At 69.8% G+C, this 57,671-nt stretch carries 47 protein-coding genes (1 of these 47 running past the window's edge); 26 read left to right on the top strand and 21 right to left on the bottom strand.

Annotation, left to right across the window (positions count from 1 at the left end; all coding sequences use genetic code 11):
• Window positions 1–873: 873 nt before the first annotated feature.
• Complete coding sequence (locus tag RIC11_RS07990) at window positions 874–3,228, top strand: arylsulfatase (RefSeq protein WP_350210079.1); 2,355 nt, start codon at window positions 874–876, stop codon at window positions 3,226–3,228.
• 268 nt (window positions 3,229–3,496) lie between these two features.
• Here RIC11_RS07990 and RIC11_RS07995 read toward each other — a convergent pair whose 3' ends face one another.
• The 5 genes from RIC11_RS07995 to RIC11_RS08015 form a co-directional block, all read right to left on the bottom strand.
• The gene (locus tag RIC11_RS07995) at window positions 3,497–4,246 is read right to left on the bottom strand and encodes a rhamnogalacturonan acetylesterase (RefSeq protein WP_350210081.1); all 750 of its coding nucleotides are present in this window, start codon (window positions 4,244–4,246) and stop codon (window positions 3,497–3,499) included.
• Between the two features lie 183 nt (window positions 4,247–4,429).
• The gene (locus RIC11_RS08000; protein ID WP_350210083.1) at window positions 4,430–6,022 is read right to left on the bottom strand and encodes a PQQ-dependent sugar dehydrogenase; all 1,593 of its coding nucleotides are present in this window, start codon (window positions 6,020–6,022) and stop codon (window positions 4,430–4,432) included.
• 52 nt (window positions 6,023–6,074) lie between these two features.
• Window positions 6,075–6,539 (bottom strand): Holliday junction resolvase RuvX, encoded by a 465-nt coding sequence (gene ruvX, locus RIC11_RS08005; protein ID WP_350210085.1) that lies wholly within the window; start codon window positions 6,537–6,539, stop codon window positions 6,075–6,077.
• Between the two features lie 85 nt (window positions 6,540–6,624).
• Entirely contained in the window at window positions 6,625–7,713 is a 1,089-nt protein-coding gene (locus RIC11_RS08010) for a mannose-1-phosphate guanylyltransferase (protein ID WP_350210086.1), read from the bottom strand.
• Between the two features lie 80 nt (window positions 7,714–7,793).
• Window positions 7,794–8,879, bottom strand: coding sequence for a thiamine phosphate synthase (locus RIC11_RS08015; RefSeq protein WP_350210088.1), 1,086 nt, complete (start codon window positions 8,877–8,879; stop codon window positions 7,794–7,796).
• 858 nt (window positions 8,880–9,737) lie between these two features.
• Between RIC11_RS08015 and RIC11_RS08020 the strand changes: the two genes are divergently transcribed.
• Window positions 9,738–10,187, top strand: a complete 450-nt coding sequence (locus RIC11_RS08020; RefSeq protein WP_350210090.1) for a tetratricopeptide repeat protein — start codon at window positions 9,738–9,740, stop codon at window positions 10,185–10,187.
• Window positions 10,188–10,334: 147 nt separating this feature from the next.
• Window positions 10,335–12,905 (top strand): ATP-dependent Clp protease ATP-binding subunit, encoded by a 2,571-nt coding sequence (locus RIC11_RS08025; protein WP_350210092.1) that lies wholly within the window; start codon window positions 10,335–10,337, stop codon window positions 12,903–12,905.
• A gap of 55 nt (window positions 12,906–12,960) precedes the next feature.
• On the opposite strand, the gene RIC11_RS08030 is transcribed toward RIC11_RS08025, so the two are convergent.
• The 5 genes from RIC11_RS08030 to RIC11_RS08050 form a co-directional block, all read right to left on the bottom strand.
• On the bottom strand, window positions 12,961–14,181 hold the full coding sequence (locus RIC11_RS08030; RefSeq protein WP_350210094.1) for a glycosyltransferase family 4 protein: 1,221 nt from the start codon (window positions 14,179–14,181) through the stop codon (window positions 12,961–12,963).
• Window positions 14,182–14,190: 9 nt separating this feature from the next.
• Window positions 14,191–15,093, bottom strand: a complete 903-nt coding sequence (locus tag RIC11_RS08035; RefSeq protein ID WP_350210096.1) for a glycosyltransferase family 2 protein — start codon at window positions 15,091–15,093, stop codon at window positions 14,191–14,193.
• A 60-nt stretch (window positions 15,094–15,153) separates the two neighbouring features.
• Window positions 15,154–16,326, bottom strand: coding sequence for a polysaccharide pyruvyl transferase family protein (locus RIC11_RS08040; RefSeq protein WP_350210098.1), 1,173 nt, complete (start codon window positions 16,324–16,326; stop codon window positions 15,154–15,156).
• A complete protein-coding gene (locus RIC11_RS08045; RefSeq protein WP_350210100.1) occupies window positions 16,323–17,399 on the bottom strand; it encodes a nitroreductase family protein in 1,077 nt (358 codons plus the stop codon). The genes RIC11_RS08040 and RIC11_RS08045 overlap by 4 nt, the downstream gene beginning before the upstream one ends.
• Window positions 17,400–17,663: 264 nt before the next feature.
• A complete protein-coding gene (locus RIC11_RS08050; protein ID WP_350210102.1) occupies window positions 17,664–19,187 on the bottom strand; it encodes a lipopolysaccharide biosynthesis protein in 1,524 nt (507 codons plus the stop codon).
• 757 nt (window positions 19,188–19,944) lie between these two features.
• Between RIC11_RS08050 and RIC11_RS08055 the strand changes: the two genes are divergently transcribed.
• The 5 genes from RIC11_RS08055 to RIC11_RS08075 all read left to right on the top strand — a co-directional run bounded on the left by RIC11_RS08055 (window position 19,945) and on the right by RIC11_RS08075 (window position 24,768).
• Entirely contained in the window at window positions 19,945–20,967 is a 1,023-nt protein-coding gene (locus tag RIC11_RS08055) for an NAD-dependent epimerase (RefSeq protein ID WP_350210104.1), read from the top strand.
• 274 nt (window positions 20,968–21,241) lie between these two features.
• Window positions 21,242–21,814 (top strand): hypothetical protein, encoded by a 573-nt coding sequence (locus RIC11_RS08060; protein ID WP_350210106.1) that lies wholly within the window; start codon window positions 21,242–21,244, stop codon window positions 21,812–21,814.
• Between the two features lie 64 nt (window positions 21,815–21,878).
• The gene (locus RIC11_RS08065) at window positions 21,879–22,727 is read left to right on the top strand and encodes an MlaE family ABC transporter permease (RefSeq protein ID WP_350210108.1); all 849 of its coding nucleotides are present in this window, start codon (window positions 21,879–21,881) and stop codon (window positions 22,725–22,727) included.
• Window positions 22,724–23,560 (top strand): ABC transporter ATP-binding protein, encoded by an 837-nt coding sequence (locus tag RIC11_RS08070; RefSeq protein ID WP_350210110.1) that lies wholly within the window; start codon window positions 22,724–22,726, stop codon window positions 23,558–23,560. The genes RIC11_RS08065 and RIC11_RS08070 overlap by 4 nt, the downstream gene beginning before the upstream one ends.
• Window positions 23,561–23,634: 74 nt before the next feature.
• The gene (locus RIC11_RS08075; RefSeq protein ID WP_350210112.1) at window positions 23,635–24,768 is read left to right on the top strand and encodes an MlaD family protein; all 1,134 of its coding nucleotides are present in this window, start codon (window positions 23,635–23,637) and stop codon (window positions 24,766–24,768) included.
• Window positions 24,769–24,848: 80 nt separating this feature from the next.
• On the opposite strand, the gene RIC11_RS08080 is transcribed toward RIC11_RS08075, so the two are convergent.
• Window positions 24,849–25,322 carry a PEGA domain-containing protein gene (locus RIC11_RS08080; RefSeq protein ID WP_350210114.1) on the bottom strand — a complete coding sequence of 158 codons (474 nt, stop codon included), beginning with the start codon at window positions 25,320–25,322 and terminating at the stop codon, window positions 24,849–24,851.
• A 128-nt stretch (window positions 25,323–25,450) separates the two neighbouring features.
• Between RIC11_RS08080 and RIC11_RS08085 the strand changes: the two genes are divergently transcribed.
• Window positions 25,451–26,860 (top strand): PP2C family protein-serine/threonine phosphatase, encoded by a 1,410-nt coding sequence (locus RIC11_RS08085; protein ID WP_350210116.1) that lies wholly within the window; start codon window positions 25,451–25,453, stop codon window positions 26,858–26,860.
• Window positions 26,861–26,952: 92 nt separating this feature from the next.
• Window positions 26,953–27,621: an ATP-binding cassette domain-containing protein gene (locus tag RIC11_RS08090; RefSeq protein ID WP_350210118.1), complete on the top strand. Its 669-nt coding sequence runs from the start codon at window positions 26,953–26,955 to the stop codon at window positions 27,619–27,621.
• On the opposite strand, the gene RIC11_RS08095 is transcribed toward RIC11_RS08090, so the two are convergent.
• Both RIC11_RS08095 and RIC11_RS08100 read right to left on the bottom strand, forming a co-directional pair.
• Window positions 27,596–28,471 (bottom strand): ABC transporter permease, encoded by an 876-nt coding sequence (locus RIC11_RS08095; RefSeq protein ID WP_350210119.1) that lies wholly within the window; start codon window positions 28,469–28,471, stop codon window positions 27,596–27,598. The genes RIC11_RS08090 and RIC11_RS08095 overlap by 26 nt on opposite strands.
• Window positions 28,472–28,513: 42 nt before the next feature.
• A complete protein-coding gene (locus tag RIC11_RS08100) occupies window positions 28,514–29,848 on the bottom strand; it encodes a Gfo/Idh/MocA family protein (protein WP_350210121.1) in 1,335 nt (444 codons plus the stop codon).
• A gap of 151 nt (window positions 29,849–29,999) precedes the next feature.
• Between RIC11_RS08100 and kaiB the strand changes: the two genes are divergently transcribed.
• The 3 genes from kaiB to RIC11_RS08115 all read left to right on the top strand — a co-directional run bounded on the left by kaiB (window position 30,000) and on the right by RIC11_RS08115 (window position 33,651).
• Window positions 30,000–30,293, top strand: coding sequence for a circadian clock protein KaiB (gene kaiB, locus RIC11_RS08105; protein ID WP_350210123.1), 294 nt, complete (start codon window positions 30,000–30,002; stop codon window positions 30,291–30,293).
• 63 nt (window positions 30,294–30,356) lie between these two features.
• Window positions 30,357–31,853, top strand: a complete 1,497-nt coding sequence (gene kaiC, locus RIC11_RS08110; RefSeq protein ID WP_350210125.1) for a circadian clock protein KaiC — start codon at window positions 30,357–30,359, stop codon at window positions 31,851–31,853.
• Complete coding sequence (locus RIC11_RS08115; protein WP_350210126.1) at window positions 31,846–33,651, top strand: response regulator; 1,806 nt, start codon at window positions 31,846–31,848, stop codon at window positions 33,649–33,651. The genes kaiC and RIC11_RS08115 overlap by 8 nt, the downstream gene beginning before the upstream one ends.
• Before the next feature lie 25 nt (window positions 33,652–33,676).
• On the opposite strand, the gene RIC11_RS08120 is transcribed toward RIC11_RS08115, so the two are convergent.
• The 8 genes from RIC11_RS08120 to fucP form a co-directional block, all read right to left on the bottom strand.
• Window positions 33,677–35,125 carry a sulfatase family protein gene (locus RIC11_RS08120; protein WP_350210128.1) on the bottom strand — a complete coding sequence of 483 codons (1,449 nt, stop codon included), beginning with the start codon at window positions 35,123–35,125 and terminating at the stop codon, window positions 33,677–33,679.
• A 147-nt stretch (window positions 35,126–35,272) separates the two neighbouring features.
• Window positions 35,273–36,118 carry a fumarylacetoacetate hydrolase family protein gene (locus RIC11_RS08125; RefSeq protein ID WP_350210130.1) on the bottom strand — a complete coding sequence of 282 codons (846 nt, stop codon included), beginning with the start codon at window positions 36,116–36,118 and terminating at the stop codon, window positions 35,273–35,275.
• Window positions 36,119–36,215: 97 nt separating this feature from the next.
• Window positions 36,216–36,962, bottom strand: a complete 747-nt coding sequence (locus RIC11_RS08130; protein WP_350210132.1) for an SDR family oxidoreductase — start codon at window positions 36,960–36,962, stop codon at window positions 36,216–36,218.
• Between the two features lie 55 nt (window positions 36,963–37,017).
• Window positions 37,018–38,337: an enolase C-terminal domain-like protein gene (locus RIC11_RS08135; protein ID WP_350210133.1), complete on the bottom strand. Its 1,320-nt coding sequence runs from the start codon at window positions 38,335–38,337 to the stop codon at window positions 37,018–37,020.
• The gene (locus RIC11_RS08140) at window positions 38,334–39,179 is read right to left on the bottom strand and encodes an amidohydrolase family protein (protein WP_350210135.1); all 846 of its coding nucleotides are present in this window, start codon (window positions 39,177–39,179) and stop codon (window positions 38,334–38,336) included. The genes RIC11_RS08135 and RIC11_RS08140 overlap by 4 nt, the downstream gene beginning before the upstream one ends.
• Window positions 39,180–39,365: 186 nt before the next feature.
• Complete coding sequence (locus RIC11_RS08145; RefSeq protein WP_350210136.1) at window positions 39,366–39,755, bottom strand: RbsD/FucU domain-containing protein; 390 nt, start codon at window positions 39,753–39,755, stop codon at window positions 39,366–39,368.
• A 7-nt stretch (window positions 39,756–39,762) separates the two neighbouring features.
• Window positions 39,763–40,797 carry an aldo/keto reductase gene (locus RIC11_RS08150; RefSeq protein ID WP_350210138.1) on the bottom strand — a complete coding sequence of 345 codons (1,035 nt, stop codon included), beginning with the start codon at window positions 40,795–40,797 and terminating at the stop codon, window positions 39,763–39,765.
• 1 nt (window position 40,798) lies between these two features.
• Window positions 40,799–42,238 carry an L-fucose:H+ symporter permease gene (fucP, locus tag RIC11_RS08155; protein ID WP_350210140.1) on the bottom strand — a complete coding sequence of 480 codons (1,440 nt, stop codon included), beginning with the start codon at window positions 42,236–42,238 and terminating at the stop codon, window positions 40,799–40,801.
• Window positions 42,239–42,455: 217 nt separating this feature from the next.
• Here fucP and RIC11_RS08160 point away from each other — a divergent pair, with 217 nt between their 5' ends.
• The 13 genes from RIC11_RS08160 to RIC11_RS08220 form a co-directional block, all read left to right on the top strand.
• On the top strand, window positions 42,456–43,814 hold the full coding sequence (locus RIC11_RS08160) for a M14 family zinc carboxypeptidase (protein WP_350210142.1): 1,359 nt from the start codon (window positions 42,456–42,458) through the stop codon (window positions 43,812–43,814).
• A gap of 68 nt (window positions 43,815–43,882) precedes the next feature.
• The gene (locus RIC11_RS08165; protein WP_350210144.1) at window positions 43,883–44,641 is read left to right on the top strand and encodes a nucleoside recognition domain-containing protein; all 759 of its coding nucleotides are present in this window, start codon (window positions 43,883–43,885) and stop codon (window positions 44,639–44,641) included.
• A complete protein-coding gene (locus RIC11_RS08170) occupies window positions 44,638–45,198 on the top strand; it encodes a spore maturation protein (protein WP_350210146.1) in 561 nt (186 codons plus the stop codon). The genes RIC11_RS08165 and RIC11_RS08170 overlap by 4 nt, the downstream gene beginning before the upstream one ends.
• Window positions 45,199–45,403: 205 nt before the next feature.
• Window positions 45,404–46,357, top strand: coding sequence for a S66 peptidase family protein (locus RIC11_RS08175; RefSeq protein WP_350210147.1), 954 nt, complete (start codon window positions 45,404–45,406; stop codon window positions 46,355–46,357).
• A 139-nt stretch (window positions 46,358–46,496) separates the two neighbouring features.
• Entirely contained in the window at window positions 46,497–47,555 is a 1,059-nt protein-coding gene (locus RIC11_RS08180; protein WP_350210148.1) for an N-acetyltransferase DgcN family protein, read from the top strand.
• Window positions 47,556–47,587: 32 nt separating this feature from the next.
• Entirely contained in the window at window positions 47,588–48,625 is a 1,038-nt protein-coding gene (locus RIC11_RS08185) for a dipeptide epimerase (RefSeq protein WP_350210150.1), read from the top strand.
• A 45-nt stretch (window positions 48,626–48,670) separates the two neighbouring features.
• The gene (locus RIC11_RS08190; RefSeq protein WP_350210151.1) at window positions 48,671–50,800 is read left to right on the top strand and encodes a serine hydrolase; all 2,130 of its coding nucleotides are present in this window, start codon (window positions 48,671–48,673) and stop codon (window positions 50,798–50,800) included.
• Entirely contained in the window at window positions 50,787–52,025 is a 1,239-nt protein-coding gene (locus RIC11_RS08195) for a dipeptidase (RefSeq protein ID WP_350210152.1), read from the top strand. Before RIC11_RS08190 ends, RIC11_RS08195 begins: the two co-directional genes overlap by 14 nt.
• Window positions 52,022–53,062: a S66 peptidase family protein gene (locus tag RIC11_RS08200; RefSeq protein WP_350210154.1), complete on the top strand. Its 1,041-nt coding sequence runs from the start codon at window positions 52,022–52,024 to the stop codon at window positions 53,060–53,062. The genes RIC11_RS08195 and RIC11_RS08200 overlap by 4 nt, the downstream gene beginning before the upstream one ends.
• A gap of 123 nt (window positions 53,063–53,185) precedes the next feature.
• On the top strand, window positions 53,186–53,986 hold the full coding sequence (locus RIC11_RS08205) for a DUF1338 domain-containing protein (RefSeq protein ID WP_350210156.1): 801 nt from the start codon (window positions 53,186–53,188) through the stop codon (window positions 53,984–53,986).
• Between the two features lie 265 nt (window positions 53,987–54,251).
• Window positions 54,252–55,397 carry a saccharopine dehydrogenase family protein gene (locus RIC11_RS08210; protein ID WP_350210158.1) on the top strand — a complete coding sequence of 382 codons (1,146 nt, stop codon included), beginning with the start codon at window positions 54,252–54,254 and terminating at the stop codon, window positions 55,395–55,397.
• Window positions 55,394–56,932 (top strand): L-piperidine-6-carboxylate dehydrogenase, encoded by a 1,539-nt coding sequence (gene amaB, locus RIC11_RS08215; protein ID WP_350210160.1) that lies wholly within the window; start codon window positions 55,394–55,396, stop codon window positions 56,930–56,932. The genes RIC11_RS08210 and amaB overlap by 4 nt, the downstream gene beginning before the upstream one ends.
• Before the next feature lie 291 nt (window positions 56,933–57,223).
• Window positions 57,224–57,671 carry the 5' end (the start) of a glycoside hydrolase family 10-like protein gene (locus tag RIC11_RS08220; RefSeq protein ID WP_350210161.1) on the top strand. It continues 1,082 nt past the right edge of the window, so the window shows 448 of its 1,530 coding nt (coding positions 1–448); the start codon lies at window positions 57,224–57,226; its stop codon lies off the right edge, out of view.

Raw genomic sequence — 57,671 nt, forward strand, 5'->3', positions numbered from 1 at the left:
AAACGCGACAGTCTGAAAATCGTGTTTGTCCGCAAAAACGTTGCAAAACGGGGGTTAAGTCGTTGCGCCCAGGCGACTTAGCGAAGCGTTACACGCCGACCCCCAACTGTAACGAAACCCCTCGCCGGCCGACGCGCAAGGGCGGGCCGAAACCCGGCGGCCGAAACCCGGCGATTGTCGCACGCCCGGTTTGTGGCAGGTGGGAATTAGCCACCGAGGGGCGGCCGCGCGCGGCTCGTCCGATGCGAGCGAACGCTCACCTGCAAATGCCGGCTACCGCGAATCGCGATCGCGCGGCCCGTTTCGGCAGAGCAGCTACGCGTTGCCTCCGGGTGAGTCTCGCCGAGGTGATGTCCACCGAGGGGAGCTAGGCAGCCACTTCCTGGATTTCCCAGCAGTCTTCCGAAACTGCCGGAGTTGTCCCTGCTGCCAGGAGACCGCTGCGAATTCGCAGCCGGGCTAAGCCGCCGGTGTTGGTCCAACCGACGGCACTTGGCTGAAGCCGGAAGCAACCGAGGTGAAGTCCATCGCGGGGAGTTGGGTGCCCGCTGCCTGAACCTCGCAGCAGTGTTCGGAAACTGCGGGAGGTGTCAAGGTGTCACTGCTGCCAGGAGGCCTTCAGCCGAGACGACGCAAAATGCTTCCGCCACGGAGCAAAGTCGACTATTCTCGCTCACCTAGCCGCTCTTCCTACTTCGCCGCCTTCGCCTGCGCGAACACCCCTTACTCAACCTATACTCTCTGACCTCTGGTTTGGTGGAGCCTGGCAGCAGAGGCCGCCGATCAGCCGTGCTTTGTAACGCGACCACCTAGTAGTCCCGGATCTTCGCTATGATCACATTACGTTCGCGTTCTGCCCTCGGTTGGATAGGCTTGGCCCCACTCGTTGCAATCGTTGTCGCGACGCTAGCGGAGGCCCAACAGACCGACTACGAAGTGCCGGTCAATCGGCGGGACCTGCCGATTGCCGCGCCATGGCAGCCGCCGATCCACACGCTCGACGCCCGCGACGCCAAGGCGCCCCCCGTCTTCGAGGTAAAGGCGCCGAAGAAGGCCCCGAACGTGATGATCATCCTCATCGACGATCTCGGCTTTGGCGGCACCAGCGCGTTCGGGGGCGTAACCCAGACCCCCTCGTTCGACCGCCTGGCGAAGAATGGGCTGATGTACAACCAGTTTCACTCGACGGCGCTCTGCTCGCCGACGCGGCAAGCAATGCTGACCGGCCGTAACCACCACAGCGTCAACATGGGGTCGATCACCGAGATCGCCACCTCGTTCCCAGGGCAGACCGGCAAGCTCCCGGAGAGCTGCGCGAAGCTCCCCGAGACGCTTCGGCTGAACGGCTACAGCACGGCCCACTTCGGCAAGTGCCACGAGGTAGCTGCCTGGGAGATCAGCCCCTCGGGCCCGCTCACCCGCTGGCCGACCCTCTCCGGGTTCGACAAGTTCTACGGCTTCCTGGGCGGGGAGACCAACCAGTGGTCGCCCGCTATCTACGACGGCGTCACCCCGGTCGAGGACCCGGCCAACGGCGACCCGGACTACCACTTCATGAACGACATGACCACCCAAGCGATCAACTGGGTGCGCTCGCAACAGTCGCTCACGCCTGACAAGCCGTTCTTCGTGTACTTCGCCCCCGGCGCGACGCACGCGCCGCACCATGTTCCTCAGTCGTACATCGACAAGCACAAGGGAGAGTTCGACGATGGGTGGGACGTGATCCGCAAACGGATCTACGAGAACCAGAAGCGTTTGGGCGTGATCCCGGCCGACACCAAGCTGGCCGACAAGCCGAAGGACATCAAGGACTGGGACGACCTCTCCGACGACGAGCGGAAGCTGTTCGCGCGGCAGGCGGAGGTGTTCGCCGCTTTCCTCGACATGACCGACGCCGAAATCGGTCGGCTGATCGCTGCGATCGAGGAGATGGGCGAGCTGGACAACACGCTGATCGTGTTCATGGCCGGCGACAACGGCACGAGCGCCGAAGGGGGGATGATCGGCATGTACAACGAGATGACCTACTTCAACGGCGTCGAGGAGACGGTCCCGGACATGCTCGAGCACTACGACGAGTGGGGCGGCCCCAGCACCTACCCCCACATGGCAGCCGGGTGGGCGGTCTGCTTCGACTCGCCGTTCATGTGGACCAAGCAGGTGCCGGCCAACTACGGCGGCACGCGGCAGGGGACCGTCGTCCACTGGCCAAACGGTATCAAAGCCAAGGGCGAGCTGCGCGAGCAGTGGCACCATGTGATCGACATCGCTCCGACGATCCTCGAAGCGGCCGGCCTCCCCGAACCACGTACCGTGAACGGCGTCGGCCAGCGGCCGATGGAGGGGGTGAGCATGGTCTACTCGTTCGACGACGCCGAGGCCGCCGACCGCCACCTGGTGCAGTACTTCGAGATCATGGGCAACCGTGGCTTGTACTACGACGGCTGGTTCGCCGGCACCGTGCACATGTTCCCGTGGGCGCCGCCGCGCAACACATTCGAGAATGACGAGTGGGAGCTGTACCATGTCGCCGAGGACTTCAGCATGGCCAATAACCTCGCCGACGAGCACCCCGAGAAGCTCGAAGAACTCAAGGAGATGTTCCTCTCCGAGGCCCTCAAGTACAAAGTGCTGCCGCTCGACGACCGCCGCCAGCTCCGCGTCAATGCGAAGCTGGCCGGCAGGCCGACGCTGATGGGCGACCGCAAGTCGCTCACCGTCTACGAGGGCCTCGGCTTCCTGCCGGAGAACGATTTCATCGACACCAAGAACACGTCGTTCGAGATCGTCGCCCAGATCGACAACACGGGCGGCGACGCCGAGGGCGTTATCGTCAGCCAGGGCGGCCGCTTCGGCGGTTGGAGCCTGTACGTTCACCAGGGCAAACCGGTCTACACGTACAACTTCCTCGGCCTCGACTCGTACTCGGTTACCTCCGACGAGGCCCTGCCGAAGAAGCATTCAACCATCAAGCTCGAGTTCGACTACGACGGGCAGTCGTCCGACGGCAAGCCGAAGCTCGGCGCGGGGGGCACGGCTACGCTCCTGATCGATAGCAAGAAGGTCGGATCGGGCAAGGTCGAAAAGACCCAATTCGCGATCTGGTCTGCCGACGAGACCGCCAACGTGGGCGTCGACCGGGAGACGCCTGTCTCGTCCGACTACGACGAGCACTCGAGCCGCTTCACAGGGAAGATCGACAAGGTCACGATCACTCTCAAGTAGGGCCGTGGCTAAGCCGTAGTGCGTCACGGCCGGCCTCAGCCGTTTGGAGTGTCATCCGTGACGATCTTGTCCGATGTCGTCGAGGCTGCTGCGGCCTGGCTCGCGGCGTGATTCGCCGAAACCGTTCGCCGCTGAGGGTGCCTCAGCCGCGGCGCCGAAGAGCAAGGCCAAGTTTGCTGAGGTCGTGACGACCTCAGAGGATACGCAGCCTCCGACTGGGGAACGCTGAGCCAGTTTCTGGGTTCGCTAGGCCAGTCCGCGCCGCCGCTCACCTCGGCGGGTTGGGCTCGGTCGCTTCGGCGGGCGACGGGCGGAGCCAGCGGGCCAGGGGCAACCGCAGCCGCTGCACCTCGGCCGCGGCGAGGGCGGCGACTTGGCGGGCGCCCTCTTCGGAGTAGTGCGTGTCGTCGCCGGGGAAGTGGAAACGCTTGGAGCCTTCGACGCCGGCTTCCGATTCCATCTGGCGAGTGAGCTTGTGCAGGTCGAGCAGCGGCACGCGCTCTTCCGCGGCGACGGCCCGCGCGGCGGCCGGGTAGTCGCCGAGCGTGTCCTCGAACCCGCCGCTGTCGCTCCAGCGGCGGCGGACCACCGGCGTGGCGATGACCGGGCGAGCCGACGCCGCGCGGGCGCCGCGGACGAAGCGCCGCAGGTTGTCGCGGTAGGCGCCGCTGGGGTCGGCGTACCGCTCGGTCCCGGCTTTCTGGTCGTTGTGGCCGAACTGGATGATCAACCAATCCCCCGGCCGCAACGCGTCGCGCACCGTCGACCAGCGCCCCTCGTCGATGAAGGACCGGCTGCTGCGGCCGTTCCGCGCGTGGTTCGCGACTTCGGCAGGCGCGACTACGAACTCCGGCAGGAGCTGGCCCCAGCCGCGCTCGGGCCCGTCGCGGTCCGGCTTGTCGGACATCGTCGAGTCGCCGATCAGGTGGATCGTCGGCGCGGCGGCCGGCTCGGCCGCGCGGAGCACGCCGGTTACGGCGGCGATAACGAGCAGGTTGAGGAACGGTCGGCGTTTCATCGCAGGCGAAGGCTCCGTTTGTCGTCGGTCGCCGATCCTGCGACGAGCCGTTGCGGCCGGCGTAATCGGCGTCTGGAGACGCCTCCCACAGATTGGGGCGGCTCCGACAGGACGGGGGCGGCTCCGACCGATTCGGGAGAGCCCGACCGGTTCGGGAGAGCCCGGCAGGTTCGGGGCCGCCTCTTAGTCTGGTTCGCGCTTGCTCTGCGGCAAGGTGTCGGTGGCCAGGTAAATCGCGCCGTTCTGTTTGGAAGAGAAGTAAACCTCGCCGGACGGGCCGACGCCGATCCGCACGTCGGTGCGGGGCGTGGCGAGCAGGTCGACGAAGCCGTCGAACACCTGGGGCGGTGTTGTCGGGTCGAGGTCGTGGTCGAGCCACAGCCGGACCTTGCTCACGGCGGCTTGGCGTAGCCGGTCGCTCTCACTCGGTGGGCTATCGGGGTCGCCGAGAGTCGTGACGGCCGAGAGCATGTCGTCCAGGTCGCAGGCGAAGACCTCTCCCTCCCGGACCGACGCGCCGCGGACCGTTGAGAAATCGGTGAACAGGAACTGGTTGTGCAGCTGGCGGTTGCGCCGGCTTCGCACGACCGCTCCGGTGGCGATCGCGTTGCCCGACGAGGGGACGCCGCGCGGCGCGTCGTGGTCGTACTGGGCGACCGGGTAGCGGTAGCGGCCGGCCGGTTCGTCGTCGGGGATCGGCGACACGCCGGTCAGGTACCCCGCGTTCTCCGAGCCGGGCGGCGCCTGCCGGTGGGCGAACGTGCCCTCGCGCTCGGGCCAGCCGTAGTTGCCGCCCGGGACGACGAGGTCGACCTCTTCGATGTTGTTCCGGCCGATGTCGCCGACCAGCAGATGGACCGCGTTCGAGCTGTCGCGGTGGAAGGAAAAAGTGTGGGGGTTGCGGAAGCCGTACGCGTAGATCTCGCGCAGCGCGCGGGCGTCGGGCGCGTCGGCGAACGGGTTGCTGGCCGGGACGCCGTAGGGCGCCGAGTCGGTTTCTAGTGGGTCGATCCGCAGCATCTTGCCCAGCGCGTTGTCGAGGTGCTGGGCGTCGTCGTCGGGCGAGTGCTTGACGTTCGAGTCGCCGTGCGTGACGTAGAGCAGCCCGTAGTCGTCGCCGTCGGGCTCCGCGTGCGGGTTGAACTGCGCGAGTTTGATCGGGTGGTCGTACTCGGGCATCTGCACCCGGAACAGCTCGCGGCGCGAGGCGGGCTCGACCTCACCTGACTCGTGGTCGTAGGTCCACTCGGCTAGCACGCCGTCGATCGATTCGCCGCCCAGGTCGTCGGGCCCCAGGTAGCGGTGGGCGCCCGTGTCGTCGGGGCGCTCTTCGAGGTACGTGGTGTAGAGCTTGCCGTAGCCGCGGGAGGACGGGTCGTCGAAGCCGGGGTGGAACGCCAGCGATTGCAGGCCGCGCTGGCCACGGCCGTCGAAGACGAACCGCCGGCCGGTGGCCGACTCGACCGCTTCGCGCGCGTCGAACCAAGGCTCGGGCTGCGCTGCGCCGTCGGCGCCCGCTGCGAGGGCGAACACGACGCCGTTCTCGGTCACCACGTGCAAGCGATCGCCGCCGGGCCGCGTGGTCATCTGGATGATGTTGCGCGTCGACTCGGGCAGCCGGGCGTAGGGACGCAGGGCGAGGTGGAAACCCGCGAAGTCGATCGAGTCGTTGAGTAGATCGTCGCTGCGGGTCGCTTTGGATTGGGCCGGTGCGGCCCCAGGCTGGCCGACAGCCGCAGCGATCAGAAGGTAGAGCAAAGTCCGCGGAGCGAGCATAGTCGAGGTGTTTGCCGGAGGTCGGAGACAAGCGTGTGCGGCGCGCGGGGCGTCACTCGATGCCCCCCGGGTCGTCCTGGCCCTTCGCGCCCGATTCGAGGTACGCGGTGAGCAGGATCTGTGCCGCCAGGGCGTCGAGCCGGGCCTTGCGGCGTTTTTTTGTCAGGTTGGCGGCGAGCAGGTGCTCTTCGGCTTGGGCGGACGTGTAGCGCTCGTCGAAGAAATCGACGCCGACGCCGGTCTTCTCGGCGAGCCACTTGCCGAAGCGCCGCGCCTCGAGCGACTTCTGGCTCTCGCCGCCGTCGAGGTGGACCGGCAGGCCGACGACCCAGCGGACGAGGCGCTCCTCCCTGGCCAGCGTGGCGAAGTGCTCCGCGTCGAGCCGCTCGCTGCGCCGCGTGTAAACCTCCAGCGGCGAGGCCATGCCGACCTCGAGGTCGCCGATCGCCACGCCGATGCGGACCGTGCCGTAGTCGACCCCTCCGATGCGGCCGCGCTGGGGTTCTGGGTTGGACATGGCAATTGCTTCAGCCGACGGCGCTAGCCGCGGGCGGACCCGGGTACCCGGCGCAACCCGCGGCTAGCGCCGACGGCTCGAGAGGCTATAGGTAGGCATCCCAGCCGCGCGATTCGAGCTCCTTCACGACCGCGCGGATCTGCTCCTCGTTGTGCTTGTTGGCGACCAGCGTGGCGTTCTCGGTGTGCACGACGATCAGGTCCTCGCAGCCGAGCGTGACGACCAGGTGGCCGTCGGTCGTGCGGACGATCGTGCCGGTCGTGTCGAGGCCCAGGTGCTCGCCGACGATCGTGTTGCCGGCGTCGTCCGCGCCCAGGCGGCGCGGGAGCGACTGCCAGCCGCCCAGGTCGTCCCACTCGAAGGGCGCCTCGATCACCGCGACGTTCTCCGCGTGCTCCATGACCGCGTAGTCGATCGACACGCCCTCGATGGCGGCGAACTCGCGCTCGAACACGGCCTGAGCGTCGGGCGCGGCCCACGCCTCGACGATCGCTTCGAGGTGGGCGAGCGTGTCGGGCTGGCGCTCGCGGAGCGCGTCGAGGATGGTCGACGCCCGCCAGCAGAAGATGCCGCTGTTCCAGTAGAAGTCGCCGGCGGCGAGGAACTGCTCGGCGGTCGCGGCGTCGGGCTTTTCGCGGAACCGCGCGACGCGGTAGGCGGGCGCGTCGCCGTGGGTTTCTTCGAGCGCGTCGGCGCGTTGGATGTAGCCGAAGATCTCGGCCGGGTAGGTCGGCTTGATGCCGAACGTGACGATCCGCGACGGGTCGGCGTCGACGAGCGCCTCGGCTTGGCGGACCGCGGCTTGGAAGACCTCCGGCGGGGAGATGACGTGGTCGGCCGGCATGACGATCATCGTGCCGTCGGGGTCCTTGCGGGCCTTTGCGACCAACAGCGCGGCCAGCCCGATGCAGGGGGCCGTGTCGCGCTTGCACGGCTCGCCGACGATCGCGGCGGCGGGCAGGTCGGGCAGTTGCTGGGCGACGCCGTCGACCAGCCGCTGGTTGGTGACGACCATCCGCCGCTCGGGCGGCACGACGTCGCCCAGGCGCTCGGCTGTCTGGCGGATCATCGTCTGTTCGCCCACCAGCGAGAGCATCTGCTTGGGCGTGTCGCGGCGGCTGGCGGGCCAGAATCGGGTGCCGGACCCGCCGGCCATGATGATCGCGTGGAGCATTGCAGAGGGCAGCAGGCGGTAGGCAGAGGGCAGTTGAAGTAGCCGGGCCGCGACCGGTAGGGAGCGTCCGGGAGTGAATCCTAGCTTGCTTGGTCGTCCGCACCGACCGGGGCTGTCAGCCGTGACTTCAATTCGGCGACGGCGGCCGCGGGGTTGGCTGCGTCGGTCACGGCTAAGCCGACAGCGACTCGGCAGAGGCCCGCGGCGACCACTTGGTCGACGTTCCTCGGGTCGACTCCCCCGATGGCGAACGCCGGGAGGCTCGTTTCGGCGGCCACTTGGCGGACGAAGTCGAGGCCCGGGAAGGCGTCGAACGCTTTGGTCTTCGACGGAAACGTCGGGCCGACGCCCAGGTAGTCGGCGCCCGCGGCGATCGCCGCTCGGGCTTGGTCGAGCGAGTGGGTCGACACGCCGACCAGCCGGCCGGCGCCGACGACGCGCCGCGCGTCGGCGACCGAGAGCTCTTCTTGGCCGACGTGCACGCCGTCTGCGCCCGCCGCGAGGGCGATGTCGGCCCGGTCGTTGACGACCGACACGGCGCCGCGCTCGCGGCAGATGGCCGCCAGCCGTCGCGCCCGCTGGACCAGCGTGCGGTCGTCGGCCCGTTTGTCGCGAAGCTGCACCACGTCGGCGCCGGCGCCCGTGATCGATTCGACGAGCGACGCGAAGTCCGCTTCACTCGCGCGGCAGCCGACGAGCACGTACAGCCTGGCCCCGCCGAGCCGCTCGGCCGAGCGGCCCGCCGCGCCCAAGGCGGAGGCCAGCGTGTAGGCGTCGTAGCGGAGGAGCTCGAACCGGGCGCCGGTGGCCGGGTCGAGCATCTTGCCGAATTCTTCGAGGCTCCGCAGCGACTCTTGCAGCCGGCCCAGCGAAGCAAGGCACACGTCCCACGCCGAAGCGCGCGACGCCTCGGACGGGGTGGTGATCGTCGTGCCGACGTCGCCGGGCGTGTCGCGCACAGCGAGCCGCGCGGCGATCGGCAACGCGGCGCCGGCCGCCGCGACGCCGTGCCGGAGCTCCTTCGCCCGCCGGCTGAGGCCCGCGTCGTCCAGGACGAAGCGGGCGTAGTCCTCGACGACCCGGGCCCCCTCGGCCGCGCGGTTGAGCGAAGCGTCCATCGCTCTGGCGACACCCGGCGGTGGCTGGCTGCGGGGGGCGTTTGGCATGGGGGTCGTCATCAAACCGAGCGTGGCGGACGGCGCCAATTATTGCGGGCGGGAACGGAAGCGGCGCCGCTCGAGCGGGCCGGCATTGCTACAGAGGTGGGCGACCGGTCGACGCTAGCACGGACCGCCCGGCAGCGGGCGCCCTCCTCAACCGGCGCCCGCAGACGTGTCCGCGGCGCCCGCCGGGCCGCCGATCCTATCACGGCCGCTTCGCGGGCGCCCGTTTCTCCTCGATTCGCGGGTCGCGCGGCGGCGGGGCGCCGATTGGCTGTCGGCAGGGCTGTCGGCAGGGCTGCCAGATTGGCGGATCGGGCGGGCGGCTTGCGCCGCGGCGCGGGCGTCTTCAGGCGGGGGGGGCGACGGCCGATGGCAGGCCCCTCGTGCCTTCGGTGGGGGCTAGCAGCAAGAGTCGTAAACCCTAGCGGGAACAGGGTTTGTCTTGGCTCGGTCAGCCGCCCCCGGTACACTCCGCCGGGCGTCCTCAGCCGGCCTGCCGAGAAAAAACACCGCCGCTTGGCGTTCGCCGCCCCGCTTCGCTCCGCAATTTGCGGCAGAGGGGAGGCGGCGTCGACCGGGCGGCGAGCGAACGCTGAGCCTCGCTCCCAGAGACCTCTCTCCCAGAGAACCGTCGCGTTGTCCCGTCGCCCGCCACCACGCCGAGCGCCCTGGGTCGCTTACCTGTGGCCCGGGTTGCCGCACTTGTGGGTGCGGGGCTCGGCTGCTGGGTTGACGCTCGCGCTGGCGTTTTCGGTTCTAGTGAACGTGTTGGTTTTGGGGACGCTTGTTTGGCCTGCGTGGCTGGAATCGCGGCTTAAGTTTGGGTGTGCCGTCGCCGCGGCCCTCTTGTGGATCGCGGCGGTGCGTGAAACCCGCGGCGAACTGCGTCGGCTCGCCCTAGCCCGTGAACAAGCGGCGAAGTCAGAGCACGACGGCGGCGCGACCGAAGATCCAACCCACAGCGAGCTTAAGAATGACCAGCTGCTGCGGTTAGCCCAGCAGAGCTACCTCCGCGGCGACTGGGTCGCGGCGGAGCAGTCGCTCCGCCAAGCGATCCGCAGCGACCGCGACGACTTCGAATCCCGCCTGTGGTTGGTCAGCGTGTTGCGAGCCGCGGGGCGGACCGACCAGGCCGGCCGGGTGCTGGACCGGGTCGCCACCCGCGACGCGGCGCGCGGTTGGCGACGAGAGATCGAGCAGGAACGCCGGCGACTCCAGCGGCTTGTCAACCAGACGACGGATCCCCAATCTGAATCCCCGCCCCCTCCCGAGGCGATCGACCCTCAACACCCCGAGCGCCACGCCGCCTGAAGGCCCCGCGCCTTAGCGCCGGAGCGAACCAAGGCCTACAATCGGGCGCACAGAGAACACGACCCAACTGGCGACCCGGCGAGAGCCCAGCCCGCCGACCCACCCACCGCGACGAGCACCGGGCTCGCCAACGACCTGGAGAAGAGCATGTACGAACGCTTCACCGACCGCGCCCGCAAGGTGATGCAGCTGGCCAATCAAGAGGCCCAGCGGTTCAACCACGAATACATCGGCACCGAGCACGTGCTGCTCGGCCTGATCAAAGAGGGCAGCGGCGTGGCCGCCAATGTCCTGAAGAACCTGGACGTCGACCTGCGGAAGATCCGCCTCGAGGTGGAGAAGCTGGTCCAGTCGGGGCCGGACATGGTCACGATGGGCAAGCTGCCGCAGACGCCGCGGGCGAAGAAGGTCATCGAGTACTCGATGGAGGAGGCCCGCAACCTGAGCCACAATTACGTCGGCACGGAGCACATCCTGCTGGGCCTGCTGCGTGAGCAAGAGGGGGTGGCGGCGCAGGTGCTGATGAACCTGGGCTTGAAGCTCGAGGAAGTCCGCGACGAGGTGCTGAACCTCCTCGGCCACGGCATCGAAGGGGGCGAGGGGGAGCGGGGCGGCCGCTCCGGCGGCGACGACGACGACGACGAGGGGGCCGAGGGCGGTTCCGGCCGCAGCGGACGGCGTGGCTCGCGGTCGAAGACCCCGGCGCTCGACTCGTTCGGCCGCGACCTCACCGAGCTGGCCAAGCAGAGGAAGCTCGACCCGGTTATCGGCCGCGAGAAAGAGATCGAGCGGGCCATCCAGGTGCTCTGCCGCCGCACCAAGAACAACCCGGTGCTGCTCGGCGAGGCCGGCGTCGGCAAGACGGCGATCGTCGAGGGCTTCGCCCAGCGTGTCGTTGAGGGCAACGTGCCCGAGCTGCTGCTCGACCGCCGCATCGTGGTGCTCGACCTGGCGATGATGGTCGCCGGCACGAAGTACCGCGGCCAGTTCGAGGAGCGGATCAAGGCGGTGATGAACGAGGTCCGCCGCGCGAAGAACACGATCCTGTTCATCGACGAGCTGCACACGCTGGTCGGCGCCGGCGGCGCGGAGGGGGCGATCGACGCGTCGAACGTGCTCAAGCCGGCCCTCGCCCGCGGCGAGATCCAGTGCATCGGCGCCACGACGCTCGACGAGTACCGCAAGTACATCGAGAAGGACTCGGCCCTCGCCCGCCGGTTCCAGGAGGTGATGGTCGAGCCGACCACGCCGGGCGACACCAAGGAGATCCTCCGCGGCCTCCGTGAGCGGTACGAGGAGCACCACCGCGTGCAGATCACCGACGACGCGATCGACGCGGCCGTCGACTACTCGGACCGCTACATCACCGGCCGCTGCCTGCCGGACAAGGCGATCGACGTCATCGACGAGGCCGGCGCCCGCGTGCGGCTCAAGACGATGTCCAAGCCGCCGAACCTCAAGGAGATCGACGAGGAGGTCGAGGCCCTCAACCGCGACAAGGAAGAGGCCGTCGCCAACCAGGACTTCGAGAAGGCCGCCGCGCTGCGCGACCAGGCCGACAAGCTCAAGAAGAAGAAGGCGCAGATCACCAAGGAGTGGCGCGAGAAGTCGCGCGAGAACGGCGGCGTCGTCGACGAGGACGTCATCGCCGAGGTGGTCAGCAAGATGACCGGCATCCCGCTCACCCGCATGAGCACCGAGGACTCGCTCCGCCTGATGAAGATGGAGGACGAGCTCCACAAGAAGGTCATCAGCCAAGACGAGGCCATCAAGGCGATCGCCAAGGCCGTCCGCCGCAGCCGCAGCGGCCTGCAGGACCCGAAGCGCCCGACCGGCACGTTCGTGTTCGCCGGGCCGACCGGCGTCGGCAAGACGCTGCTCGCCAAGGCGCTGGCCGAGTTCATGTTCGGCGACGAGGACGCGCTGATCCAGATCGACATGTCCGAGTACATGGAGAAGCACAACGTCAGCCGCCTGATCGGCGCGCCCCCCGGGTACGTCGGCTACGAGGAGGGGGGCCAGCTCACCGAGCAGATCCGCCGCCGCCCGTACGCGGTCGTGCTGCTGGACGAGATCGAGAAGGCCCACCCGGAGGTCTTCAACATGCTCCTGCAGCTGATGGAAGAGGGCCGCCTGACCGACTCGTTCGGCCGCAACGTCGACTTCCGCAACACGATCGTCATCATGACGACCAACGCGGGCGCCGACGCGATCAAGAACGAGTCCGCGTTCGGCTTCCAGAAGCCCGACGACGACGCCAGCTACGAGGGGATGAAGACCCGCGTGATGGACGAGATCGAGAAGGTCTTCCGGCCGGAGTTCATCAACCGCGTGAACGACGTCATCGTGTTCCGTCACCTGAACGAGGAGAACCTCAAGGAGGTCGTCCACCTCGAGGTGTCCAAGGTGCGCGAGCGGCTCGCCGACAAGGGCTACGAGCTGCAGCTCACCGACGAAGCCAAGGCGTTCCTCGTCAAGAAGGGATCGAACACCGACTACGGCGCCCGCCCGCTGCGTCGCGCGATCGAGACCTTCATCGAGGATCCGCTGGCCGAGGAGCTGCTCAAGGGCGAGTTCGTCGGCAAGGACACGATCCGCGTCGACGTGAAGAGCGTCGGCGACAAGAAGCAGCTGGTCTTCGAAGGGCTCCAAAACAAGGAGCAAGAGCCCGAGCCGGTCGGCGCCGGCGTCGAAGGCGAGGGGCCGGCCGGGGACTGAGCCGACAGACGGGAAGCGCTGTGGCTGCTGGCTTCGACCTTCGGGATCGCCCGGGCTACGCGCGATCGCGCGCGTCCGCCCGCGCAATCGCTAGGTAGCGGTCCACGAACGCGTCGACCGAGAAGTGTTCCACCGCGTGCTCGCGGGCCGTGCGCTGCATCTCCGGCCAGCGGTCGCGTTCGGAGAGCACGCGCCGCAGCGCCGCTTCGTAGGCGGCCGGCGTGGCCGCGTCGACGTGCCAGCCGTTGTACCCGTCCCGGACCGTCTCGGCGGGCCCGCCCAGCGCGTGCACCAAAGGCGGGCGCAGCATCATCATCGCCTCGACGACCGACAGCCCGAACGGTTCGGGGTCGATTCGCGGGTTCACCGCGATGTCGATGGCGTCGTAGTAGCGTTCGGGCTCGGCGGTCCAGCCTGTGAAGTGCAGGCGATCGGAGCAGCCCCTCTCTCCGGCGATCGTCCGCAGGCGCGTGGCGAAGTCCGACTCGGTGGGCCCCCCGACCAGCAACAGGTGCAGGTCGGGGAAGGGCGCCGAGAGGGCGGCGACGGCCCGCAGGAGGGGCTCTTGCCCCTTGGACTCGTGCAGCCGGGCGACCACGCCGACGACCGTCGCCGCTTCCGGGACGCCCAGCTCGTGGCGGCCGATCGGTCGCACGGCGGCGGGGTCGAAGCGGTCGGCGTCGACGCCCAGGTAAACGACCCGGTCGTCGAGCCCCGTTCCTAGGGTGCGGCCCGTGTAGCGGCTGTTCGGCAGCGGAGAGACCGCGCACCGGCGGCAGAGGCCCCGGTAGTACCGTGCGTTGATCCCCAAGGGCCAACGCGAGCCCACCTCGTTGGGCATGATCCAGTAGCAGGGGACGCGCCCGGCCTGAGCCACTCGACCGGCCACGGCGATCTCGTTCGGCCACTGCACGACGTACGCCGAAGGGCGCGTCCCACCCAACGCTCCGGCGAGCGCGGTCGACACACGGCGCGCCCACGCGCGGTTGCTGAGGAGGGCCGTCGCGACGCTGCCGACGCCCCCGGCGTAGCCACGCGGCTCTCCGACGCCGAGCACGAGGACCCGCACGCCGAGGGCGCGGCACTCCGCGGCCAGGGGGCCCTCGCGCCAGCAGGCGACCGTGGGCGCGCCGCCCCGCTTCAGCAGGCCGCCGGCGAGCGAGCGCACGACGGTCCCGACGCCGTACTCCTCGTCGCCGTGGGCGAAGAAGCACGGCGACAGGCAGTCGTCGGGCCGAGCGGGCAGCGGCTCATCCGTTTGGGTGGGATTGTCCAACACGCTTCCTCACTGCCGTTCGGCCTGGGCGCCCGCGAAGCGTTTGGCGACTTCTATCAACCGGACGTACTTGATCGCAAAGACCACCCCGACAACGCCGGTCGCTTGCCGCAACGAGTAGCCCCGCTGGCGGAGTTGCTTGACGGCGTCGCGGCTTTCCCCCACCGGGGGCGAAGCGATCCTCCAGAGGTTGCGGGTCAGCCGCCCGATCGATTTGTTGCCGGACTTCTCGTGGAACTTGTCGACGTGCCCCCCCATGTGTCGGCGGGCTTGTCTCAGCAAGTCGCCGAGCGCGCGCCGCGCCGGGTGGCGGACGACCGCCTCGGGGGCGTACACGACCGGGCGTCCGCTGTCGGCCACCCGGCGGCCCCACTCGAAGTCGCCCCCGGACTTGAGGTTCGGGTTGAACAGCCCGACGGCGTCGAACACCTCGCGGGTGGTGAACATGTTGGCCGTGGCGGCGAACCGGAACGAGCCAACGTTCACTTCTTGCCTCAGGCCGTAGAGCATGTCGTAGAGTTCCGCGGCGGTCGGCGCCGCGCCGTCGGCCGGGAAGACCTGGATGGCGCCCCCCACCTGCCCGGGGGCGGGGCCGCGTGTCACGCGCGCGACGCCGGCCTCCAGCCAGCCCGGCTCGGGCAGGCAATCCGAGTCGGTGAAGGCGAGAACGCGGCCGCTGGCGACCTCCAGGCCGCGGTTCCGCGAAGCGTAGGAGCCGGCGCGTGTCTCGCTGGTGAAGCGGCAGAACGGGTAACCCTCGACCAGCTCGCGCGGCGGGGAGGTCGAATTGTTGTCGACAACGATCACCTCGAACGCGTCGGACGGCAGGGTCTGCCGCGACAGCGCGTCGAGGCACAGCCGCAACCGCGGCGCGTCGTTGTAGTGCGGGATGATTACCGACGCCGTTTTCATGTCGTCAGACGGTCGGGCTCGCTGCGGGGCGATCGCGTCGCTTCTGGTGCGCCGGCGGGTTTAGTTCAGGCCGATGGTCTGGGCCACTTCCCGCCACATCTTCTCGTTCGACTCCCTCGCCTCGGCCTTCTTGTTCAGAATCGTTTGTTCGACCTCTCGGCGCTGGGTTTCGTCGGTGAGGCGATCGATGTGGGGGATCGTGCAATCGGCTCCCTCGTTGTGCTGGCAGCAGAACTCGGCCACCCCAAAGTCTTGCGTGAGGGTCTCGTACTTGTGCGCCCAACCCAGGGCGATCACCGGCGTGCCGCTAGAGAGGCTCGACACCAGCGCGTGGAACCGTGAGCCGATGACCATCGTGGCGTCGCGCAGGAAGCCCTTGATCCGCTGAGGGTCTTTCTCGACGAGGACCCGCTCAGCGGGGAGGCCGGCGGCCTGGGCGATCTGCTCGCCCATGGCGAGGTCGGCCGGGCCGTTGTCGTGGACCACGACCCAGGGTTCGATGCCGTGGCGCTGCAGCCGACCGGCCGCCCGCACCATCGCTTCGAGGTACGTGTCGCCCCAGGTCTGTGAAGCGTGCCGCGTCATCTGAGCGTTGGGGACGAGGCACGCGTACGGCGCCTCGGGGCGGACCGGCGGGGGGAGCGGGTCGACCCAGATCGTGATGTCGGGCGACAGCCGGATCCTGTCCGCGTCGTTCGGCTGGCCGAGCGACCGCAACGCACGCAGCGACTCCTCCTCTCGGGCGTACAGGAGGTTGGCGCCGCGGAAGATCGGCTCGAACGCCGCGCGTTTTGCGGGGTCCTCGAACGGGCCGAACATCTGGGGCAGCAGCACGACGGGCTTGCCGCGCCGGCGGTAGTCGCTCACGCGGGCGGCGGCGGCGGCCATGATCGGCGCGGGCCACTTGTCGCCGTACGCGTAGCCGGAGATGTCGAGCAGCGCGTCGACGTCGCAGCGGCGGACCAAGCCGAGCTGCTCGTTGTACGCCCGGCTGAGGCCGTGGCTCATCAGCGAGTAGGCCCCGACGAGCCTCGTCTTGCGGGGGCTCCTCTCGCCGACGGGCGGCACGAGGGTGCGTAGGCCGTGCGAGCCGCGGTCTTCGACCGTCGACCGGCCCAGGTCGACAGCGCAGACCGTGTCCGGCGCCAGCTCGCGCAGTCGCTGCACGGTGGCGAGCAGCATCAGCTGCGCCCCGCGGTTGTCGAAGCCGGCGCCGTAGATTTGAACGATCATTCGGTCTGTTGCGGGGGGTCTCGGTAGCGCCGGATCTCGTTGAGCGACTTCTTCTGCGAGAAGGGAACGTTCCCTTCGGGGTCGGCGTACCCGAGCGACATGCACATGATCGGGCGGTGGTGCCGCGGCAGGTCGAGCGCCTCGGCCATCTGTCGCTCCAGCTGGGGGATGTCTGGCCAGTTGATGCAACAAGAACTGACCCCCTGGACCTCCAGGGCGAACTGCAGGGCCATCGCCGCCAAGCCGCCGTCGACGTAGATCACGTGCCGGTCGCGCTCGCTGAAGTAGGCCGACAGGTCGCCCACGATGACGATCAGGCAGGGGAAGTTCTGCGAGAACCCGGCGGTGCCCATCGGGATGGACCCGATCCGCGCCGCGTTGCGGGGGTCGTCGAAGATGTGGAACAGGAAGGGTTGTCGATTGCACGCGCTGGGCGACAGCTTGGCCACGTCGATGGCCCGGTCGATCAGCTCGCGTGGAACGGGCTTGTCTAGATACCATCGGACGCTGCGGCGCCGGACCGCCAGCTGCAGCATCGCGTCGTAGTCGGCCTTGAGCGTGTCGGTGTCGCGTCGGTAGGGGACGAGCCGGCGCGCGTCCTCGGGCCGGTGAGCCCTGGGGACCGCTTCGAACCGGGTGCGGGCGGCGTCGACGGTCTCGTCGGCGCCGACCACCGAGAAGTACTCGGTGAGCACGTCGGTCGCCCAATCGACGAGCGTCGGGTCGGGCGCGGGCGAAGAGCACACGGCCCGGTAGGCGTCGACCGCCTCGTCGATGTACCCGGTGGCGAACACGTCGCGACGGGGCCGCATGATCAGCCCCTTCTCGAGCCGGTGCGTGTTGCGTCGCAACGTGTACTCGGCCCCCTCCGCCCCCGTTCGTCGGCCCCGGGTGTGCTCTAGCTTGCCTTGAAGAACCGCGCGGTGCTCGCGGCGAAACTGCGACGACACGCAGTAGTAGAGGTCGGCCAACCACGGCCAGCGGACACAGGCCGCCCAGACGCGGGTCATCACCGGGTCAGAAAGCAGCCACCGCTTGACCTTCCGCAAGGGGTAGAGAAGGAGAGACTTCACAATTGCGGCGGCGGACCGGTCGTGGGGCGGGGCGGTGTGGGGCAGGGGTCTTCTAGTTTCGTTTAGCCGGCGCGATCGGGCAAGGTTTGCCGGCCGCTGCAAGGAGCGGGTCGCGACAGCCCACGCCGGGACAACCGCTAAAACGGGCCCGATCGTATGACGGACCCCGGTAACCGGGATTCAACCGTCGGCGGCGGCCCCGAGCCGAGCGAGCGGCGGCGGGTTCCGGGCGCCCGGTTTCTAGTGGGATGCTCCTGCTGGCGGCTATTGAGCCGAGGGGGCCGAGGGGGCGCCGCCGACGGCCCCGCCGCGGATGCCGCGGAAGTCGGCGATCAACGCGCGGCCGTAGCCCGTGCCCGCCACCACGAGGCCCCAAGTCGCCGCCCCGACGAGCCCGACGATCAGCAACCGGACCCAAGGATTGTCGCCACTGAAGACCGCCATCGAGGCGACCGACGCGACGCCCACCACCAGCCCGAGCGCCTGCGCCATCGCGAACTCTTTCAGGGGGCCAACGATCGAGAAGGGGCTTTGCGAATGGACATAGGCGACCGCGATGGGCGTGTAAACAAACAGCGACGCGATCGCGTAGGCCGCGGCGACCCCCACCGGCCCCCACGGCAAACCACAGGCGAAAGCCGTGCACTTCACGACAGCGCTCAGCACGCCGATCGTCAGCACCGCCTTGCCGCGGCCCAGGGCGGTGAGTATCCATGTGAGGGAATGGCAGAATGGCTGCACCAAGCCGACCAGCGCGAGGCAGCGGAATATCGGGATCGACTGCTCAAAGCGAGGGCCGAGCATCGTGTCGATGACCAATTCCGCATTCAGCAGCATCAGCATCGCGAGCGGGCAGGGGAGCGACAACGCGGGGCGGAGCAGCCGCAAATAGGCGCGCTCGAACCGAGGGGCGTCGTGCGACAGGCGGCTCAACGCCGGCACCGTCACCGTGGCGAACGGCACCGTGATACGCACGATCGGCGCGAGGAACACGCGGTACGCCCGGTCGTAGTACCCCAGCGCGACATCGCCCCACTTCCAGCCGATGAGGAAGCTGTCGGCGTTCCGGCTGAGGTAATTCAGGATGCTGAAACCGGTGATCTGCGCGCCGAACGACGCCAGCTCACGCGTGCCGGTGCGGGGCTTCGGCGCGCTGGGTCTCCAGCTGCAGAAGACCCAAGCCATCGCCGCGGTGATGGCCGACGACGCGATCGGGCCGATTACCAACGCCCAGTAATCGAACTCGGTGTCGCGGTAAGCGAACGCCCAGCCCACCGCACACGCCTGGCCCGAAGCGACCGAGACGACCTGCACCGCCGACAGCGAAGCGAACATCAACTGGCGACGCAGCAACGCCGTGTGCTGCACCGACAGCCCCGCGAACACGAACGACGTGACGATCGCAAGGGTGATGCCGACCAAGCGCGGCTCGTCGAACACCCAGGCGATGAGCGGAGAAGCCGAAGCCACGACGCACGCGACCGTCAGGGCAATCAGCACGGAGATCCAGAACAGGTTCGAAACCTGCGCGGCCGTGATCCTGGGCCGCTGGATCGTGGGGAGCGAGAGCCCCGCGTCGACGAACATCGCCGCGAAGTTGGTGAACACCGTCACCATCGCGATCAAACCAAAATCCTCGGGGTCGAGGAGCCGCGCCAAGACCGGGATCGCCGCCAGGGTGGTCAGCGTCGTGATCGCCTGTGCGATCACGGTCGCCACGCCGCCCCTGACCGTTTGTCTCCGGAGGTCGCCGCTCGCGGCCGCGTCGCGGAAGTAGTCTTGGGCCATCAAGAAGTCTAGCTAGCTGCGACTGTCCACCGAGAACCGAAACAACCCGGTAGGCGAGTCGGGCGGGGGGCTCGGTGCGAAGTATGGAGAGTGCCCTGCTGGCTGAACAGTGCGGCGTAGCCCGCCGGCCGCTGAAGCGGCTATCTGACGATTTGCGGTGTCCTCGGGTTCCTTCGTCCGATCGAGAGTGCGGCTCAGCGCGGGCCCCTGCGAAACCGGGGAGGGGCGACGAGTGGGTTCGCCACCGGGGTTTCGATGGCGATCGATCGGCAACCTCTGCAACCGGACGCGATGATGGCCCGGTCCACAGTCCACGGTCCGGCCATCGCCCCGCCCAGCGCCACGAGTCCCACGGGCAATCGCCGCGCCGATCCACGGGGCCGGTCTCGTCGGCGCCGTCCGACAGGGCGGGGGAGGCCGTGGCCGTTCGCGGGCCAGCGGCTGGGCTGTTGCTGGATCGCGACAACGCGTTGCGTTTCTGCCTCGTCGGGAGCGGAGCCGGCCGGGCCGAGCGTTGGTCCGCGGGCCGCGCCGCCCGGCCGACCCCTCCCGTGGCGCGCCGATTGCGGGCGGCACGCGGCGCCCCTTATGATCGGCCGCTCAACCGGCGGAACGCCGCGGGTGCGGAGCCGATCGACGGCGCCTTCTCCACCGCGACGCTTCCGGTCCTTGCCGCTTGAAGAACCGTTGATCTTGAGCGGTTCGGCCGCTTCCAGCTCTCGCCTCTCACGAGGCCCGCCACCGTGCGAGACGCCCCATGAGTACGACCTTGGTGACCGGCGCGGCGGGCTTTATCGGGTTCCACCTCGCCCGGCGGCTGCTGGCGGAGGGCCGGCCGGTGGTGGGCGTTGACAATCTGAACGCCTACTACGACCCGGCTTTGAAGCAGGCTCGGCTGGCGGTACTGCAGCAGGACCCAAAGTTTCGCTTCATCGAGATGGAGCTGGCGGACCGCGACGGCTGCGCCGCGCTGTTCGAGGCAGGGGGCTACGAGCGGGTCGTGCACCTCGCCGCGCAGGCGGGCGTGCGGTACTCGATCGACAACCCGGCCGCGTACGTCGATGCGAACCTGGTCGCGCTGGGGAACGTGCTCGAGGGTTGCCGGCACTCGCGCTGCGAGCACCTGGTGTTCGCCTCGAGCAGCTCGGTCTACGGGGCGAACAAGAAGTCGCCGTTCTCGGTCGACGACCGGGTCGACCACCCGGTGAGCCTCTACGCCGCGACGAAGAAGGCGGGCGAGCTGATGGCCCACACGTACAGCCACCTGTACGACCTGCCGACGACTTGCCTGCGGTTCTTCACCGTGTACGGCCCTTGGGGCCGGCCCGACATGGCGGTCTACAAGTTCACCCAAGCGATGAGCGCCGGCGAGCCGATCGACGTCTACAACCGCGGGCAGATGCGCCGCGACTTCACGTACATCGACGACGTGGTCGGGGGGATCGCCGGCGTGCTCGACCTGCCGCCCAAGCGGGGCGAGCTCCGCCCGAGCGACGGCGACAGCCCGCCCGCCAGCGACGCGCCCCACCGCGTGTACAACCTGGGCAACAACAGCCCGGTTTCGCTGGAGGAGCTCATCGCCACGATCGAGGCCGCGCTGGGCGTGCAGGCCGAGCGGCGGCTGCTGCCGATGCAGCCCGGCGACGTGCCCGAGACCTACGCCGACATCGACGCGCTCACCGCCGACACGGGCTTCCGCCCGACGACGCCGCTGGCCGACGGCGTGGCTTCTTTCGTCGCGTGGTGGCGCGAGCACCACGGCGCCGCCGCGGCCCAATAGGCGCCGCCCGGCCGCCGCCCGCCGACGGAACGCCTCGGCGTTCGCCTTGCGAGCCGGTTTTCTGTGGCGCGCGGCCCCACCCCCTTCGTTTCGGGTGCTGGCGGCGCCCCGTTGCGGGGATTACCCTTCACGGGGGTCAACGGCAGCAGCGCAGGAGCGATCGAACCACGATGAGCGTGCCGCCACGAGCGATGTGGTTGATCGCGCTGATGGTCGTTTTGATCGCGCTCGCGTGGGTCCGAGAGCTCTTCTTTGCCTAGCGCGAGCCGCCATCGTGAAGCCCCGCCACGCCCGCCCCGCCGGCTCGCCGCTCCAGCGGCCGTGGTGGCGTTGGAACCTGGTGACGCTCGCGGTCGTGCTGTTCGTCGTGATGTGGGTCCGCGAGCTGACCGGCCTGCCGCCCGGCGCCTCGTTCCTAATGGTGGGCGTGGTGTTCCTTGTGTGGTGGGTCGCTCCGGCCGCGCTACTCGGTGAGCTGCCGTGGCCGCTGCCAGCGACCCTCGATCCGCCCCGCCGTGTCGGCAGCGCGGCGCCCACAGCGCGTCGGCCGCGCGGCGCCCTCTGTCGCTTCGCGGCGATCCTGATGGCCCTCGGCGGGGTGGGGTGGGCCCTCTTCGGCGGGTACTGGCTACTCGAGACGGGCTTCCGCAGGCCCGGCTGGGCGTTCTTCATGGGGATCGTCTACTCGCTGTGGCCCATGTCGCTGCAATTCGCTGCGGCGGTCGCGCTGTGGACGCTCGGCGACCTTTCCGACACGGCCCACCGGCTGCTAGAACGCGACAGCCCAAAGTTGCGGGTGCGCCGTAAAGCCGGCTCAAGCCGTACAACCGGCGGAGTCGATCCCTAAGACTAAGGCGCGGTCTGGCCACGCCGTTGGTGCTTCCCGTTCCGCTAGCGGCGCAGGCGTGGCGATGGCCGATTCCTCCGCAACGAGCCGACGCTTGTCGGGCCTGGCCGACGCGGTCGAGGCCGTCGGCGTGCGCGTTCTCGACGCGGTCGAGACGGTCGGCGCCATGGCGATCTTCTTCGCCCAGACGCTCCGCTGGCTGTTCGCCCGCTGGCCGCGGCGCCCGCTGGTTGTGGCGAGCCTGCACCAGATCGGCGTGAAGAGCCTGCCCGTGGTCGCGCTGACCGGCGCGTTCATCGGCATGGTGCTGGCGGTGCAGGCTTACTACCAGTTCCGAACGTTCGGGATGGAGACCCGCTTGGGCGTGATGATCAACCTGTCGATGTACCGCGAGCTGGGGCCGGTGCTGGCCGCCACGATGCTCGCCGGCCGGATCGGCAGCGCGATCGCCGCCGAGCTGGGCGCGATGAAGGTGACCGAGCAGATCGACGCGCTCGAGTCGATGGGCGCCAGCCCCGTGCAGCACCTGGTGGCGCCGCGCTTCCTCGCCTGCCTGGCGATGATCCCGCTGCTCACGATTGCGGCGATCGCGATGGGCGTCGTGGGCGGGGCGTTCTATTGCATCTGGGTGTTCGACGTGGACCCGTACTTCTACTTCCAGAACTCGCGCGAGGGCACCAGCGCGTGGGACATCGCCTACGGCGTGATCAAGAGCTTCTTCTTCGGCGCGGCGATCGCGATCATCAGCTGCTACCGCGGGTTCCGTTCCGGCGCGGGCGCCGACGGCGTCGGCCGCGCCGCCACGGTGGCGTTCGTGCAGTCGTTCGTCGTGATCCTGGTGCTCGACCTGTTCCTGAGCATCGCCCTGGACCGCGTGTACTACCTCGTCTGGCCGAGCGAGGCTTCCGTATGAGCGAGCCGGCCAACGCCGAGGGCGACAGCGCGGGACCGATCCTGTCGGTCGAGCGGCTCACCGTGCGCTTCGGGAAGCAAACGGTGCTCCGCGACCTGTCGATCGCCACGCCCCGCGGGCAGACGCTGGTCGTGATCGGCGAGAGCGGCAGCGGCAAGACGGTCTTCCTCAAGACGCTGATCGGGCTCGTGAAGCCCACCAAGGGCCACGTGGTGTTCGACGGGCGCCGGCTCGACTCGCTCGACGACCGCGCCCTCACCGAGGCCCGCACGCGGTTCGGCTTCGTGTTCCAACAGGCCGCGTTGTTCGACTCGGCCACGATCGAAGAGAACGTCGTGTTCCCGCTGATCGAACACCGCCGCGCGTCGGCCGACGAGGCGCGGCGGATCGCGATCGGCCGGCTGCACGACGTGGGCCTGCCCGAGTCGGTCCTCGCCAAGCGCCCCGCCGAGCTCTCCGGCGGCATGCGCAAGCGCGTCGGCTTGGCCCGCGCGTTGATGATGGAGCCGGACGTGTTGCTCTACGACGAGCCCACCACGGGCCTCGACCCGATCATGAGCGACGTCGTCAACGAGCTCATCCTGCGGAGCCGCCGCGCCCGCGAGGACCAGCAGCCGGTGACCAGCGTGGTGGTCACGCACGACATGCTCAGCGCGAAGAAGGTGGCCGACCGCATCGTGATGCTCTACCCGATCGCGCGGCTGAAGCCGGGCGAGTCGCAGGTGGTGTACGACGGGCCCCCCGACCAGATCGAGCGGTCCAGCGACCGTCGCGTGACGCAGTTCGTGCGCGGCGAGGCCGGCGACCGCATCGAAGAGCTGGCGACCGCCTGACCGCACACGCCCCGGAAACCCGCTAATCCTCGGTCGCGCTCGTAGCGAACCCCAACGCCAGCCCAACGCCTGACATGTCTACCCGCGGCCAAGAGTTTCGCGTCGGCGTCGTGACGCTGGTGATCGCCGGCGTGGCGGGGCTGCTCGCTACGCTCGGCGTCGGCGTGTCGCTGCCGTCCCTCACCGGCGAGGGCCCCTACACGATCCAGATCCGCACCGACCGCGCCCCCGGCGTGGGCCCCAACACGCCCGTTCGCAAGGACGGCGTGGTGATCGGCCGGGTCACGCGGACCGAGTTCCTCCCCACCGGCGGGGTGCTCGTCACGGCCGACATCGAGCCCGGCGCGCCGATCTACCGGGGCGACATCGCCCGGATCCGCCCGTCGAGCCTGTTCGGCGACGCCGTCATCAACTTCGCCTACGCCGACGAGCCGGGCCCGCCCGAGCAACTCGAGCCCGGCGCCACGGTCCAGGCCGTCGCGCTGCCCGACCCGGTCGAGGCGCTCACGAGCCTGCAGGTCGACGTGGGGCCGACGCTCGAGTCGATCGGCCGCGCTGCCGACTCGGTCGAGCAGCTCACGTCGCGTGTGAACAACGCGCTCGGCGACGATTTCGGCGGCGACCGGATGAACAGCTTGCTCGACCAGGTCTCTCGGGCCCTGAACGACTTCCAGCAGACGATGCAGGTCATGAACCGCACGATGACCCAAATCGACTCGCTCGCTTCCGACCCCCGCCTTCGCGAAGCGGTCGACACCGTGCCGCAGCTGCTCGCCGACGCGCAGGGCACGGTCCGCAAAGCGACCGACACGCTCGACCGGTTCGGCGTGGTCGTCGGCAGCGCCGAGACCAACCTCCGCAACCTCGAAGGCCTCACCGAACCGCTCGGCCGACGCGGACCGGAGCTCTCGGAGAAGCTGATCTCGGCGGTAGAGAACCTCGACCGCACGCTGGCCGACGCGTCGCGCTTCGTCACGGCCGTGACCGACACCCGCGGCTCGCTCAACCGGCTGCTCTCCGACCCCGAGCTGTACGACAACGTCGCCACGGTCATCTACAACGCGAACGTCGTGCTCGGCGAGTTCCACCAGCGGCTCAACGAGCTCCGCCCGGTCGTGCACAACGCGCGGGTTTTCAGCGACAAGATCGCCCGAGAGCCGGGGCGGATCATCAGCGGCGCGATCAAGCCCGAACCGATCTTGAAGTGAGGCGTGCGGCTTGACGCTTGAGGCGTGCGGCGAGGTGGCCGGGGCTGCGGCGGCTCACCGGCCCCACGCGGCGCGCCGGGTTAGTAGCCCAGCGGGGCCGCCGCGGCCGTGGGCGTGACCGCCGGCGCGGCGCCGACCGGCGTGCTGGCGCGACGCAGCTCCTCGCCGCGGGCGATGATCTCTTCGGCGGGGGCCAGTCGCTCGCGCTGCAGGTTGTAGCTCACGGTCCGCGAGTCCTCGATCCGCGCGGGCACGAGGTTCTCGCTGATGAAGTCGATGCCGGGCGTCTGGTACCAGGGGGCCGGGATCGGCTGGTTGACGGTGAGGGTCTCGTAGCCGGGCGCGCTGAGGCGGATCTCCCGCGTGCCGTAGTACACGTAGTCGAGCGAGCAGGGCGTCGTGCCGATCCGCTGGTTGTCCACGTGCACCAACGCGCCGGGCGGGTTGCTGCGGACCGTCAGCCGGCGGCGTACGCACCCGGTGGTGGCGGCTATCACCACCGGCAGGATCAACGCGACCCGCGCTAGTCGGCTTACCCGCAATCGACTCGGCATGCTCGGAGACCCACACGGCGGAACAAGGGGCCGCGGAGCGTAGCCGCCGCGGCCCGATCCCGCGAGGCCAATCGGCCATTGCCTGTCGCCCCGCGGCAAGGCGGGCTAGGATGCTGTGGGAGCCGCGTATGCCAGAGAATCCGCCAGAAACGCCAGCTTTCGCCGTCCACGCCGTCGGCCTGTCGGACGTGGGCATGCGCCGGGCCGCTAACCAAGACGCCGTCGCCATCTGGAGCCGGGCCGGAGCGGGCCCCGGGGAGCCGATCGCCGGCGACGCGCTGCTGCTGGTGGCCGACGGCATGGGGGCCCACGCGGCGGGCGAGCTGGCGAGCCAGATGGCGGCCGAGACCATCCCCCACTGCTACGCGAAATCGGCGGCCGAAGCCGCGCCGGCCGCGTTGCGGCAGGCGATCCGCGAGGCCAACCGCCGGATCCACGCGAAGGGCCAGTCCTCGCCCGACCTGGTCGGCATGGGCACCACGTGCAGCTGCTTGGTCGTCACCCACGGGGCCGCCCTGCTGGGCCACGTGGGCGACAGCCGAGTTTACCGCTTGCGGGGCCCGGTGCTCGAGCAGCTCACGTTCGATCACAGCCTCGTCTGGGAGATGGCGGCCACCACCAACGTGTCGCACGACAAGGTCCCATCGTTCATCCCCAAGAACGTGATCACCCGTTCGCTAGGCCCCCACGATACCGAGTCGCTGATCGTCGACCTGGAAGGCCCGCACCCCCTCGAAGACGGCGACACGTTCCTCGTGTGCAGCGACGGCCTGACCGGCGTGGTCGACGACGCGTTGGCCGCCGGCGTGCTCGCCGCGTTGCCGCCGCGCGAGGCGGCTCAGACGCTCATCGACCTCGCGAACCTCCGCGGCGGGCCGGACAACATCTCGGTGATCGTCGCCCGGGCAGAATGCCTCGCGGGCAAGCAGTGCGTCCCCCAGCCGTGTCGCCGGCGCAGCACCGAGAGCACCGTGCTGACCGGCTGCGTGGCCGCCGGCTGCGCCGTCGCCGGTGTGCTGTTTTGGCTGTGGGGCAACCTGACCGGCATGCTGCTGGCGGCGTTCGGGCTCGGGGCGGCGGTCGCCCTCTACTGGTTGCCCGGCGGCAAGGGCAAGCGGTCCAACGGGGCGCGGTTGGTCGGAGGCCCCTACGGCAACGGGCCGTACCGCCGGACCGAGTGCGGCGACTTCTCCGACGCGTCGGCCACGATGGGCAAGATGGTCAAGGAGCTTGCCTCGCTCGACGCCCGCGCCAAAGACCCGCCCGAAGCGGCCCCGTCCGACGCGCCGGCCGCGGGCGCCGCCGGGGCCAACGGCTGCCCGGCCGACGACGGCGCCACGCCCACCTTCCAAGGCGGGTTGTCGATCGATTGGTCGCCCCACCGAGAGACCCAAGCGGCGGCCGACGCCGCGCACGACGCGGGCGACTGCCGCCGGTCGATCGCGCTGTACGCCGAGATCATCCGCTCGGTCATCAACTCGGCCTGCGACGACAGCACGACCCACCGGTACAAAGCCAAGGCCCCCACCGCCCGGTAGCCGCCCCGGCAAGGGCCGCGCTGCGTGCGCAGCGCCGCCGCTGGCAGCGAGCGGCGGCCCGCTGCACGCCGGGCAACACCCGGCCAAGCCCCATGATCGAGCTCCGCCGGGTCGCCCTCCACGCCGGAGCGTTCCGGCTCGAACAGATCGACCTGCGGCTCGAGCGGGGTGAACGGGCGCTGTTGCTCGGGCCTTCCGGCGCGGGGAAGACCTCGCTGCTCGAGGCCATCTGCGGGCTCCGGCCCGTGGCGGCCGGCGCGATCACGGTCGATGGCCTCGACGTCAGCCGCACGCCGCCGTCGCGCTTGTCGATCGGCTACCTGCCGCAAGACAACGCGCTGTTCGACACGATGAGCGTGCGCGAGAACCTCGGCTATGCGCTGCGCCGCCGAGGTTGGCCGAGACCCCGATCGGAGGAGCGTGTCGAGGAAGTCGCGGGCTTGCTCGGCTTGTCGGGGCTGCTCGACCGCCGGCCGGGCGCCCTCTCCGGCGGCGAGGCGCGCCGTGTGGCCCTCGGGCGGGCGATCGCTTTCGGCCCGAGTGCGCTGCTGCTCGACGAGCCGCTCACGGGCCTCGACGAGGCGACCCGCGCCGGCGTGGTCGACGCGCTGCAAGCCGCCGCCGAGTCGACGGGCGCCACGGTCATCCACGTGAGCCACGACCCACGCGACGCCGACACACCCGCCCGGCGGCTGCGGCTCGCCGAGGGCCGGCTTGTCGACGAGCGAGCGGCGGCTAGTCGGCGTGGGCCGGGCGGGTGAGTTGGGGCCCAACAAGCAGGCCGGCCGCGGCGCCGGGGCGGATCAGCAACCGCGTCGCGATTAGCACGCCGACGGCTAGGCCGATCATCAGCAAGCTCACCGCGAGCGCCGCCCCCAGGTCGCCGGCTTGCAGCTCCAGGTAGATGGTGGTTGGGAGGACCTCGGTCCGCATCCGCGTGGCGCTGGCGAACACGAGGATCGGGCCGAATTCGCCCAGCGCCCTCGACCAGCTGATCGTGGCGGCGGTCAGCAAGCCGACGCGGGCTTGGGGCAGGGCGACGGTCCAGAACGCGGTCGAGCGGCTCGCTCCGAGCGTCAGCGCGACCTTCTCTTGGCGGTCGGAGATCTGGTCGAACGCGGCCCGCATGGTGCGAACCGCGAACGCACACGCCACGACAAACTGGGCGAGCACAACGGCCGGCGCTTCGTACACGACCGCGTCGCTCAGCCAGGAGAAGGGCGGGTGCTTGAACAGGATCAACAGGCTCACGCCGATCACCAGCGGCGGCGCCACGATCGGGATGTCGAACACCGCGTCGGCGACCGCCACCAGCTTGCTGCGCCACGCGTTGGGCGCGCCGCTTGCCCGCGCCGAGCAGCGCGACAGCAGGTAGCCGGTCGGCGTGGCGACGAGCACGCTCAGCGCCGCGGCGAGCGTGGCCGTCGTCAGGCTCAGCCCGAACGCGAAGCGGACTTCCTTGCTCGACACCACCCGCAGGATGTCGCTCCAACTCGTATAGCTCAGGTCGGCGAGCAGCAGCAGCACGACGAGCAGGAAGTACCCCGCGGCCGCCAACGCCAGCAGGCTGTAGAAGGCCAAGTCGCCGATCGTCGTCGCGCCGCGGGTCATCGCGTCTCGGTTGGCCGCCTGTGAAGCCACCGCCGGCTGGGCCTACACGGTTTCCGGGGTCGGGTGTTCCCACGGCGAGCGGTACGCGCGGGCGAGGCCCTCGTTCGCCTGCGGGTCGTCGACGACACGGCCCGCCGCCGCGTCCCACTGCAGGCCGCGGCCGAGCCGCATCGACAGGTTGGCGAGCAAGCAGCACGCGGTCGAGATGTGCCCCTCCTCGATATCGGCCGCCGGCCGCCGCTGCTCGGTGCGGGCGGCGAGGAAGTCGCGCAGGTGCGCCCTGGTGCCCGACGCGGCGAAGAGCTCGGTCTCTTGGTGTTGCTTGTCTTCGGGGAACTCGTCGGACTCGTCGAGCCAGTCGCCGTGCTCCGGCTCGCCGTTCTTAGGCTGGTAGTCCCACGAGTGGATGCTCAACCTCAGCGTGCCGTTCTCGCCGAACAAGGTCGCGCCCCAGCGGTACTGGGGGTCGGGCGGCAGGCCCCAATCGCGCTGGGTCCAAATGACCTGCGTGTGGCCGAAGTCGAACTGCGCGTTCTGTGTGTCGTGCACGTTGACGTTCGAGTCGGCCGGCGCGACCAGCCGGCCGCCGGTGGCCGAGATGCGGCGTGGCCACCCGAGGCCGAGGAACTGCCGCACGACGTCCAGGAAGTGGACGCACAGGTCGCCCGTCTTGCCGTTGGAGAACTCGCCGCACGCGCGCCAGCTGCGTGGGTGGATCTTCGGCGAGTAGTCGCGCCAGCTGGCGGGCCCCACGTACCGCTCCCAGTCCAGGTGTTCCGGCGGCTCGGTCGGCGGTGGGAACTCGCCGGGGCGGCCGTAGTAGGCGTAGACCTCGGCGTGGTGGATTCCTCCAATTTTCCCGCTGTCGACGAAACGCTTTTTTGCGTCGAGCAGGTGCGGCGTGCTGCGGCGTTGCAGGCCGACCTGGACCGTGCGGCCGTACTTTCGGGCCGCCGCAACCATGGCTTGCCCCTCGACCACGTCGTAGCTGATCGGCTTCTGCACGTACACGTCGGCGCCGGAGCGGACCGCGTCGATCATCGGCAGGCAGTGCCAGTGGTCGGGGGTCGCCACCAGCACGACCTCAGGCCCCTCGCGGCGGAGCATCTCGAGGTGGTCGCCGTAGGTCGGGGGCCGTTTGCCCGAGGTTTGCCGCTGGGCGATCAGGCTGGCCGCCGCGTCGAGCATCTGGCGGTCGACGTCGCAAAGCCCGACGACCTCCACCGGCGCGACCTGCATCAGGTGCAGCAAGTCGGTCTTGCCGTACCACCCCGCGCCGATCAGTCCCACCCGCAGCGGGCGAGCGGCGGGCGTCGCCGCGAGCAGGGGCGACGCGGCCGACGCCGCGGCCCCGCTGAGGAACACGCGTCGATTCATAGGTCAATCCGAGGAGGTGTCGTCCGGCGGCGAGCAGCGGCGTTCCGCCCGTTCCTGCAGCGAAACCCTGACGTGCGGTTGTAGCAAACAACCGCCGCAGGGGGTATTCTCGGCGGTCCCTGGACCCATTGCGACCGTTGGAGGAAGCCGCGTGCCCGATGATCGGTACATGCTCAAGCTGTACGTGACAGACATCACGCCCGCGATCCAGCGAGCGATCGAAACGCTCCGCAATCTCTGCGACGACGAGATGTCGGGCTGCTACGACTTCGAGGTAATCGACATCCGCGAGCGTCCTCAGCTCGCCGAGGACGAGCGGATCCTGGCGGTGCCCACGCTCGTGAAAGAGTTGCCTCCCCCCATCCGGCGGTTAATAGGCGACCTCTCGGACCGCGAGAAGGTCTTGCTCGGTCTGGACTTGTTGCCGTCGAAGCAGCTCGGTTAGCGACCCGATCGCGACCGCCGCCGCGGCGACCCGACCGCACAGCGAAAGCCCAACCCGTCTGCCATGCCGAACGACGCGTATTCCCCGTGGCAGAGCGACACCAGCGCAGGCATCCCACGTTTAGAGACCGGCGTGCCCGGGGTGGATGACCTCACCGGCGGGGGGATCCCGCTCGGCCGCCCGACGTTGGTCTGCGGCACGTCCGCCAGCGGCAAGACCGTCTTCACGGTCCAGTTCCTGGCGGCCGGGATCGAGAAGTGCGATAGCCCCGGCGTGTTCGTCGCGTTCGAAGAAACGCCCGATGACGTCCGCGAGAACATGGCCGGGTTCGGCTGGGACATCCCCGCGTGGGAGGCCCGGGGCAGGTGGCGATTCGTGTCGGCCGGCCTGATGCCCGACGAAGAAGAGCAGCTCGTCAACGGCAACTTCAACCTCGAAGGCCTGCGGGTCCGCATCCGCTACGCGGTCGAGAAAGCCGGCGCGAAGCGGGTCGCGCTCGACTCGCTCGCGGCCCTCTTCACACGCTTCCCCGACCCCGGAACGGTCCGCCGCGAGCTGTTCCGGATGACGTCGATGCTCAAAGAGATGAACGTCACCTCGCTGCTCACCACCGAGCTGCTTCAGGCGCACGGCGACGTCACGCGCTTCGAGGTCGAGGAGTACGTGGCCGACGCGGTGATCATGCTGCGCAACCACCCGTCGGTCGTTCGGCGCCGCCGCACGATCGAGGTGCTCAAGCTCCGCGGCGGCGCGCACAGCACGGGCGAGCACGCTTTCTCGATCAGCTCGGGCGGCATCCACGTGACGCCGATCGGGTCGATGACGCTCGACCAGCCATCGACCAACCGCCGGGTCTCGTCCGGGTCGAAGGAACTCGACGACATGTGCAGCGGCGGGTTCTTCCAAGACTCGGTCACGATCGTGTCCGGCGCGACGGGCGCCGGCAAGACGCTCACCGCCATGCAGTTCCTGAAAGGCGCGGCCGAGGCGGGCGACAAGGCGCTGTTCCTCGGCTTCGAAGAGAGCCGCCCGCAGTTGGTGCGCAACGCCGCGAGCTGGGGGATCGACCTGGAGGCGATGGAGCAGAACGACCGGCTGCGGATCTATTGCCAGTTGCCCGAGTCGGTCAGCCTGGAGCAGCACTTGGTGTCGATCCAACGCGCGATCGACCAGTTCCAGCCGCAACGGATCGTGGTCGACAGCATCACCGCGATGAAACGGGTGGCCGCAATCGACCGCTACCGCGACTTCGTGCTCGGCCTGACCTCGTTGATCAAGACGCGTCAAATCGCGGGGCTCTACACCTCCACGACCGACGACCTGTACGGCGTGACCACCGTCACGGAGCAGAACATCTCGACACTGACGGATGCTATCATCCTGCTGAGGTACGTGGAGCTCGATTCCGGGGTTGCCCGCGGCCTGACGGTGTTAAAAATGCGAGGGTCGGCCCACGACAAGTCGATCCGGCGGTTCGAGATCACCGGCGAGGGGATGAAGATCGGCGAGCCCTTCAACACGCCCAGCGGCATCCTCGGAGCGAGGGTCACGGATGAATAGCCCGCCCCGCCCCATCGCCAGCCTACCGCAGATGACCCTCGCAGGCCGCAGGCTCAAGTTGCTTTCGGCCGAGTCGCCCGAGGCCGCCGCCGTGCGAGAGTGCCTGGAGCGAGCCGGGGCCGACAGCGAACTCATCGAGTCCGTCCGGCCGGGCGAAGACACGCCGCTCGAGTGCGACGCGCTGATCATGGTCTGCTCGGACGGGCACGATCCCCCGGCGGTGAACGACTTCTGCGAGCCGGTCATCGCCGTCTACGAACCCCAGCAGCAAGCCACCGCCGAGCGGCTGCTGCAGCAGGGCGCGCAAGACGCACTGCCCATCGCCGAGGCGACGCCCGGCGCGTTGCTCAGGTCGATCGTGCACGCGATCGACCGGCACACGCTCAAGGACGAACTCCGCCGCCAGAACGCGCGCCTGCAAAGCGTGATCGACGCCAACGCCGACGGCGTGCTGGTGATCGACCCGGAGAGCCGGATCGTGTTCCTCAACCCGGCGGCCGAGCGGTTGCTCGAGCGGCCGGCCGCGTCGCTGCTGGGCTACGACTTCGGCTACCCGGTGCTCTCGGGCGAGCACACCGAGATCGAGCTGAACCCGCCCGGCAAGAATCCGATCACCGCGGAACTGCGCTGCTCGCACATCGTCTTCGAAGGGCGGTCGTGCCGGCTGGTCTCGCTGAGGGACATCTCCGCACGGAAAGAGGCCGAGCGGCAGGCGCTGCGGTACCGGCGGCGCGTCGAGCGGCTGACGCGGCAGCTCTCCCAGGCCGAGGAGCGCGAACGCCGCCGCCTGGCGCGGATCTTGCACGACGAGCTGCAGCAGTCGCTCGTGGCCACGCGGATGACCCTCATGCTGGTCGACAGCACGATCGATCAACCCGAGGCCCAAGCCGAGATCGCCGCCGCCTGCGAGTACATCGACGAGGCGACGCGCACCTGCCGGCTGCTCACGGCCGAGCTCACGCCGACGATCCTCGACGACCTGGGCCTCGTGCCGGCCGTGGAGAAGCTCTGCCGACTGCACCGCGAGCGGTTCAGCGTGCGGGTCACGCTGCGGGCCGACGCGTCGCTCCGGGTGGACGACGAGTCCCTGCGTTCGTTCCTGTTCCAGTGCGTTCGCGAGCTGCTCTTCAACACGGCCAAGCACGCGCAGGGGGCCGACGTGACGGTCGAGATCCTCTCGACGAGCGACAGCCTGAGGATCGTCTGCTCCGACGACGGGCCCGGCTTCGCCACCGACCAACTCGACGCCCGGGCCGACGACGACGTCGGCGGCTTCGGCCTGTTCCAGATCCGCCAGCGGCTGGAGCACTACGGCGGCGGCATGCGGGTCGTCAGCCGTCCCGGCGCGGGGGCCCGGTTCGAGATCACCGTGCCGCACCAATCGGCCGCTCCGGCCTCCGAGCGGGAGCCCTCCGACTCGCCGCCGCGTGCCCCAGCCGACAGGGTCCGCGTCGTGTTGATCGAAGACTCGCGGTCGGTGCGACACCTGTTCACCCGGCTGCTCAGCCGCGAGGCGGGCGTCGACGTGATCGCCGCCGCCGCCACGGGTGAAGAGGGCTTCCGGGTGGTGACCGAGACCGAGCCCGACGTGGTGCTCTGCGACGTGTCGCTGCCGGACATCAACGGCGTCGAACTGGTCAAACGCCTCGTGGCCGCGCGGCCGGCGACCCGCGTGTTCGGGCTCTCGATGCACGAGCCGGCCGACATCGCCGACGCGATGATCGCCGCCGGCGCGACCGGCTACTTCAGGAAAGACGAGCCCATCGAAGCGATCGTCGCCGCGGTGCTCAAGAAATAGACCCCGGCGAACCGCGAGGCCTGCCTTAGCGCCGGACCGACGGCGCGCCGCCGGCGGGCGCAAGGTCGGGGAACGCTTCGGCGAGCGGCGCCGGATCGTCATAGCGGGCCTGCAGCCGCAGCAACACGGCGAACAACGACCGCACGCGGTCGCTCTGTTCCGGTTCGTCGGCGAGGTCCCTGGTCTCCCGCGGGTCCTCGGCCACGTGGTACAGCCGCACGGTCGGGACCGCGGGGTACGCGATCAGTTTCCACCCATCGCGCGTGACCGAGCGCTGCAGCTCGCGGTACGCGCCGTAGATCGCTTCGTGCTCGCTCCGGCGGTCGGGGTCTCCGACGAGCGGCAGCAGGCTCGGGAACGCGTCGCCGGGCAGGGCCGGCGCGCCGGCCAGCTCGAGCGTCGTCGGGTTGACCGATTGCAGGTAAACCGGCTGGTCGCGCCGCTCGCCGGCCGGCACGCCGGGGCCAACGACGATCAGCGGGACCCGCACGCTGTGGTCGTACAGGTTCTGCTTGCCCATCAGGCCGTGTCGGCCGACCGCCAGGCCGTGGTCGGCGGTGAAGACGACCCAGGTGTCGTCGGCCTCGCCCGAGTGCACGAGCGCCTCGAGCACGCGGCCGACCTGCTCGTCGGTGTGCGTGATGAGCGCGTGGTACTCGCGCCGGTGCACACGCACCGCGTGCTCGGTCCGTGGGAACGGGCCCAGGCGTTCGTCGCGGTGGGTGCGGCCGCAGCCGATGGCCTCGTTGTAGGGGTACTCGGCGGCGAACGGCTCGGGCGTGGCGACCCGGTCGAGGGGGTACCGCTCGAGGCATTCCGTCGGGGCCTGACGCGGGTCGTGCGGCGCGTTGAAGGCCACTTGCAAAAAGAACGGCCGCTCGCGCCGGGCCGCGCCGCCAAGGTACTCGACCGCCTCGTCGGCGAGGACCTCGCTCCAGTGGCGGCCCCCTTGCCAGAAGCCGCCGAGCGACCGGTCGTCCGACCGCCACGGGTCGGGGCCCTCGGCAGGCGGGCGGTTGTAGGCGGACTCGACCGTCGGCGGCATGCCCGGCCGGACCGTGCCGACGGTGTCGAAAGCCTCGTGCGGGTCGAACGGCAGGTGCCACTTGCCCGCGAAGAACGTGTGGTAGCCCGCGCGCCGCAGGCGGTTGGACCACAGGTTTTTCTCTTGGAAGCCGCTCCGGTCGCCCTCGTGGATCTCGTGCGCGTCCCACAGGAAGCGGCCCGTGTTCAGCATCGTGCGGCTGGGAACGCAAACCGCCCCCGTCCACGAGCCGGGGTTGTACGCGCGCGTGAACACCACGCCCCGTTCGGCGAGCCGGTCCAGGTGGGGCGTATCGACGCCGTCGTGCTCGCCGGGAAGGACCGCGTCGAAGGCGAGGTCGTCGGCGAAGAGGAACAGCACGTTCGGCCGCTCGCCGCCGGCGGCGGCGGCCGACAACGCTAGCGCGAGCAGGCTGAACAGGCGAGTCATCGACGCGCGCACCGGAGAAGGTGTGACAGTTGGGATCAACGCCAGAGCCTCGGGCGTCAGCCCGGCGAGTGTGTCACCGATCGTCCGGCGCGCCGCTCCCCGGGCTGACGCCCCGGGGCTCTGTCGCCAAAGACCGCCAGCGGTCCCTTACGGCGCCGCGACCGTGCGCTGGGTTTGCTCGCCGAGGCCTTCGATCCCCAGGCGCATCTGTTGGCCCGGCTTCAGGTACACCTGCGGCTTCTGGCCCAGCCCCACCCCCGGCGGTGTGCCGGTCGAGAGGATGTCGCCGGGCTGCAGCGACATGAACTGGCTGAGGTAGCTCACCAGCTTCGCCACGCCGAACACCATCGTGCTGGTCGAGCCGTCTTGGTAGCGGTGGCCGTCGACCTCCAGCCACAGGCCGAGGTTCTGTGGGTCGGGGGCCTCGTCGCGGGTGACAAGGTAGGGCCCGATGGGAGCGAACGTGTCACAGCTCTTGCCTTTGACCCACTGGCCGAGCCGCTCGAGCTGGAACTCGCGTTCCGACAGGTCGTTCACCACGCAGTAGCCGGCCACGTGGTCGAGGGCCTCCTCCTCGGAAACGTATTTCGCCGTCGAACCGATCACGACGCCGAGCTCGACCTCCCAGTCGGTCTTCTCCGAGCGGCGCGGGATTTCGACGTCGTCGTTCGGGCCGACGATGGCGCTGGTGGCCTTCATGAACACGACCGGCTCGGCGGGGACCTCCATGCCGCTCTCCGCGGCGTGGTCGGCGTAGTTCAGCCCGATACAGAGGAACTTTCCCACGCCGGCCACGCAGGGCCCGAGCCGCACGGGCTCGTCGACCGGGTCGAGCGAGCCGGCGTCGAGCTCCGCGAGCCGCGCGAGCGAATCAGGGCCGAGCGCCGCGCCGGCCAGGTCGTCGATCACGCCCGCAAGGGAACGGATGCGGCCATCGGAGTCGACTAGCCCGGGCTTCTCTTGTCCTGGTGGGCCGTAGCGGAGCAGTTTCATCTTGGGTGGCTTTGGCTGGCAGAGTGAGGTTTAGCGGCAGAGTGTGGTTTAGCGGCAGAGTGAGGTTTAGCGGCAGAGTGAGGTGAGGGGCGAGGGGCTACATGCACCACCCGCCGTCGATCACGTGGATCGCGCCGGTGGTGTACGCCGACTCGTCCGACGCGAGGTACACCGCCAGCTCGGCGATCTCCTCGGGCGTGCCGAGGCGTCCCATCGGTTGGCGGTCGATGAACGACTGCCGCACCGCGTCGTAGTCGCCGCCCTGGGCTTTGATGCGCCGCTGGAGCGAGGGGGACTCGACCGTGCCGGGGCAGATCGCGTTGGCGCGGATCCCCTTGCCGACGAAGTCGGCCGCGACGGCTTTCGTCAGGCCGATGACGGCCGCCTTGGTGGCGCCGTAGACGAAGCGGTTCGGCACGCCGCGCACGCTCGACGCGACGCTCGCCACGTACACGAGGCTCCCGCCCCCCCGCTGGAGCATGCCCGGCAGCACGGCCTTGGTCAGGCGGTACGCGCTGGTCACGTTCAGGTCGAACGAGAACGACCAATCCTCTTCGCCGCAGTCGAGGATCGTGCCGTGGTGCACAAACCCCGCGCAGCTGAACAGCACGTCCAGCGGCCCCGAGTCGGCCGCCACACGCTCGATCGCCGAAGCGTCGCGCGCGTCGAGCACCGCGGTCTGGACGCCCGGCGCGGCCGCGGCCAGCGACTCCAGCGCGCCGGCGTCGATGTCCGTCGCCACGACGCTCGCCCCCTCGCGCGCGAAGGCCAACGCGGTCGCGCGGCCGATCCCTTGCCCCGCGGCCGTGAGCAGCGCGCGCTTCCCTTGGAGTCGATCTGACATGTCGAGTGGTGAGGCGTGAGTTGTGAGTTGTGAGTTGTGAGTTGCTGCCCGCTGCCTACTGCCGACTCCCCCTCCGCTCGCTCCAAACGGGCCCGTCGGGGTAGCGGTACTCGGCGAGCGACTCGGCCTTGATTCGCGCGCTGTAGCCCGGCGCCGTGGGGGGCATGTAGCGGCCGCGGCGGACCACGCAGGGGTCGACGAAGTGCTCGTGCAGGTGGTCGACGAACTCGCACACGCGGTTCTCCAGGCTGGCGCCGATCCGCACGTAGTCGACCATGATCAGGTGGTTCACGTACTCGCAGAGGCCCACCCCGCCCGCGTGGGGGCAGACCGACACGCCGAACTTCTTGGCCAGCAAGAGCACGGCCAGCACCTCGTTGACGCCGCCCAGGCGGCACGAGTCGATCTGGCAGAAGGAGATCGCCTCCTGCTGCAAGAGCTGCTTGAAGACCACGCGGTTCTGGCACTGCTCGCCCGTGGCCACACCGATCGGCGCGATCGCGCGGGCGATGGCCGCGTGGCCGACGACGTCGTCCGGCGAGGTCGGCTCCTCGACCCACCACAGGTCGAACTCGGCCAGTTGGCGGACCCACTCGATCGCCTCGGGCACGTCCCACCGCTGGTTCGCGTCGACCATCAGCCGGCGGTCCGGGCCGATCTCTTCGCGGATGATCGCCGCGCGGCGGCGGTCGTCCTCCAGGTCGGCGCCCACCTTGAGCTTGAACGTGTCCCACCCGTCGGCCAGCGCCGCGCGGCACAGCGAGCGGATCCGCTCGTCGGAGTAGCCGAGCCAGCCCGCGCTGGTCGTGTACGCGGGGAAGCCGTCGCGGAGCAGTTCCGCTTCGCGGTCGGCGCGGCCGGCGTCGTTCTGCTCGACGAGGCGCAGCGCCTCGTCCGGCGTGAGCGCGTCGGTCAGGTAGCGGAAGTCGACGCAGCTCACCAGCCGCTCGGCCGGCATGTCAGCCAGGAGCTTCCAGACCGGCTTGCCCTCGGCCTTCGCCCACAGGTCCCACAACGCGTTGACGACCGCCGCGGCCGCCAGGTGCACGACGCCCTTCTCGGGCCCCAGCCAGCGGAGCTGCGACTCGCTGGTGAGCCGCCGCCAGAAGCCGGCGAAGTCGGCGGTGATCTCTTCGAGCGACATCCCCACGACCATGTCGCAGAGGATCCGCGCCGACGCGACGACCACGTCGGTGCCACGCCCCAGCGTGAACGTGAGGCCGTGGCCCTCGGCCTCGCCGCCGGCGCGGAGCACCACGTAAGCGGCCGAGTAGTCCGGGTCCGCGTGCATCGCGTCGGAGCCGTGCGCCTCGTCGGACGTGGGGAAGCGCAGGTCGACGATTTCGTAATCGCTGATCGCAGGCAGGCCGCTCAACACACGCCCTCCGGACAAAGGCCGTAGACCTCGCACGCCACGCCGCCCATCAGGCGGCTACGCTCGCTCGGCGAGAGCGGGGCGGCCCAGTCGTCGATGATTCGTTTCCAGTCCTCGTAGCCGCTCGCCAGCAGGCACACGGGCCAGTCCGAGCCGAACATCAGCCGGTCCGGCCCGAACGACTCGAGCGCCGCGTCGAGGCACGGCAGCAGGTCCTCTCTACGCCAGCGGGTCCAGTCGGCCTCGGTCACCAAACCGGAGAGCTTCGCGTAGACATTCGGCCGCTGCGCGAGTTCCCCCAAGCCGCGGCGCCAGCCTTGTAGCTCGCCGCTGTTGATCGGCGGCTTCGCCAGGTGGTCCAGAACGAACGGCTGCGACGGGTGCCGGTCGACGAACTCGGCCGCTACGCCCAGGTGCCGCTCGAAGACCAGGAGGTCGTACACGAGCTCGAAATCCAGCAGCGCCGCCACGCCGCGGTTGAAATCCTCCCGCAGCAGGAAGCGGTCGTCCGGCTCGTCCTGCACCACGTGCCGCACGCCGCAGAGCTTCGGGTGGGCCAGCTCGGCGAGCCGCTCGCGCGCGTCGGCCGCGGCGAGAGGGGCCCAGCCGACCACGCCGGCGATCCATGGAGCGTCGTCGGCCAACGACAGCAGCCACTTCGTCTCATCGACCGTCTGCCGCGCCTGCACGCTCACGGCCGCGTCGACGCCGGCCGCGTCGAGCACCGCGCGCAGGTCGCCGGGCGCGAAATTGCGCGCGATCCCCCCCATCGACTCGGGGTCGATCCAGCCGTACTCGTCGGGCGAGTAGTCCCAGAAGTGGTGGTGGGCGTCGACGATCATCGGAAAGCGGAGAGCGGAGAGCGGAATGCGGAAAGGGGAAATGGGAAAGGGGAAATGGGAATGCGGAATGCGGAATGCGGAATGCGGGGAGAGTTTGGGAGCGAGCTGGTCCCGCTTTCCACTTTCCGCTTTCGAACGAAATTGGGGAACCGCCAGCCGGCCGCGGTGGAATCTCGGTTGCGCCCCCTACGCCGACTCGAGGATCAGGTTCGCGTACTGCGTGGTGTCGCCGGTGCGGATCAAGCCGGTCGCGGTGGGCACGCGCCGCTTGAACTCGTCGTGCGGCTCGCGCGTCAGGCGCACGCCGTCGAGGGCTTGGTCGAACCGCGCGACGGTCGGGGCGTCGTTCTCTCGGACGAACTCCTCGGCCATCCACGCGGCGCCGACGACGAAGTTCTCGCGGATCGCGGCGAGCACGTCGAGCACGCGCGGCAGGTCGTCGACCAGCGACAGGTCGACCGTCTCGAGGCCCGGCCACGACGGGAAGCCCCGGTCGGCGATCACCAGCGTGTTGGTGTGCCGCACCCGCGCGAGCAGCGAGTTGATATGCGGGTTTAGGATGCCCCGGACGAGCATGGCGGCCTCACACAGGCGAGGAGGTTGGGTCGATCAGGCGGCGGGTCTTGAGCTCTTCCCAGAACGCCTGGGGCGGCGGCGACCGCATCACGGCCACGTCCGACGCGATCCGCTCCGGCCGGCTGCTGCTGATCGCCAACGCGACCACGCCCGGCGGCGACACCGCGAAGTGCATGCAAGCGGCGGCCGGCTCGACGCCGTGCGTGCGGCAGACCTTGAAGAAGCGCTCGCGCCAGGCGAGGCGCTCGAGGTCCTCGGGGTTGCTGGGCGACTGCTTGTGGTAGTCGAAGAAGTCGCCGCCGACCAGGAAGCCCGAGTGGAACACGGCCGAGTTGATCGCCGGCACGCCCCGCTCGCGGAGCGAGTCGACGAACGCGAGCAGCTCCGTGGGGTGGCTGTAGAGGGTCAGGCTGTTGGCGATCATCACCCAGTCGAGGTCGACCCGCTTGTCGACCTCCACGATCGTGCGCCAGTCCTTCGCGCCCACCCCCACCGCGTCGGCCTCGCCGCGGTCGCGCAGCTCGGCCAGCGCGCGGTACGCGCCCTGGATGTCGTCCCAGCGGCGGAAGCGGTCGTCTTCGTCGGCCGCGGCGGCCAGGTACTCGTCCGGGTCGTGCACGGAGAGCAGCCGCGCCGCGTACGGCTCGCCGAGCAGCTCGTTTCCCTCCTCCCAGCAGCGGAGGATGCCGTCGTAGGAGATCTGCTGCTCGGCGTCGTGCTGTAGTCCGTGCCAGATGCCGCGCTCGAACAGCGGCTCGTCGCCCTCCAGCGGCTTGCGGACCCAGCCGAGCTTGTTGCTGATGACGACCTCGTCGGCCGCCACGCCCAACTCGCGCAGGTTGCGGCCGATGCACTCCAGCGCGAGCCCGGCGCCGTACTTGCCGGCCGTGTCGATGTGGACCGGCTTGGGCACGCTCTGGATCCACGCGCGGGCGATCGCCAGCTTCTGCTCGTCCGGGTACGCGGCGAACAGGTTGCCGAGCGTCGCGCTGCCGAAAACGATCGGCGGCAGGTCGGGCGCGTGGCGTGTCGGGGCGGCCACGTCAAACGGCCTCCCGGCGGCCGCGCGTCGCGTGCACCGCCGCGCCGTAGATCGCCACCATCACGAAGCAGCCCAGCGGCAGAACGAACGAGTAGCGGACCGACTCGAGCGTGCGGCCCATGAACTGGATATCGCCCTGGTCGATCAGGTAGCCCTGCAGCGGCGGCATCAGGGCGCCGCCGACAATGGCGAAGATCAGTCCGGCCGATCCGAGCTTCGCGTCCTCGACGGTCAGGCCGTCCAATGCGATGCCGTAGATCGTCGGGAACATCACCGCCATGCAGCACGAGATGGCGATCAGGCTGTAGAGGCCGTAGTAGCCCGGCAGGAAGATAGCCCCCGCGGTGAACAACACGCCGCCGCAGGCGAGCAGTGCGAGCAGCAGGCTGGCCGACACCCGCCCCAGCGCGGCGGTCCAGACGAAACGGCTGCAGAGGAACAGCACCATCGCGCAGATGTTGTAGTTCTGCGCCTCGGCGGCTGACAGGCCTAGGAGAGTTACTCCGTAGTGGATGATGAAGGTCCAGCAGCAGATCTGCGCGCCGACGTAGACCCCCTGCGCGACCACCCCGCCCACGTAGCGGAACGAGGACAGGTTTCGCAGCACTTCTGTCAAATGGATCGGCGCCTCGTTTTGCGCCGGATCGGGCATCTTGGTAACGGCAAACACGACCGCCAGCGCGATCACCACCAGGGCGATCACCACGTACGGCCCGCGGATCACGGCCAAGTCGTGCGACTGCATCTGGCGGTGTTCGGACGGGTTCTCGGCGGCGTACTCTTTCAGCTCTTCGGTGATCGCTTCGTCGATCTCGGCCGGCAGCATCGACGCGTACTCGGGGTGCGCGTCTTTCTCCGCGGCGCGGAACTCGGAGACCGCCAGGAAAGGCAGCACCAACTGACTCGACACGATCATGCCGATCAGCGAGCCGGCCGGATTGAACGCCTGCGACAGGTTGAGCCGCCGGGTGGCGGTCTCCTTCGGCCCCATCGCGAGGATGTACGGGTTCGCGCTGGTCTCGAGGAACGCCAGGCCGAACGTCAGCACGTACAGCGACACCAGGAACAGCCAGAACTGCATCGAGTAGCTGGCCGGGATAAAGAGCAACGCTCCGACCGCGTACAGCCCCAGCCCGATGAGGATGCCCGCCTTGAACGAGATCTTGCGGATCGCGAGCGCGGCCGGGATAGCCATCGTCGCGTAGCCGCCGTAGAACGCGAACTGCACGAGCGACGCCTGCCAGGTCTTGATCAGGAAGATCTCCTGGAACGCCTTGACGAGCGGGTTCGTGACGTCGTTCGCGAAGCCCCACAGCGGGAACAGCAGCGTCACGAGGATGAACGGCCACAGCCGCCCGCTGGGGAGCAGCTTCGCGCGGCCGCCGGCGCCCTGGGCCGGCGGGTCGTCGGGCGTCAGGCTATCGGCGTCGGGCTCTATCACGGCGGCGCGATTGGCAAGGCAAAAGAGAAGGGTCGCCGCGTAGCCTCCCGGGCGGGCTCCGACGGGGAGGGTGATTGTGGACAGAATGCCCGCGGCAAGGTAGGGGCGGCTCGCAAGAACCGCTCCGTTCGTCCAAAAAGGAGTCCGAGAAGCAACTCCTTGCGGTCCCCGCCGTCGCGGCGCGGGGCACACTCAATCTCGGGAGTACTGCGCGAAAATGGATTGGCAAGACCTCCGGCGCCGACTCGACGGGCCGCCCCGCGCGGGGCAATGGCGGCACGCGCAGGTCGAGGAGGAACTCGACCGCCTAGAGAGCCTCGCGCGGCAAAGCCGCCCCGGCGCGCGGCTGGAGCGTTCGCCGCTGGGTCTGTCCGGCGAGGGGCGGCGGGTCGACCTGGTCCGCGTCGGGCGGGGGACCAAGCATGTGCTTGGGTGGACGCAGATGCACGGCGACGAGCCGACCCACACGTCGGCCGTGTTCGCGCTGCTCGACCTGCTGATTCGCCAAGCCGACGATCCCGCGTTCGCATCGATCCTCGAGCGCTGCACGCTCTGGTTCGTGCCCCTGCTCAACCCCGACGGCGCCCAGCGCGACAGCCGCTACAACGCGGCCGGCATCGACCTCAACCGCGACGCCCGCCACACCGCGACCGCCGAGGGGCGGATGCTCAAGCAGGCGGCCAAGCTCGTCGCGCCGGAGTACGCGCTGAACCTCCACAACCAGAACCACCGCAAGCGCCCCGCCGGCGACCCGCGGCCAACGCGGATGGCGGTCCTCGCGCCGCCGGTCGACGCGTCGCTGGTCGGCCGGGCCGGCAGCCAGCCCCCGAACCTGGCGGCCGCCAAGCGCCTGGCCGGCGCGATCGCCGAGGCCGCTTGCCCGCTCTGCGAAGGCCGGCTCACGCGCTACGGCGCGGATTACACTCCGACGGCTTTCGGCGAGTGGTTCCAAGCGTCGGGCGCGACGACCGTGCTGCTCGAGTCGGGCGGCATCCAACACGGCGACTCGCCCACCGCCGAGGAGCTGCAGCTCTTCTCGCTGCTCACGGGCCTGAGCCTGATCGCCCACCCCGAAACGATGCCCACCGACAGCAGCGCGTACACGCGGCTCAAGGAGGTCGCGAGCGAGCCGCTGTTCGACGTGCTCGTCCGCGGCGTGTGGCTCGCGCGGCCGGGCGAACCGCGGCCCGCAGGGGTCGACCTGGGGATCAACTACCCCAACCGCTCGGCGGCCCGCCCCGACGCGACGGACGGCGTCGTTGAGGACTTGGGCGATCTGGCGGATCGCTACGGGATCGAGGAGCTAGACTGCCGCGCGACGCCGCACGCGGTCGCTCTGCCCCTGCCAGCGGGCGCTGTCCCGGAGCCGACCGACGGCGCGCCCGTCGATTATCGCGCGATCGGCCTCGAAGCGGCCCAGAACAGCGCGAGCGGCACGGTACGCCGCGGCGCGCCCGCGGACCTCGTTATTGCGCAGGTGGGTCGCTCCGGCGCGGTGGATCGATTGCTGGCGGTGATCGTCGCGGGTAGGCTCGCCTGGAATGACAGCCAGCCGGCGGGGCAGGGCGGGGCCTAGGTCGCGTCGCTGCTGCCGAACGGCTGTCGCATCGGGCTCGATCCCTCTGCCGCCTGCGGGGCTCTGCTGTGCTATTGGACCGCGTTTGGTTCTGGTTGCTTACGGTCGGCGTGCTGTACGGCCTGGGCAAGGCGGCCCTGTCCGAGCCGGATCCGCCCCCGCCTGCCCCCCCGCCCGCCGCCGTTGAGCAAGCGGAGGGCGCCGAGCCCCCCGAGCCGGTCGCCGACCGCTGGGCGATCACCCAGCGGGGGCAAGAGCTGACCGACGCGGCGATCGACGCCGCGCAGCTGGCGGTCGAGATCTGCTTGCAGCTGATCGGCGTGATGGCGCTGTGGCTGGGGATGCTCGAGATCGCCAAGCAGGCGGGCATGGTCGATGCGCTCGCGCGGCTGCTCGAGCCGGTCATGCGGTGGCTGTTCCCCGACGTGCCCACGGGCCACCCCGCGCAAGGGGCGATGCTGATGAATATCTCGGCGAACATGCTCGGCCTGGACAACGCGGCCACGCCGTTCGGCCTGCAAGCGATGCGCGAGCTCGACAAGCTCAACCCGCACGAGGGGACCGCCACCAACGCGATGGCGACCTTCCTTGCGATCAACACCAGCAGCGTGACGCTGCTGCCGATCTCGATCATCGCCCTCCGCGCGGCCGCCGGCAGCGAGTCGCCCGCGTCGCCGATCGGCGGCATGTTCCTCGCGACTTGCGTGAGCACCGGCGTGGCGATCTTCACCATTCGAACGCTGCAGAAGTGGCCGCGTTACGCGGTGGCGCCAGCCGACACGCCGCCGGACGGGACCGAGGAAGAAGCGGAGGGCGCCACGCCATGATCGACGTGTTCCGCGCGGTGCTCGACGCGGTGAGCCAGTGGTCGATCCCCGGCCTGATGCTCCTGATCGTGCTCTGGGGCCGCGCCAAGGGCGTGCCGATGTACTCGGCGTTCGTGACCGGCGCGAAGGAAGGCTTCAACGTGGCCGTGATGATCATCCCCTACCTGGTCGCGATCCTGGTGGTGGTGAAGGTGTTCACCGCGAGCGGCATCTTCGAAGACATCAAGACCGTCGCCGCCTGGGGCCTGTCGACCGTCGGCGCCGAGGAAGCGGCCGAGGGGCTCGAGCTGCTCCCGCTGGCGCTGATCCGCCCGCTGTCCGGCGGCGGCGCGCGGGGCGTGCTGGTCGAGATCTTCGACACCCACGGCCCCGACAGCCTGCTGGGCCAGATCGCGTCGCTGATGATGGGGAGCACCGAGACCACCTTCTACGTGATCGCCGTGTACTACGGCGCGGTCCAGGTCCGCAATTCGCGCCACACGCTCCCCGCGTGCCTGGCGGCCGACGCGGCCGGCGCGATCGCGGCCGTGCTGGTCGGCCTGCTCTTGTTCGCTTAACGCGCCGGGGAGTGGCGTTGAAACCGCTCATTCGCCGTTTTGCCCACGAATCAATCGAATCTGCGCGAATAGAAAAGTGATAATTGTCTGGTGAGAGGTCCGATCGCGGCGCCCCGTCGATTCGCGTTGATTTGTGAGATTCGTGGGCAGACGAATCACCAGACGGGTTTGCCCTTGGTGCGAGTCAAAGGCTTACGCTTCTGCGATGAGTGAACCTCTCAAAGCCCCCGCGCTGTGTCCCGGCGACACGGTCGCTATCGTCGCGCCGGCCAGCAGCCCGAAGCGCGAGCAGCTCGACCCGGCGGTCGCCGCTTGGGAGGCGGCCGGCTTCCGCGTGCGGGTCGGCCGCGACCTGTGCGACCCGCAAGACTTCTTGTCCGCGGACGACGACACCCGCGCCCGTGAGCTCAACGCCGCGCTGCGTGACCCGGAGGTCCGCGCGGTGGTCGCCGTGCGCGGCGGCTACGGCCTCGTGCGGGTACTCGATCGGATCGACTACGCCGCGCTGGCGGCCGACCCCAAGGTCATCGCCGGCTACAGCGACCTCTCGGCGCTGCACGCTGCGGTGTGGCGCCGCACGGGGCTCGTGACCTTCCATTCGCCCAACGCGATCGACCTGCCGGCGAGCGTGTCGCGCAACCCGGCCGACGGCGAAACCCTGCTGCGGCTCGCCTGCGGCGACGCGGCCGAGGGCGTTTCGACCGCCGACGCGGCCCACGCCGGCGCGGTCGCCGCGTCGGTCAACCGGCCCGGCGTGGCCCGTGGGCGGCTGGCCGGCGGCAACCTGGCCGTGATCGCCGGCCTCGTCGGCACGCCGTGGCAGGTGGACCTCGACGGGGCGATCTTCGCGATCGAGGAGATCGGCGAGGCGCCCTACCGAGTCGACCGGTACCTGGCCCAGTTCCGCCTGGCGGGGCAGCTAGAGCGGGTCGCCGGCGTGGCCGTTGGGCATTTCACCGACTGCGGCGAAGGCGACCCTCAGGAGCTGACCCGTGTGCTGGAGCACTACCTGGGCGGCCTCGGCGTGCCGGTGTTGACCGGCCTGCCCTTCGGGCACGCGCAGCCGAACCAGGCGCTGGCTTTCGGCGCGAGATACCTGCTCGACGCCGGGCGGGGCGAGCTGCGGCGGCTGGAGCCGGCCGTCGGGGGGCGGGGCTAGCTGCGCGTAACGGCGAAGCACTTGCGCGGCGACCCGCTTAAGGGGGCTGCTGCCCGCTAATAGGATCGTCTGGTAGGCTCGGCGGAGCGTTTCGCTCTCCCCAAGCCCGCCGCCCGCCTGCCCCCAAGCGCCCCCGAGAATGAGCAACCAGCCTCGCCGGATCGTCCTGCTGACCGATGGGAAGGGCGACCCGATCTCCGCCAAGACCGCGGTCAACGTGCTGCGCTACCGGGGCGAGCAAGCGGTCGCCGTGCTCGACCGCCAGAACGCCGGCAAGACCGCCGAGGAGGTGCTCGGCGTGGGGGGCCAGACGCCGATCGTCGCGTCGCTCGCCGAGGCGCCCGACGCGAACACGCTGATGGTCGGCGTCGCGCCGGCCGGCGGGAAGGTCCCGCCCGAGTGGATGCCGACCTTCAAGGAAGCGATCGACCGCGGCATGGACCTGGTGTCCGGCCTGCACGACTTCCTCGGCGAGGTCCCCGAGCTGCGCGACGCGGCCGCCGAGAAGGGCGTGTCGATCTGGGACGTGCGCAAGAACCGCGAGCGCGACGTGGCCACCGGCGAGCCGTTCCGCGAGGGCTGCCTGCGGCTGCTCACGATCGGCAACGACTGCTCGGTCGGCAAGATGCTCGCCGCCCTGGAGGTGGCCAACGACCTGAAGGCGCGTGGCGAGAACGCGAAGTTCCTCGCGACGGGCCAGACCGGCATCATGATCGAGGGGGACGGCATCCCCATCGATTGCGTGGTCGCCGACTTCATCAACGGCGCGGCCGAGAAGCTCGTCCGCCAGAACGAGCAGCACGACATCGTCGTCGTCGAGGGGCAAGCCACGATCGCCCACCCGCGGTACTCGAGCGTGAGCCTCGGCCTGCTGCACGGCTGCCGCCCCCAAGGGATGATCCTCGTGTACGAGGCCGGTCGGCCCCACATGAACGGCCTGCCACACGCGCCGCTGAGGCCGCTGAAAGAGATCGTCGAGGCCTACGAGTCGGCCGCCGCGCTCTTGCAGTGCTCGAAGGTCATCGCGGTGGCGATCAACAGCCGGCGGCTCAGCCCGCGCGAGGCCTGCGACGAGGCGGCCCGCGTCAGCGACGAGCTGGGCCTGCCCGCCGTGGACCCGATCCGCGACGGCCCAGGCGTGCTGTCCGATGCGGTGCTCGCGCTGCGCGACGAGCTGTTCGCCCCCTCCGCCGGTTGACCCCGCCCCCGGCTAAACCAGCCCCGCCGCGTATGCCCGAGCTCCGCTACCGCCCCTACGAGCTGCCGCTCCGCGAGACGTTCACCATCTCGCGCGGGTCGACCGACGTGCAGCCGACGATGATCGTCCAGTTGGGCGAGCGCGGCTGCTACGGCTACGGCGAGGCGACCACCAACCGCTACTACGGCGTCACGCTCGACCGGATGGCCGACGCGCTGGAGCGCGTCCGCCCCGCCATCGAAGCGACCCCCGCCGAGCGGCCCGACGAGCTGCTCGCCGCCGTCGGCCACACGCTCCGCGCCGAGGGCCCCGACGCGTTCCCCCTGTGCGCGATCGACCAGGCGGCCCACGACCTGTGGGGCAAGCTGGCCGGCAAGCCGCTCGCGGAGCTGTGGGGCCTCGACCGCACGCACGCGCCGCTGTCGAACTACACGATCGGCATCGACACGATCCCGAAGATGGTCGAGAAGCTCCAGAAATGGAGCGACTGGCCGATCTTCAAGATCAAGCTCGGCACGGACAACGACCTCGAGATCGTCCGCGAGCTGCGCCGCTGCACCGACGCGGTGTTCCGCGTCGACGCGAACTGCGGCTGGTCCGCCGACCAGGCGATCGACTACTCGGCCGAGCTGAAAGAGCTGGGCGTCGAGTTCATCGAGCAGCCGCTGCCGGCCGAAGACACGGCCGGCGCCGAGCGGGTCTTCGCCGGCTCGCCCCTGCCGGTCGTGGCCGACGAGAGCTGCGTGGTCGAGGCCGACGTCGCGCGCTGCGCGGGCCGATTCCACGGCGTGAACGTCAAGCTCATGAAGTGCGGCGGCCTCGCGCCCGCGCGGCGGATGCTCGAGGAGGCCCGCGGGCTGGGCATGAAGACCATGGTCGGCTGCATGACCGAATCGACGGTCGGCATCTCGGCGATCGCGCAGCTGCTGCCAATGCTGGACTACGTCGACATGGACGGCGCCGCGCTGCTCGCCAGCGACATCGCCGCCGGGGCCGAGGTGGTCCGCGGCGAGTGCCGCCTGCCCGACGCTCCGGGCTCTGGCGTGCGGCTGCTCGACGGACCGCTTTAGAAGACCCCGCAGAGAGAGAACACCCCCACCGATCGCGACCGACCTATGACAAAGCCCCTCCCGATGCTCGCCCTGCTGCTCGCGTGCGCCCTCGCGACGGCGGAGGATTCCAAGGGCGATCCCAGCGAGTCCGACGTGCTGCAGAAAGAGATCGCGTCGCTCTTCGACCGGCACCGCGGCCGAGTCGCCGCCGCGGTGAAGAACCTCCAGACCGGCGAGTCCTACGAGTGGAACGCCGACCGGGTCATGCCCACGGCCAGCCTGATCAAGCTGCCCGTGATGATCGAGGCCTACCGGCGGGTCGACGCGGGCGAGCTCTCGCTCGACAAGCAGCTCACGCTCGCCGAGGAAGACAAGGTCCCCGGCTCCGGCGTGCTCACGGAGCACTTTTCCGCCGGCGTGAAGCTCCCGCTACGCGACGCGATCCACCTGATGATCGTCTACTCGGACAACACCGCCACGAACCTGGTGATCGACCAGATCGGCATCGGCTCGACCACCGAGCTGATGGACGAGCTCGGCTACCCCGAGACCCGGCTCAACGCGAAGGTCTGGCGCCGCGACCTGTCGATCGCGCCGGAGCGGAGCAAAGAGTACGGCTTGGGGAGCACCACCGCGGCCGAGGTGGTCGGCCTGCTCACGGAGCTCTATGGGAAAGAGGTCGCGTCCGATGAGTCGTGCGACGCGATGCTCGGCCACCTACGCGCGTGCCAGGACGACAAGAAGGTCCGCCGCTTCCTGCCGGACGGCGTGAAGGTCGCCAACAAGACCGGCGCGGTCTCCGAGTCGCGCACCGACGCGGGCGTGATCGAGTCGAAGGCCGGCCCGATCGCCTACTGCCTGCTCACGACCGACAACGACGACACCGGCTGGTCCGACGAGAACGAGGCCGAGCTGCTCGCCGCCGAGTTCGGGCGCCGGGTCTACGCGCACTTCGTCGGCGACACCGACGAGGACGCCGTGCCGGCCGCCCGCGTGCTCGCCGTCGGCGACGACGGCGACCTGGTCGCCGACCTGCAGCGGACGGTCAACGCCAAGCTCGACGAGAAGGACCGCATCGGCGTCGACGGCGACTTCGGCCCCGCCACCGAGGGCGCGGTCAAGAAGTTCCAAGAGCAGGCCGGCCTCGAGCCCTCCGGCCGGGTCGACATGGCCACGTGGCGCGCGCTGGGGCCGCTGGTAGAGGAGGACGACCCGCCCCCCTCGTCGGCCGAGCCGGCGCCGCTCGCGGAGCTCGAGCCGGCCGACCCGCTCGACGGGCCGCCGGTCGTCACCTGCAAGGCCTACGCGATCGCCGACGGCGACACCGGCGAGGTCCTCTGGGGCTACAACGACGCCGAGCCGCGCGACCCGGCCAGCACGACCAAGATCATGACCGCGTACACGGTGCTGAAGCTCGCCGAGAAGGACCCGTCGGTCCTCGACGAGGAGATCGTCTTCACGAAAGCGGCCGACGACACGTCCGGCTCCACCAGCGACGTCCGCGCCGGCGAGAAGCTCACCGTGCGGCAGTGCCTGTACGGGCTGATGCTCCCCTCGGGCAACGACGCCTCGGTCGCCCTCGCCGAGCACTTCGGCGAACGGGCCGAGCCCGACGACGACGACGACGACGACGACGACGACAAGGACGAAGAAGAGGAAGGGGACGAAGAGGACGAAGAGGACGAGGACGACGACGACGACGACGACGAGGACGACGATTCTCCCCTCGCCGAGTTCATCGAAGCGATGAACGACCACGCCGAGCTCCTCGGCATGGACGAGTCCCACTTCGAGAACACGCACGGCCTCACCGCCGACGGCCACCAGCTCTCGGCCCGCGACCTGGTCAAGCTCGTCCACGCCGCGCGCCAGCTGCCGCTGTTCCGCGAAATCACCGGCACACGCCGCGAGTCGGCCACGCTCGACTCGGTCACCGGCTACCAGCGCAATGTCGTCTGGAACAACACCAACCGGCTGCTAGGCATCGAGGGCTTCGACGGCGTGAAGACCGGCACCACCGGCCGGGCCGGCGCGTGCCTGGCGTCGACCGGCGTCCGCGACGGCAAGCGACTGATCGTCGTCGTGCTCGGCTCCTCGTGCAGCGACGCCCGCTACGCCGACAGCCGCAACCTCTACCGCTGGGCCTGGCAAGAACTACTCTCGGGCGACGGAGACCCCAATGACCAGCAATAATCCCCGCCGCGCCGCCGCCCTCGCAGCGCTGCTGCTGCTGACCACGAAGCCGCCCGCGATGGCCGAAGACCGCGAGCCGATCGTGCTGACCGACGCCGCCCGCCGGCTGCACGGGGCCGCGTTGGTGATCGACGGCCACAACGACATGCCCTGGGAGGTCCGCACGCAAGGCGACTCGTCGTTCGACAGGATAGACATCTCCCAGCCCCAGCCCACGCTGCACACCGACATCCCGCGCCTGCGCGAGGGGGGCGTCGGCGCTCAGTTCTGGAGCGTCTGGGCGCCGGTCTGGACCGCGCGGCGCGGCGCCGCGTTGACCACCACGCTCGAGCAGATCGCGCTGGTGAAGCAGATGATCCGCCGCTACCCGGACCACTTCACACTCGCCCTCACCGCCGACGACATCGACCGCGCCCGCGGGCAAGGCAAGATCGCGTCGCTGATCGGCGTGGAGGGGGGCCACTGCATCGAGAACTCGCTGTCGGTCCTCAACCAGCTGTACGAGGAGGGCGCGCGCTACATGACGCTCACCCACTCCGACAGCCTCGACTGGGCCGACTCCGCGACCGACAAGGAGCGGAGCGGCGGCCTGTCGCCGTTCGGCGAGCAGGTCGTGCGGGAGATGAACCGCATGGGCATGATGGTCGACCTGTCGCACGTGTCGGCCGACACCATGCACCAAGCGATGCGGGTCTCCGACGCGCCGGTCATCTTCTCCCACTCCTCGGCCCGCGGCGTGGCCGACCACCCGCGCAACGTGCCGGACGACGTGCTCGCCCGGCTGCCGGAGGAGGGGGGCGTCGTCATGGTCAACTACTTCTCGGCGTTCGTCGTGCCCGACTCGGCCAGCATCAACAAAGAGCGCCTGGCCAAGCAGCGCGAGCTCGAGGCCCGCTACGGCGACGACCAAGACGCCATCCGCCGCGAGCTCGACCGCTGGGCCAAGGACAAGCCCTCGCCGCGCGGCACCATCCACGACGTGCTCGACCACATCGACCACATCGCCCGGGTCGCGGGCATCGAGCACGTGGGCCTCGGCTCCGACTACGACGGCGTCAGCATGCTCCCCGAGCAGCTGGAGGACGTGTCGACGTACCCCTACATCACCCAGGGCCTGCTCGACCGCGGCTACAGCGAAGAGGAGGTCCGCGGCGTGCTCGGCGAGAACCTGATGCGGGTGTTCCGCGCGGTGGAACGTGTGGCCGAGGAGACCGACCAGCGATGAGCCCCCTCTTTGCCAGAACGCTCCCTCTCGGCGGCGCCGCGCTCGTTGCGGCGGTGCTGACCGTCGCCGCCACGGCCGCGCCGACAAAGCCCAAGGCCCTCCGCCCCGGCGACACGATCATGATCGTCGCGCCGGCCGGCGAGCTGATCGAGGACCGCATCCGCTTGGCCGCCCAGCGGCTCGAGGAGATGGGCTTCCGGGTGATCGTGCCCGACGACCTGTTCCGCCGCCGCGGCTACCTGGCCGGGACCGACCAACAACGCGCCGACGAGCTGATGCGCGCGTTCACCGACCCCGAGGTCGACGCGATCTTCCCCGGCTCCGGCGGCTACGGCGTGACGCGCATGCTCGACCTGCTCGATTGGGACGCCATCGCCGCCAATCCCAAGATGGTCATCGGCTTCAGCGACATCACCGCGCTGCACCTGGCGATCGCCGCCAAGGCCGGCTTCGGCACGTTCCACTCGCCCAACCCGCAGTGGGGGCTCGGCTCGGACGGCGGCATGCCCCCGTTCGCGGCCGAGCACTTCTGGCGCGTGCTGCTCGCTTCGGAGAACGGCGGCGCTGCGGGCGTCGTTTACGAGCAGCCCGACGGGCTCGGCCCGCGGGTCTGCCTGGCCGGCGGTCAGGCGCGGGGGCGGATGACCGGCGGCAACCTGTCGCTGCTGGCGGCCCTGACCGGCACGCCCTACGCGGCCCAGACCGACGGCGCCGTGCTGTTCCTGGAGGACGTGCGCGAGGCGCCCTACCGGGTCGACCGGATGCTCCGCCAGCTCGAGCAGTCCGGCGCGCTCGACTCGCCGGCGGCCGTGGTGCTCGGCCAGTTCCGCGGCTGCGACGCCGGCGACGACGAGTCGAGCCTCACCCTGCACGAGGTCTTCGCGGACTACTTCGCCGACGCCCCTTACCCGGTGGTCGCCAATTTCCCAGCCGGCCACGTCGAGCAGAACGCGACCCTCCCTTTCGGGCGCGAGTTCCTCGTCGACGGCGACACGGGCCGCGTGGAGCTGCTCGAAACGCCGGTCGAAGTGGACTGAAGCGGTCCCGGCGCCCCCGCCGGAGCCCTCCAACGCGCCCCGCAGCGCAACCGTTTAACGCGGCCGCGCAGAACCGCCCCGCCGGTCGTTGATGCCCCGCCGCCGAGCAATAGACTGAGGGGCATGAACGCCACCGAATTCTTCGATCACCTGTGGAAGGACTACACGTCCTCCACGCCCCAGGCCCAAGTCATCCACGACGCGTTCGTGCGGCGTGGCGACAAGGTGGTCAACGACCACGTGGCGTTCCGCACGCTGGCGCTCGAGCCGATCGGCCTCGAGGCGCTCGAGCCGCACCTTTTCGCGGTGGGCTACAAGCGGTACGAGCCGTACGAGTTCCCCGAGAAGAAGCTCCGCGCGTGGGGCTACACGTCCGACGCCCCGGAGGCGCCGCGCGTGTTCCTCTCGGAGCTGCTCACCGACCAGCTGTCCGACGCGTCGGCCGCGATCCTCCGGCGGATGGCGAGCGAGGTCGACCCCGGGCGGGTCGAGTCGCCCGACGTGCTGTGGTCGGGCCGGCTGTGGTCGCCGGTCACCCTCGACGAGTACGAGACCCTCCGCGCCGAGAGCGAGTACGCCGCGTGGATGGCCACGATGGGCATCCGGCCGAACCACTTCACGATCAGCGTCAACGACCTCGACTCGGCCGACAGCGTCGAGGGGGTCCTCAAGGTGGTCGAGGAGCTGGGCTACGGCGTGAACGACTCGGGCGGGCGGGTGAAGGGCTCGCCCGAGCAGCTCCTGGAGCAAGGGTCGACCCTAGCCGACAAGGCGCCGACCCAGTTCGCCGGCGGCGAGACGCGCGACACGCCCACCTGCTACTACGAGTTCGCGAAGCGATACCCGGACGAGAACGGCAAGCTGTTCCAGGGCTTCGTCGCCACGAGCGCGTCGCGCATCTTCGAGTCGACCGACGCGAAGTAAACAGCCCTCACTTGGTGAGCCGGCGTTCTTGCGGCCCACTGGCGTAAGTACCGACTCGAGCATCACCGCAGACGCATAGGGGACCCAGAGATCGCTGTTGCAGAGCGGCGACCTTTGCGGTGAGACCAGTCGGCTCGACAACTTATTGGTCGCTCCCCGACGGCCGCGGCTCTGCGAGACAACCCCCGTGCTCCCCGCGCCCGCGCGGGGAACGAACACCCCGAAGCCCCGCCTCCTGCCTCCCGCCTCCCGCCTGGGGACTCCCTTGAGCGACAAACTGCCCATCGCGATCCTCGGCGCCGGCAAGATCGGCCGCGCGATCGCCCGCTACTTGCACACGAGCGGCCACTACGACGTGCTGCTCGGTGACCACGTGCAGGCGGCGCTGGACTCCGTCCACAGCGAGACGCCCGTCGCCACCCAGCGGGTCGAGGTCTCCGACACGTCGGCCCTGGCCGGTTTCCTCAAGGGCCGGCGCGCGGTGATCAGCGCGTGCTCGTTCGACCTCACGCCGCCGATCGCGATGGCCGCGTCGGAGGCCGGCTGCAGCTACTTCGACCTCACGGAGGACGTCGCCGCCACGCGCTTCGTGCGCGACGCGGCCTCCAAGTCGAAGGAGGGGCAGATCTTCATGCCGCAGTGCGGCCTCGCGCCGGGCTTCATCAGCGTGCTCGCGGCCGACCTGTGCCGTCAGTTCGACGAGCTGCACACCGTGAAGATGCGGGTCGGCGCGCTGCCGCTCTACCCGACGAACATGCTGAAGTACAACCTGACCTGGTCGACCGACGGCCTGATCAACGAGTACTGCAACCCGTGCGAGGCGATCCGCGGCGGCCGCAAGATCGACCTGCAGCCGATGGAGGGCCTCGAGCGGTTCGCCCTGGACGGGGTCGACTACGAGGCCTTCAACACATCCGGCGGCCTCGGCACGCTGTGCGAGACCCTCGAGGGCAAGGTCACCGACCTGGACTACAAGACCGTCCGCTACGTCGGCCACCACTACCTGATGACCTTCCTGCTGCACGGCCTGCACTTCGAGCGCCGCCGCGGTCTGCTCAAGGAGCTGATGGAGGAGTCGATCCCGACCACCGTGCAAGACTTGACCCTGGCGTTCTGCACCGTGACCGGCCGCCGCAACGGCCGCCTTGAGCAAGCGGCGATCGCCCGCAAGGTGTACCATGGGGCGATCGCCGGCGTTCCGGCCAGCTCGATCCAGATCACCACGGCCAGCAGCCTGTGCGTGGCGGTCGACCTGTGGCGGCTAGGCAAGCTGCCCCCGACCGGCTTCGTGCGGCAAGAGGACATCCGCCTGGCCGACTTCCTCGCCAACGAGTTCGGCGAGCCGTTCGCTCTAGCGACCGACGTGACCACGCCGATCTCTGTCAAAGACGCCCCGGAGCCCATCGCATGACGCCCGCCCAACGCGACCTGTTGCCCGCCTCGGGGGGATCGGCGGCGCCCGGCGTCGCGATCGGCGGGGACTACGCGGCCGGCGGCGGCGAGCGGTTCTCGCCGGTCTCGCCGATCGACGGCGCCGCGACGATGCCCGTCGGCCAGGCCGACCGGTCCGACGTCGGCCGCGCGATCGCCGCCGCCCACGAGTCGTTCCTCGCCTGGCGCTCCCGCCCCGCGCCGGCCCGCGGCGAGTTGGTCTACGAGATCGGCCGCCGCGTCCGCGAGCAGAAGAAGCAGCTCGCCGAACTGATCACCCTCGAAGCCGGCAAGATCGTCGCCGAGGCCGAGGGCGAGGTCCAAGAGTGGATCGACATCTGCGACTTCGCGGTCGGCCTCTCCCGCCAGCTCTACGGCAACACCATCGCCAGCGAGCGGCCCGACCACCAACTCATCGAGAGCTGGCGACCGCTCGGAGCGGTCGGCGTGATCTCCGCGTTCAACTTCCCCTGCGCGGTTTGGGCGTGGAACACGATGGTCGCCCTCGTGTGCGGCGACCCGGTCGTGTGGAAGCCCTCCGAGCAAACCCCGCTCACCGCGCTCGCCTGCCACAAGGTGCTCGTCGAAGCGGCCGAGGCCCTCGGCGACTGCCCGCCCGCGCTGTCGTCGGTCGTGATCGGCGCGAAGGAGGTCGGTCAGGCGCTGGCCGAGGACCCGCGGCTGCCGCTGGTCTCGGCGACCGGCTCCGTGCCGATGGGCCGCGCGGTCGCGCAGGTCGTCGGCGGCCGGCTCGGGCGGTGCCTGCTCGAGCTGGGGGGCAACAACGGGATGATCGTCACCCCGTCGGCCGACCTGAAGCTCGCCGAACGCGCGATCGTGTTCGGCGCGGTCGGCACGTGCGGCCAGCGGTGCACGTCGCTGCGGCGGCTGTTCGTGCACAAGTCGATCTCCGCCAAACTCGTCGACCGGCTCAAGGGGGCCTACCAAGGCCTGCCGATCGGCGACCCGCGCGACGCGTCGACCCTCATCGGCCCGCTCGTCAACCAGCGTTCGGCCGGCCAAATGCAGGCCGCGCTGCAGCAGGCCAAGGACGAGGGGGGCGAGGTCCTCTGCGGCGGCGACGCCGTCGACCCCGGCGCCGGCGGCGGCTGCTACGTGAAGCCCGCCATCGTGCGGATGCCCGAGCAGTCGAGCGTGATGCACGCCGAGACCTTCGCGCCGATCCTCTACGTGGTCGAGTACGACCAACTCGACGAGGCCATCGCGCTGCACAACGCGGTGCCCCAAGGGCTCAGCTCGTCGATCCTCACGACCGACGTGCGCGAGGCCCACACGTTCCTCGGCCCCGATGGCTCGGACTGCGGCCTGGTCGGCGTGAACATCGGCACCTCGGGCGCGGAGATCGGCGGCGCGTTCGGCGGCGAGAAAGAGACCGGCGGCGGCCGCGAATCGGGCTCCGACGCCTGGCGCCAGTACATGCGCCGCAGCACGGCCACGATCAACTACGGCAGCGAGCTGCCCCTGTCGCAAGGCATCAAGTTCGGCTCCGACTGACGTGGAGGGGGCGAGGCTTGAGGCTTGAGGCTTGAGGGGTGAGGGGTGAGGCCCGAGGCCGTGAGCCGGCGAGGCTGGCGGCATGGTGGGGCGCTAGTCGGTGGGAGGGGTCTCCAGACCCCGATGACGCGCTGCCGAAGCAGGGCGGCTGGCGCGCCCAAATCGGCGACGGATTCGGGGCAGCTTCTCCGAGCCGACAGCCGACAGCCGACAGCTCTTTTTGCGCTACCCGTTGCGGCCGGTGCGCGGTCGCACGCCCAGGCGCCGCGGCGCGTCGGTTATGCTGAGCGGATGCACCAACCCTCATCGCTGACCGGCGCGCTCTTCGCCGCCGCACTCATCACTTCCTGCTGGGCCGCCGCTTCCGAGCCGCCCGAGCCCCCGCGCGAGTTCCGCGCCGCTTGGATCGCCACGGTGGCGAACATCGACTGGCCATCCAAAAAGGGCCTCTCCGTTGAGCAGCAGCAGCGCGAGCTGATCGAGCTGCTCGACACGGCCGTTCGGCTGAACCTCAACGCGATCGTGCTCCAGGCGCGGCCCGCGTGCGACGCGCTCTACCAGAGCGACCTGGAGCCCTGGTCCCCCTACCTGACCGGCGAGTACGGCGCCGCGCCCGAGCCGTTTTACGACCCGCTCGAGTTCGCGTGCAACGAGGCGCACCGCCGCGGGCTGCAGTTGCACGCGTGGCTCAACCCGTACCGCGCGTGGCACTCGAGCGGCGGCGACGAGCTGCCCGAGG

The organism is Botrimarina sp. (assembly GCF_040219535.1).
GTDB lineage: Bacteria > Planctomycetota > Planctomycetia > Pirellulales > Lacipirellulaceae > Botrimarina.

Bases quoted from the DNA above. Each gene is read 5' to 3' on its own strand.
- RIC11_RS07995 (WP_350210081.1), bottom strand. From the start codon at position 4,246: ATGAAACGCCGACCGTTCCTCAACCTGCTCGTTATCGCCGCCGTAACC.
- RIC11_RS08000 (WP_350210083.1), bottom strand. From the start codon at position 6,022: ATGCTCGCTCCGCGGACTTTGCTCTACCTTCTGATCGCTGCGGCTGTC.
- ruvX (WP_350210085.1), bottom strand. From the start codon at position 6,539: ATGTCCAACCCAGAACCCCAGCGCGGCCGCATCGGAGGGGTCGACTAC.
- RIC11_RS08010 (WP_350210086.1), bottom strand. From the start codon at position 7,713: ATGCTCCACGCGATCATCATGGCCGGCGGGTCCGGCACCCGATTCTGG.
- RIC11_RS08015 (WP_350210088.1), bottom strand. From the start codon at position 8,879: ATGCCAAACGCCCCCCGCAGCCAGCCACCGCCGGGTGTCGCCAGAGCG.
- RIC11_RS08025 (WP_350210092.1), top strand. From the start codon at position 10,335: ATGTACGAACGCTTCACCGACCGCGCCCGCAAGGTGATGCAGCTGGCC.
- RIC11_RS08035 (WP_350210096.1), bottom strand. From the start codon at position 15,093: ATGAAAACGGCGTCGGTAATCATCCCGCACTACAACGACGCGCCGCGG.
- RIC11_RS08040 (WP_350210098.1), bottom strand. From the start codon at position 16,326: ATGATCGTTCAAATCTACGGCGCCGGCTTCGACAACCGCGGGGCGCAG.
- RIC11_RS08050 (WP_350210102.1), bottom strand. From the start codon at position 19,187: ATGGCCCAAGACTACTTCCGCGACGCGGCCGCGAGCGGCGACCTCCGG.
- RIC11_RS08055 (WP_350210104.1), top strand. From the start codon at position 19,945: ATGAGTACGACCTTGGTGACCGGCGCGGCGGGCTTTATCGGGTTCCAC.
- RIC11_RS08065 (WP_350210108.1), top strand. From the start codon at position 21,879: ATGGCCGATTCCTCCGCAACGAGCCGACGCTTGTCGGGCCTGGCCGAC.
- RIC11_RS08070 (WP_350210110.1), top strand. From the start codon at position 22,724: ATGAGCGAGCCGGCCAACGCCGAGGGCGACAGCGCGGGACCGATCCTG.
- RIC11_RS08075 (WP_350210112.1), top strand. From the start codon at position 23,635: ATGTCTACCCGCGGCCAAGAGTTTCGCGTCGGCGTCGTGACGCTGGTG.
- RIC11_RS08080 (WP_350210114.1), bottom strand. From the start codon at position 25,322: ATGCCGAGTCGATTGCGGGTAAGCCGACTAGCGCGGGTCGCGTTGATC.
- RIC11_RS08085 (WP_350210116.1), top strand. From the start codon at position 25,451: ATGCCAGAGAATCCGCCAGAAACGCCAGCTTTCGCCGTCCACGCCGTC.
- RIC11_RS08090 (WP_350210118.1), top strand. From the start codon at position 26,953: ATGATCGAGCTCCGCCGGGTCGCCCTCCACGCCGGAGCGTTCCGGCTC.
- RIC11_RS08095 (WP_350210119.1), bottom strand. From the start codon at position 28,471: ATGACCCGCGGCGCGACGACGATCGGCGACTTGGCCTTCTACAGCCTG.
- RIC11_RS08100 (WP_350210121.1), bottom strand. From the start codon at position 29,848: ATGAATCGACGCGTGTTCCTCAGCGGGGCCGCGGCGTCGGCCGCGTCG.
- kaiC (WP_350210125.1), top strand. From the start codon at position 30,357: ATGCCGAACGACGCGTATTCCCCGTGGCAGAGCGACACCAGCGCAGGC.
- RIC11_RS08115 (WP_350210126.1), top strand. From the start codon at position 31,846: ATGAATAGCCCGCCCCGCCCCATCGCCAGCCTACCGCAGATGACCCTC.
- RIC11_RS08120 (WP_350210128.1), bottom strand. From the start codon at position 35,125: ATGACTCGCCTGTTCAGCCTGCTCGCGCTAGCGTTGTCGGCCGCCGCC.
- RIC11_RS08125 (WP_350210130.1), bottom strand. From the start codon at position 36,118: ATGAAACTGCTCCGCTACGGCCCACCAGGACAAGAGAAGCCCGGGCTA.
- RIC11_RS08130 (WP_350210132.1), bottom strand. From the start codon at position 36,962: ATGTCAGATCGACTCCAAGGGAAGCGCGCGCTGCTCACGGCCGCGGGG.
- RIC11_RS08140 (WP_350210135.1), bottom strand. From the start codon at position 39,179: ATGATCGTCGACGCCCACCACCACTTCTGGGACTACTCGCCCGACGAG.
- RIC11_RS08145 (WP_350210136.1), bottom strand. From the start codon at position 39,755: ATGCTCGTCCGGGGCATCCTAAACCCGCATATCAACTCGCTGCTCGCG.
- RIC11_RS08160 (WP_350210142.1), top strand. From the start codon at position 42,456: ATGGATTGGCAAGACCTCCGGCGCCGACTCGACGGGCCGCCCCGCGCG.
- RIC11_RS08170 (WP_350210146.1), top strand. From the start codon at position 44,638: ATGATCGACGTGTTCCGCGCGGTGCTCGACGCGGTGAGCCAGTGGTCG.
- RIC11_RS08175 (WP_350210147.1), top strand. From the start codon at position 45,404: ATGAGTGAACCTCTCAAAGCCCCCGCGCTGTGTCCCGGCGACACGGTC.
- RIC11_RS08180 (WP_350210148.1), top strand. From the start codon at position 46,497: ATGAGCAACCAGCCTCGCCGGATCGTCCTGCTGACCGATGGGAAGGGC.
- RIC11_RS08185 (WP_350210150.1), top strand. From the start codon at position 47,588: ATGCCCGAGCTCCGCTACCGCCCCTACGAGCTGCCGCTCCGCGAGACG.
- RIC11_RS08190 (WP_350210151.1), top strand. From the start codon at position 48,671: ATGACAAAGCCCCTCCCGATGCTCGCCCTGCTGCTCGCGTGCGCCCTC.
- RIC11_RS08195 (WP_350210152.1), top strand. From the start codon at position 50,787: ATGACCAGCAATAATCCCCGCCGCGCCGCCGCCCTCGCAGCGCTGCTG.
- RIC11_RS08200 (WP_350210154.1), top strand. From the start codon at position 52,022: ATGAGCCCCCTCTTTGCCAGAACGCTCCCTCTCGGCGGCGCCGCGCTC.
- RIC11_RS08205 (WP_350210156.1), top strand. From the start codon at position 53,186: ATGAACGCCACCGAATTCTTCGATCACCTGTGGAAGGACTACACGTCC.
- amaB (WP_350210160.1), top strand. From the start codon at position 55,394: ATGACGCCCGCCCAACGCGACCTGTTGCCCGCCTCGGGGGGATCGGCG.